General features: G+C 64.0%; 46 protein-coding genes and 1 pseudogene. 24 read left to right on the top strand and 23 right to left on the bottom strand.

Annotation, left to right across the window (positions count from 1 at the left end):
* The 3 genes from proB to Q0R16_RS12040 all read left to right on the top strand — a co-directional run.
* On the top strand, positions 1-933 hold a 933-nt coding region (proB, locus tag Q0R16_RS12050), incomplete at its 5' end, for a glutamate 5-kinase (protein WP_295636180.1).
* The gene (locus Q0R16_RS12045) at positions 930-1,862 is read left to right on the top strand and encodes an NAD(P)-dependent oxidoreductase (protein WP_295636178.1); all 933 of its coding nucleotides are present in this window, start codon (positions 930-932) and stop codon (positions 1,860-1,862) included. The genes proB and Q0R16_RS12045, both read left to right, overlap by 4 nt.
* A 2-nt stretch (positions 1,863-1,864) precedes the next feature.
* Complete coding sequence (locus Q0R16_RS12040; protein WP_295636176.1) at positions 1,865-2,371, top strand: GNAT family N-acetyltransferase; 507 nt, start codon at positions 1,865-1,867, stop codon at positions 2,369-2,371.
* Here the strand turns inward: Q0R16_RS12040 and Q0R16_RS12035 are convergent.
* From Q0R16_RS12035 to Q0R16_RS11995, 9 genes are all read right to left on the bottom strand, one after another.
* Complete coding sequence (locus Q0R16_RS12035) at positions 2,353-3,174, bottom strand: phosphoadenylyl-sulfate reductase (RefSeq protein ID WP_295636174.1); 822 nt, start codon at positions 3,172-3,174, stop codon at positions 2,353-2,355. The genes Q0R16_RS12040 and Q0R16_RS12035 overlap by 19 nt on opposite strands.
* Positions 3,167-3,604 carry a DUF934 domain-containing protein gene (locus Q0R16_RS12030; protein ID WP_295636172.1) on the bottom strand — a complete coding sequence of 146 codons (438 nt, stop codon included), beginning with the start codon at positions 3,602-3,604 and terminating at the stop codon, positions 3,167-3,169. Before Q0R16_RS12030 ends, Q0R16_RS12035 begins: the two co-directional genes overlap by 8 nt.
* Entirely contained in the window at positions 3,597-5,231 is a 1,635-nt protein-coding gene (locus Q0R16_RS12025) for a nitrite/sulfite reductase (RefSeq protein WP_295636170.1), read from the bottom strand. The genes Q0R16_RS12030 and Q0R16_RS12025 overlap by 8 nt, the downstream gene beginning before the upstream one ends.
* A complete protein-coding gene (locus tag Q0R16_RS12020; protein WP_295636169.1) occupies positions 5,231-5,527 on the bottom strand; it encodes a DUF2849 domain-containing protein in 297 nt (98 codons plus the stop codon). Before Q0R16_RS12020 ends, Q0R16_RS12025 begins: the two co-directional genes overlap by 1 nt.
* The gene (cobA, locus tag Q0R16_RS12015; RefSeq protein ID WP_295636167.1) at positions 5,524-6,306 is read right to left on the bottom strand and encodes a uroporphyrinogen-III C-methyltransferase; all 783 of its coding nucleotides are present in this window, start codon (positions 6,304-6,306) and stop codon (positions 5,524-5,526) included. Before cobA ends, Q0R16_RS12020 begins: the two co-directional genes overlap by 4 nt.
* Before the next feature lie 56 nt (positions 6,307-6,362).
* Entirely contained in the window at positions 6,363-7,331 is a 969-nt protein-coding gene (locus tag Q0R16_RS12010) for a mechanosensitive ion channel domain-containing protein (RefSeq protein WP_295636165.1), read from the bottom strand.
* Positions 7,328-8,584, bottom strand: coding sequence for a cystathionine beta-lyase (gene metC / locus Q0R16_RS12005; protein ID WP_295636163.1), 1,257 nt, complete (start codon positions 8,582-8,584; stop codon positions 7,328-7,330). The genes Q0R16_RS12010 and metC overlap by 4 nt, the downstream gene beginning before the upstream one ends.
* 4 nt (positions 8,585-8,588) lie before the next feature.
* Positions 8,589-9,452, bottom strand: a complete 864-nt coding sequence (sseA, locus tag Q0R16_RS12000; RefSeq protein ID WP_295636161.1) for a 3-mercaptopyruvate sulfurtransferase — start codon at positions 9,450-9,452, stop codon at positions 8,589-8,591.
* Positions 9,453-9,571: 119 nt separating this feature from the next.
* Positions 9,572-10,774 carry a hypothetical protein gene (locus Q0R16_RS11995; RefSeq protein WP_295636159.1) on the bottom strand — a complete coding sequence of 401 codons (1,203 nt, stop codon included), beginning with the start codon at positions 10,772-10,774 and terminating at the stop codon, positions 9,572-9,574.
* Positions 10,775-11,038: 264 nt separating this feature from the next.
* Here Q0R16_RS11995 and queF point away from each other — a divergent pair, with 264 nt between their 5' ends.
* Positions 11,039-11,506, top strand: coding sequence for a preQ(1) synthase (gene queF, locus Q0R16_RS11990; protein ID WP_295636157.1), 468 nt, complete (start codon positions 11,039-11,041; stop codon positions 11,504-11,506).
* On the opposite strand, the gene Q0R16_RS11985 is transcribed toward queF, so the two are convergent.
* Entirely contained in the window at positions 11,488-12,036 is a 549-nt protein-coding gene (locus tag Q0R16_RS11985; RefSeq protein ID WP_295636155.1) for a hypothetical protein, read from the bottom strand. The genes queF and Q0R16_RS11985 overlap by 19 nt on opposite strands.
* Before the next feature lie 28 nt (positions 12,037-12,064).
* Positions 12,065-16,093 (bottom strand): non-ribosomal peptide synthetase, encoded by a 4,029-nt coding sequence (locus Q0R16_RS11980; protein ID WP_295636153.1) that lies wholly within the window; start codon positions 16,091-16,093, stop codon positions 12,065-12,067.
* 166 nt (positions 16,094-16,259) lie between these two features.
* On the opposite strand from Q0R16_RS11980, the gene Q0R16_RS11975 reads away from it, so the two are divergent.
* Positions 16,260-17,534 (top strand): hypothetical protein, encoded by a 1,275-nt coding sequence (locus Q0R16_RS11975; protein WP_295636151.1) that lies wholly within the window; start codon positions 16,260-16,262, stop codon positions 17,532-17,534.
* 126 nt (positions 17,535-17,660) lie between these two features.
* Complete coding sequence (locus Q0R16_RS11970; RefSeq protein ID WP_295636149.1) at positions 17,661-18,275, top strand: DsbA family protein; 615 nt, start codon at positions 17,661-17,663, stop codon at positions 18,273-18,275.
* 2 nt (positions 18,276-18,277) lie between these two features.
* On the opposite strand, the gene Q0R16_RS11965 is transcribed toward Q0R16_RS11970, so the two are convergent.
* From Q0R16_RS11965 to Q0R16_RS11955, 3 genes are all read right to left on the bottom strand, one after another.
* Positions 18,278-18,463, bottom strand: a complete 186-nt coding sequence (locus tag Q0R16_RS11965; protein WP_295636147.1) for a Flp family type IVb pilin — start codon at positions 18,461-18,463, stop codon at positions 18,278-18,280.
* A 248-nt stretch (positions 18,464-18,711) separates the two neighbouring features.
* The gene (locus Q0R16_RS11960; protein ID WP_295636145.1) at positions 18,712-20,106 is read right to left on the bottom strand and encodes an ATP-binding protein; all 1,395 of its coding nucleotides are present in this window, start codon (positions 20,104-20,106) and stop codon (positions 18,712-18,714) included.
* On the bottom strand, positions 20,103-20,774 hold the full coding sequence (locus tag Q0R16_RS11955) for a response regulator transcription factor (RefSeq protein ID WP_295636143.1): 672 nt from the start codon (positions 20,772-20,774) through the stop codon (positions 20,103-20,105). Before Q0R16_RS11955 ends, Q0R16_RS11960 begins: the two co-directional genes overlap by 4 nt.
* 123 nt (positions 20,775-20,897) lie before the next feature.
* On the opposite strand from Q0R16_RS11955, the gene Q0R16_RS11950 reads away from it, so the two are divergent.
* On the top strand, positions 20,898-22,982 hold the full coding sequence (locus tag Q0R16_RS11950) for a M13 family metallopeptidase (protein ID WP_295636141.1): 2,085 nt from the start codon (positions 20,898-20,900) through the stop codon (positions 22,980-22,982).
* Between the two features lie 281 nt (positions 22,983-23,263).
* Here the strand turns inward: Q0R16_RS11950 and Q0R16_RS11945 are convergent, their stop codons facing one another.
* Both Q0R16_RS11945 and Q0R16_RS11940 read right to left on the bottom strand, forming a co-directional pair.
* A complete protein-coding gene (locus Q0R16_RS11945; protein ID WP_295636139.1) occupies positions 23,264-24,133 on the bottom strand; it encodes an ImmA/IrrE family metallo-endopeptidase in 870 nt (289 codons plus the stop codon).
* Positions 24,130-24,459, bottom strand: a complete 330-nt coding sequence (locus Q0R16_RS11940) for a helix-turn-helix transcriptional regulator (RefSeq protein ID WP_295636137.1) — start codon at positions 24,457-24,459, stop codon at positions 24,130-24,132. The genes Q0R16_RS11945 and Q0R16_RS11940 overlap by 4 nt, the downstream gene beginning before the upstream one ends.
* Before the next feature lie 28 nt (positions 24,460-24,487).
* Here Q0R16_RS11940 and Q0R16_RS11935 point away from each other — a divergent pair, with 28 nt between their 5' ends.
* Together Q0R16_RS11935 and Q0R16_RS11930 are read left to right on the top strand one after the other, a co-directional pair.
* Positions 24,488-25,897, top strand: a complete 1,410-nt coding sequence (locus Q0R16_RS11935) for a DNA methyltransferase (RefSeq protein WP_366857606.1) — start codon at positions 24,488-24,490, stop codon at positions 25,895-25,897.
* Positions 25,897-26,808: a DUF5681 domain-containing protein gene (locus Q0R16_RS11930; protein ID WP_295636135.1), complete on the top strand. Its 912-nt coding sequence runs from the start codon at positions 25,897-25,899 to the stop codon at positions 26,806-26,808. Before Q0R16_RS11935 ends, Q0R16_RS11930 begins: the two co-directional genes overlap by 1 nt.
* A gap of 271 nt (positions 26,809-27,079) precedes the next feature.
* On the opposite strand, the gene Q0R16_RS11925 is transcribed toward Q0R16_RS11930, so the two are convergent.
* Positions 27,080-28,537 (bottom strand): hypothetical protein, encoded by a 1,458-nt coding sequence (locus Q0R16_RS11925; protein WP_295636133.1) that lies wholly within the window; start codon positions 28,535-28,537, stop codon positions 27,080-27,082.
* Between the two features lie 112 nt (positions 28,538-28,649).
* Positions 28,650-29,174, bottom strand: a complete 525-nt coding sequence (locus tag Q0R16_RS11920; protein ID WP_295636132.1) for a hypothetical protein — start codon at positions 29,172-29,174, stop codon at positions 28,650-28,652.
* A 225-nt stretch (positions 29,175-29,399) separates the two neighbouring features.
* Between Q0R16_RS11920 and Q0R16_RS11915 the strand changes: the two genes are divergently transcribed.
* Positions 29,400-30,239 carry a hypothetical protein gene (locus Q0R16_RS11915; RefSeq protein WP_295636130.1) on the top strand — a complete coding sequence of 280 codons (840 nt, stop codon included), beginning with the start codon at positions 29,400-29,402 and terminating at the stop codon, positions 30,237-30,239.
* Between the two features lie 28 nt (positions 30,240-30,267).
* Complete coding sequence (locus Q0R16_RS11910) at positions 30,268-30,801, top strand: cytochrome b/b6 domain-containing protein (RefSeq protein ID WP_295636128.1); 534 nt, start codon at positions 30,268-30,270, stop codon at positions 30,799-30,801.
* Between the two features lie 165 nt (positions 30,802-30,966).
* Here the strand turns inward: Q0R16_RS11910 and Q0R16_RS11905 are convergent, their stop codons facing one another.
* Both Q0R16_RS11905 and Q0R16_RS11900 read right to left on the bottom strand, forming a co-directional pair.
* Entirely contained in the window at positions 30,967-32,322 is a 1,356-nt protein-coding gene (locus Q0R16_RS11905) for an ATP-binding protein (protein WP_295636126.1), read from the bottom strand.
* A 17-nt stretch (positions 32,323-32,339) separates the two neighbouring features.
* Complete coding sequence (locus Q0R16_RS11900) at positions 32,340-33,002, bottom strand: response regulator transcription factor (RefSeq protein WP_295636124.1); 663 nt, start codon at positions 33,000-33,002, stop codon at positions 32,340-32,342.
* Positions 33,003-33,175: 173 nt separating this feature from the next.
* Here Q0R16_RS11900 and Q0R16_RS11895 point away from each other — a divergent pair, with 173 nt between their 5' ends.
* From Q0R16_RS11895 to Q0R16_RS11870, 6 genes are all read left to right on the top strand, one after another.
* Positions 33,176-35,035 carry a hypothetical protein gene (locus Q0R16_RS11895; RefSeq protein WP_295636123.1) on the top strand — a complete coding sequence of 620 codons (1,860 nt, stop codon included), beginning with the start codon at positions 33,176-33,178 and terminating at the stop codon, positions 35,033-35,035.
* 103 nt (positions 35,036-35,138) lie between these two features.
* A complete protein-coding gene (locus Q0R16_RS11890; protein ID WP_295636121.1) occupies positions 35,139-36,131 on the top strand; it encodes a hypothetical protein in 993 nt (330 codons plus the stop codon).
* A 54-nt stretch (positions 36,132-36,185) separates the two neighbouring features.
* Positions 36,186-39,182, top strand: coding sequence for a TonB-dependent receptor (locus Q0R16_RS11885; RefSeq protein ID WP_295636119.1), 2,997 nt, complete (start codon positions 36,186-36,188; stop codon positions 39,180-39,182).
* 9 nt (positions 39,183-39,191) lie between these two features.
* Positions 39,192-40,523 carry a 2-hydroxycarboxylate transporter family protein gene (locus Q0R16_RS11880; RefSeq protein ID WP_295636117.1) on the top strand — a complete coding sequence of 444 codons (1,332 nt, stop codon included), beginning with the start codon at positions 39,192-39,194 and terminating at the stop codon, positions 40,521-40,523.
* Positions 40,524-40,561: 38 nt separating this feature from the next.
* On the top strand, positions 40,562-41,299 hold the full coding sequence (locus tag Q0R16_RS11875) for a hypothetical protein (RefSeq protein WP_295636115.1): 738 nt from the start codon (positions 40,562-40,564) through the stop codon (positions 41,297-41,299).
* Positions 41,300-41,315: 16 nt separating this feature from the next.
* Positions 41,316-42,152 (top strand): hypothetical protein, encoded by an 837-nt coding sequence (locus tag Q0R16_RS11870; RefSeq protein WP_295636113.1) that lies wholly within the window; start codon positions 41,316-41,318, stop codon positions 42,150-42,152.
* A 21-nt stretch (positions 42,153-42,173) separates the two neighbouring features.
* Here the strand turns inward: Q0R16_RS11870 and Q0R16_RS11865 are convergent, their stop codons facing one another.
* Positions 42,174-43,475 carry an MFS transporter gene (locus tag Q0R16_RS11865; protein WP_295636111.1) on the bottom strand — a complete coding sequence of 434 codons (1,302 nt, stop codon included), beginning with the start codon at positions 43,473-43,475 and terminating at the stop codon, positions 42,174-42,176.
* Between the two features lie 152 nt (positions 43,476-43,627).
* On the opposite strand from Q0R16_RS11865, the gene Q0R16_RS11860 reads away from it, so the two are divergent.
* The 5 genes and pseudogenes from Q0R16_RS11860 to Q0R16_RS11840 form a co-directional block, all read left to right on the top strand.
* Positions 43,628-45,088 (top strand): tripartite tricarboxylate transporter substrate-binding protein, encoded by a 1,461-nt coding sequence (locus Q0R16_RS11860; protein ID WP_295636109.1) that lies wholly within the window; start codon positions 43,628-43,630, stop codon positions 45,086-45,088.
* A gap of 64 nt (positions 45,089-45,152) precedes the next feature.
* Positions 45,153-48,317, top strand: coding sequence for a TonB-dependent receptor (locus Q0R16_RS11855; protein WP_295636107.1), 3,165 nt, complete (start codon positions 45,153-45,155; stop codon positions 48,315-48,317).
* A 12-nt stretch (positions 48,318-48,329) separates the two neighbouring features.
* Positions 48,330-49,136, top strand: a complete 807-nt coding sequence (locus tag Q0R16_RS11850) for a class I SAM-dependent methyltransferase (RefSeq protein WP_295636106.1) — start codon at positions 48,330-48,332, stop codon at positions 49,134-49,136.
* Complete coding sequence (gene rraA, locus Q0R16_RS11845) at positions 49,133-49,609, top strand: ribonuclease E activity regulator RraA (RefSeq protein WP_295636105.1); 477 nt, start codon at positions 49,133-49,135, stop codon at positions 49,607-49,609. The genes Q0R16_RS11850 and rraA overlap by 4 nt, the downstream gene beginning before the upstream one ends.
* Before the next feature lie 325 nt (positions 49,610-49,934).
* Positions 49,935-50,411, top strand: a pseudogene (locus tag Q0R16_RS11840) (amino acid-binding protein); the annotation flags it as partial.
* A 212-nt stretch (positions 50,412-50,623) separates the two neighbouring features.
* Here the strand turns inward: Q0R16_RS11840 and Q0R16_RS11835 are convergent.
* Together Q0R16_RS11835 and Q0R16_RS11830 are read right to left on the bottom strand one after the other, a co-directional pair.
* A complete protein-coding gene (locus Q0R16_RS11835; protein ID WP_295636104.1) occupies positions 50,624-51,181 on the bottom strand; it encodes a DUF4337 domain-containing protein in 558 nt (185 codons plus the stop codon).
* A 366-nt stretch (positions 51,182-51,547) separates the two neighbouring features.
* Positions 51,548-52,090: a hypothetical protein gene (locus Q0R16_RS11830; RefSeq protein ID WP_295636103.1), complete on the bottom strand. Its 543-nt coding sequence runs from the start codon at positions 52,088-52,090 to the stop codon at positions 51,548-51,550.
* 70 nt (positions 52,091-52,160) lie between these two features.
* On the opposite strand from Q0R16_RS11830, the gene Q0R16_RS11825 reads away from it, so the two are divergent.
* A complete protein-coding gene (locus Q0R16_RS11825; RefSeq protein WP_295636102.1) occupies positions 52,161-52,343 on the top strand; it encodes a hypothetical protein in 183 nt (60 codons plus the stop codon).
* A 176-nt stretch (positions 52,344-52,519) separates the two neighbouring features.
* Positions 52,520-52,777: a hypothetical protein gene (locus Q0R16_RS11820; RefSeq protein WP_295636101.1), complete on the top strand. Its 258-nt coding sequence runs from the start codon at positions 52,520-52,522 to the stop codon at positions 52,775-52,777.
* The last annotated feature ends 127 nt before the right edge of the window (positions 52,778-52,904 follow it).

Here is a 52,904-nt window from a genome sequence, read left to right as displayed (position 1 = left end):
GCGCGGCGGTTGGGGCTGGCGAAGGGCGGGCGCGGGAGTCTGGCCGATGCGCAGGCGGCGGCGTCGGTCGGGCAGATCGCGCTGGCGGGTTTGTGGGCCGAACTGCTGGGCGCGCACGGATTGATCGCCGCGCAGATGCTGCTGACACTCGATGATCTGGAGGATCGCCGGCGGTATCTCAACGTCACCGCCACGCTCGGCCGGCTGCTTGATGCGGGAGCGGTGCCGGTGATCAACGAGAACGATTCGGTGGCGACGCAGGAAATCCGCTTCGGCGACAACGACCGGTTGGCGGCGCGGGTGGCGCAGGCGGGCGCGGCCAATGGGGTGCTGCTGCTGTCGGACATCGATGGGCTCTACGATCGCGATCCGCGTAAACCGGGCGCCACGCGCATCCCGCTGGTGCGCGGGTTGACCCCGGCAATCCATGCGATGGCGAGCGCGGGATCGTCCTCGGGCCTGGGATCGGGGGGCATGACCTCGAAGCTGCAGGCGGCCGAGATTGCGGGGCACGCCGGGATCGCACTGGGTATCATCGACGGGCGGCCGATCGCGCCGATCGGGCAGGCATTGGCCTGCGGACAGGGCACGCTGTTTCTTCCCAAGGGGCGCAAGACCGCGCGCAAGGCCTGGCTGGGCGGGCGGCTGCGGCTCAAGGGTTCGCTTACGGTCGATGCCGGCGCGGCGCGCGCGCTGGGCAAGGGGTCCAGCCTGCTGGCGGCGGGGGTCACCGCGGTCGAGGGCGCGTTCGTCCGCGGCGATGCGGTGGCCGTATGCGATGCGGGCGGTGCAGTGCTGGCGCATGGCCTTAGCGAATACGATGCGGCCGAATGCGCAGCACTCAAGGGCCACCATTCGCGCGAACACGCCGATATCCTCGGCTATGCGCCACGCAGTGCGATGATCCACCGCGATCAACTGGTGCTGCTTTGATTCGGCCCACAGGAACGAACGGGGGGCTGATTGCCGTCACGGGGGCGACCGGGTTTGTCGGGCAGGCCCTGGTCGAAGCGGCGGTTCAGCAAGGGTTGGAAGTGCGGGCATTGGCGCGCAAGCGGCAGGTGCCGAGGCTGGGCGTCGAATGGATTCCGGGCGATTTGTCGAGCCGTGCCGCGCTCGACCGGCTGGTGCGTGGTACCAGCGCGGTGATCCACATCGCCGGCGTGGTCAGCGCGCCCGATGCCGCCAGTTTTGAGGCAGGCAATGTCGCGGGCACACTCAACGTGGTCGAAGCCGCGCGCGACGAGGGCGTACCGCGCTTCATCCACGTGTCGTCGCTATCGGCGCGCGAACCGCAATTGTCAGAATACGGCGCATCGAAATTGCGCGGCGAACGGATGGTGATGGCCAGCGGGCTCGATTGGACGGTGGTGCGCCCGCCGTGGGTCTATGGCCCGCGCGATACCGATACGCTCGAGATGTTCAGGATGGCACGGTGGGGAGTTGTGCCGGTGCCGGCTGGTCGCGCCTCGATCATCCATGTCAACGACCTGGCGCGGCTGCTACTGGCGCTGCTGCCGGGCGGAGAGGCGGTCACGCACCAGGTGTTCGAGCCCGACGATGGGCGGACGCATGGCTGGACTCACCGCGAACTGGCGCGCGGGATCGGCTGGGCCTTGGGGAAGCGGCCATGGGTGCCGCAATTGTCGAAAACGGCGCTGATGCGGGTATCGCGGATCGAACGCATGTTTCGCGGCGACAAGGCCAAGCTGACGCTCGATCGCGTCGGCTACATGACTCATCCCGATTGGGTGGTCGGCGCTGGAGCTGCGGTTCCGCCCGGGGTGTGGTCTCCGCAAGTGCGGACGGGTGAAGGGCTGAAATCCACGGCAGCGTGGTATCGCCAGCAGGGGTGGCTATGACGATGGCATCGACCAATCGCATCATGATCCGCGAATTCAGCGATGATCTGGCGCAGGCATTCCACGACATCAATGCCGAGTGGATCAGCGCGATGTTCACGCTGGAGTCGACCGATCGCGAGGTGCTCGAAAGCCCGCGCGCGCGGATCATCGATGGGGGCGGAGCGATCCTGTTCGTCGAGGCTGAGGGCCGGGGCGTGGTCGGCACTTGCGCGTTGCAGAAAACCGGCGAAACCAGCTTCGAATTGACCAAGATGGGCGTGACCGAGGCCGCGCGCGGGTTGAAGGCGGGGGAATTCCTGCTGGCCGCAATGATTGCGCGGGCTCGCGAGATGGGCGCCGATCCGCTATACTTGTTGACCAACGCCAAGTGCGAAGCGGCGATCCACCTTTACGAAAAGCTGGGTTTCCAGCACGATGCCGGGATCATGGCGCAATACGGTGCGCGCTATGCGCGGTGCGATGTGGCGATGCGCTACGTCGCACCGGATCAGAAAACGGGATCGTAACCTGGCGGCAACTCGCCCTCGCCATCGCCCGAACCCGGCACGTGGATGCCGCATTCGGTCTTGTCCCAGCCTTTCCAGCGGCCCGAGCGTGGATCTTCGCCCTCCGCCACCTTGCTGGTGCACGGCGCGCAACCGATCGACGGGTAGCCTTGCGCCACCAGCGGGTGCGCGGGCAGATCGTGGGTGGTTACGTAGTCGTCGAGGTCCTGCTTCGACCAGCTTGCCAGCGGGTTGATCTTGAGCCGGCCGGCCGCGTCGGTGCGGTCGATCTCGAAGCGGGGAAGGCCCGCGCGAGTCTTCGACTGGAATCCCTTGCGCCCGGTCAGCGTCGCGTCGAACTGCGCAAGTCCGCGCGCCAGTGGCTCGACCTTGCGGATTTCGCAGCAGCCGTCGGGGTCCCACGACCAGCGCAGGCCCGTTTCATCCTTGGCGGCGAGCGCGGCGGCGTCGGGTTCGAGGACCACAAGGTTGGTGAGGCCGAGCTGCGCCACCAGTTGGTCGCGATATGCCAGCGTTTCGGGAAAATGCTTGCCGGTTTCGAGGAACAGCACCGGCAGCGTCGGGTCGATCGCCGCGATCAGGTGCAGCAGCACCGCGCTTTCGGCGCCGAAGCTGGAAACGATCGCTATGTCGCCCGCCAGCCCATCCTTGATCACCGTGCGCAGCATGTCGCTGGTTTCGGTGCCGCGGAACAGGTTGTTGAGCCGGATTGCGTCGGTTTCGGTGAAGCGCGGACGCGTGTCGATGCGGTCGATGGTTCGGTCTCGCCCGCCGTTCAACGCGCGCGTACGCGCCTCAGCCATGACGCAGCGCCCAGATCGGCTGGCGGCCATCGACAGTGCGCTGGTAAACCTCGGGCCAGGTGGCGATCGCCTTGTCGGCGGCCTCCCTGGTGATCGCGTGTTCGGGCGCGAAGGCGTCGAAGCCGCAGCGGTGCATGTGGCTGAGCTGGTCGATCAGCACATCCCCCACAGCGCGCAATTCGCCCGTATAGCCGGCTTCGCGCAGGATGCGGGCCGACGAATAGCCGCGCCCGTCGCCGTATGCGGGGAAGTTCACCTCGACCAGGGCGAGCCGATCCAGATACGGCAGCAGCGCGCGCGCGTCGTCGCCCGGCTCCAGTCGAACGGCCGAGGCATTGGTTTGGCCAAAAACCGGATCAACGAACGAATCGACGGTTACACCGGGATCGCCGACCATTTCGTCGGTGCGGTAACGCAGCACATCAACCATAGATCGCCTCCTTGAACGGGGCCATGCCGACGCGGCGGTAGGTATCGACGAAGCGTTCGCCATTTTCGCGCTTGACCAGATAGACCTCGGTCGCCTTCTCGATCGCGTCGACGATGCCGTCCTCGCTGAACCCCGGCCCGGTTATCTGGCCGAGCGACGTGTCCGCGCCCTCCGATCCGCCAAGCGACAACTGGTAATTCTCGACACCCTTGCGATCGACCCCGAGCACGCCGATGTGGCCGGCGTGGTGGTGGCCGCAGGCGTTGATGCAGCCCGAGATTTTCAGCTTCAGTTCGCCCAGGTCCTGCTGGCGGCCCTGATCGGCAAAGCGCTGGCTGATCTTCTGGGCCAGCGGGATCGAACGCGCATTGGCCAGGCTGCAATAGTCGAGCCCGGGGCAAGCAATGATGTCGGTGATCAGATCCAGGTTGGGCGTGCCCAGGCCATTGGCTTCGAGCATCTGCCACAGCGCGTAGAGATCGGCCTTCTTCACATGTGGCAGCACGATGTTCTGCGCGTGGGTGACGCGCAATTCGTCGAAACTGTGCTTCTGCGCCAGATCAGCCATCAGGCGGATCTGATCGGCCGAGGCGTCGCCCGGAATGCCACCGATCGGCTTGAGGCTGATCGTGACCAGCGCGTAACCGGGCTGCTTGTGCGCATGGACGTTGTTGTCCAGCCACACCGCGAAGTCGGGATCGCTGCGATCGACGCTGTCGGGCGCGGTGGTATCGAACGCTGGTGGGACGAACATCGCCTGGATGCGTGCAAGTTCAGCCGCAGGCGGTTCAAGCTCCAGCGTCTGCAAATGCGCGAACTCGGCCTCGACCTGCGAACGGTATGAATCCGCCCCGATCTCGTGGACCAGGATCTTGATCCGCGCCTTGTACTTGTTGTCGCGGCGGCCATGGCGGTTGTACACGCGCAAGGCGGCCTCGGTGTACGTGACCATGTGATCGATCGCGATTCCGTCGCCGATCAGCGGCGCGATCATCGGGGTGCGGCCCATGCCGCCGCCCACGTAGAAATCCGCGACAATCGCGCCAGCATCATCGTGGCGCAGTCGGATACCGATATCGTGGAGCTTCATCGCAGCGCGGTCGGTTTCGCTGGCGATCACCGCGATCTTGAACTTGCGCGGCAGGTAATCGAATTCGGGGTGGAAGCTGGACCACTGGCGCAGCAGTTCCGCATAAGGGCGCGGATCGACGATCTCGTCAGCCGCAGCACCGGCGAACTGGTCCGAACTGATGTTGCGGATGCAGTTCCCGCTGGTCTGGATGGCGTGCATTTCCACCTTGGCCAGATCGGCCAGAATGTCGGGCGTGTCGGCCAGCTTGATCCAGTTGTACTGGATGTTCTGCCGCGTGGTGAAGTGGCCGTAACCGCGATCGTATTTGTCGGCGATATCGCCCAGCAGCCGCATCTGCGCGCCCGACAGCGTGCCATAAGGGATCGCCACGCGCAGCATATAGGCATGAAGCTGGAGGTAGAGCCCGTTTTTCAGCCGCAGCGGCTTGAACTGGTCCTCGGTCAGCGTGCCGGCGATCCTCCGTGCCACCTGGTCGCGGAATTCGCTGACGCGCGCATCGACCATTTGCTGGTCGTAATTGTCATATTTGTACATCAGATCACCCAGTTGCCGATTTCGGGATCGGTTGGCTTGAGGGTCAGGTCGGGGCGCACGGTGGGGCCCAAAGCGCGGATGCGGTCCTTGATGTGCGCGGGGCGTACGCCGTCCGCGGTTTTCTGCGCCTCGATCGCGTAGCTCGCGTTGACCCGGCGGGTGGCTTCCTCGCGCGCCAGGATGGTGTCGGCATCGCTGCCGACATCGACTGCGTCTTCGACATGGCGCGACCAGTCGTAGCCGGTCCACCAGATCACATCCCCGGTTTTCAGGTCGTTACCGGTCAGGATTTTCATGCAGCCATCTCCGCAATTTGTGTCAGCGCGACATCGTCTCGAGCGGTTACTTCGCCGACCACGATCAGCGCCGGGCTTTTCACCGCGTTGTCCGCCACCAGCGTGCCCAGGCCGGCTAGCGGCCCGCGCAGCACGCGCATCTCGGGCCGGCCCGCGTTCTCGATCACCGCCAGCGGCATATCGGGGGCGAGGCCATCGGCCATCAGCTTTTCCGCGATCATGTCCGACGTAGCCACGCCCATGTAGATCACCAGCGTGCGGCCCACGCCGGCAAGGCCGGCCCAGTTCTGTTCGGTCAGGCCCTTGCACTGGCCCGCGACAAAGCTGACCACGCTGGCGCTGTCACGGTGAGTCAGAGGAATCTGCGCCGCCGCGCCCGCCGCCATTGCGGCACTGATACCCGGCACGACTTCGACCGGCACACCCGCCGCGCGGCAAGCTTCGACTTCCTCGCCGCCGCGCCCGAACACGAAAGGATCGCCGCCTTTCAGCCGCACCACATCGTGCCCAGCGAGCGCTTCGCGCACGAGCAAGGCATTGATTTCATGCTGCCGCAACGTGTGCCGCGCGCGCGATTTGGCAACCGAGATGAACCGCGCCCCCGCCGGCGCCATCGCCAGCACCGCCGGATCTACCAGCCCGTCATGCACGATCAGCAGCGCATTCATGAGCAGCCGCGCCGCGCGCAGCGTCAGCAGATCGGGATCGCCCGGCCCGGCACCAACGAGGTAAACGGTGCCGGTGCCCGCTCCGCCTCGCGTAAGGTTGGAACTTGTCATGCACGCCATCTGGCGTGGCGAGCGCGCAATCGCCACCCAGAATGCCTTTGCCGCCCCTAAGCGCGGCTATCGGCGGGGCGGTCCGGCGCGGGCGGCCATTGCTTCACATAAATGTTCTGGCTGGGGTACGGTATCTCCACCCCATGATCGCGGAACAGGTGCCACACGCGCTTGAGCACGTCCGACCGCAAGTTGCCGATGCCTTCTTCGGGATCGTTCATCCACAACTGCATCTCGAATTGAATCGCGTTGTCGCCGAACGCGACCAGCCAGACCGAGCTTTTGGGGCTGACGAGCACGCGCGGGCACAACGCGGCGGCTTCGAGCATCAGCCGTTCTGCCAAATCGAGGTCGGTGCCATATGCCACCGAGATTGCCACCTTCACGCGCACGTCGCGGCTGGAGTACGACCAGTTCTCCACCTGCGACGTCATCAGGATCTCGTTGGGGATCAGGTATTCCTTCTCGTCGCGCGTGGTCACCGACACCGCGCGGATGCCGATCTTCTTGACCTGGCCGATGGTCCTGTTCCCCCCTGAACTATTTGGGCCATCGTTGATGCCGATCACGTCGCCCGGCTTGATCGATCCGTCCATCAGCAGGATGATCCCGGCGATCAGGTTGCCCAGCGTCTTCTGCAAGCCGAAGCCGATCGCGAGGCCGAACGCGCCCGAAAACACCGTCAGCGCGGTCAGGCTGATGCCCAGCACGTCGATCCCGACGAAAAACGCCACCACCCACACCACGATCGTGACGAGCTTCTCGCCGAGCAGCCGCTGCGCGGGTTCGAGCCGGGTGGCGCGCGTGAACAGATGCCGGCTGATCCGCCCGCCCAGCCGCGCCGCGAACAGCAGCGCCGCGATCACCACCAGTGCAGTCAGCGCGCTCCACACCGAAATGTGATACTTGCCCACATCGAACCCGATCCGGTCGAGCAGCGCCACCGTGCGCGTGATCGGGCTGTCGGGCCCGAACATTTCGGCGGCCACGGGCGCGTGCGCTGCGGCCGACGCCGTCTTGCTCATTGCGCCGATGACCAGGCAGCCAGCCCGCGCTTCAAGTCGGCGATGAGGTCGCCCGCGTCCTCCAGCCCGATCGACAGCCGCACGCCGAACCGGTCGGCTGCGTCCATGCCGGGCAGCGGCCAGGCACCAGTGGAGCGCATCGGTGCGGGATCGACCGGGGTGGCGAGGCTCTCGAACCCACCCCACGAATAGCCGATGCCGAACAGCGACAGCGCATCGATCAGCGCATCGCGCGCCTCGGCGGTGCCGCGCTTCAGCACGAAGCTGAACAAACCACAGCCGCCGGTAAAGTCGCGGCGCCAAAGCGCGTGGCCGGGCGATCCGGGCAGCATCGGGCACAGCACTTGCGCCACTTCGGGCCGCGCATCGAGCCATTGCGCGATCATCAGCGCGCTCGCGGTCTCGCGCTCCAGCCGCAGGCCCATCGTGCGCAGCCCGCGCAGCGCCAGCGAGGCATCGTCGGGCGAAACCACTTGCCCCAGGCTTTGGGCGCGGCGGCGCAGCTTGGCGTACCAGCGCTCGCCCGCGCTGGCGCTGCCCATCATCAGGTCCGAATGCCCACCGACGTGCTTGGTCAGGCTCATCACGCTGATATCGACGCCGTGCGCCAGCGCCGCAAAGCCGAGTGGGCTGGCCCAGGTGTTGTCGAGCACCGAAATCGCGCCACGGTCTCGCGCGATCGCTGCCATGCGCGGCACGTCCTGCACCTCGATCGTCAGGCTGCCGGGCGATTCGAGCAGCACGCACCTGGTCTTGTCGCAGAACGCCGCTTCGTAAGCCGCCAGATCGCAAGGCGCGAACCAGCGTGTTGTGATCCCGAATTCCTTGAGCAGCCCGCGCGCCATCGTCCGCGTCGGCTCATAGGCGTTGTCGGTCATCAGCAGCACATCGCCCGGCCGCAGCACCGCCAGCAGCGCACCCGCCAGCGCCGCCACGCCCGACGGATAGAGCATCGTGCCGCCCCCGCTTTCGGCAGCCCCCGGCTCCAGTCCGGTCAGCGCTTCGGCCAAGGCCCATTGCGTCGGTGCACCGCGCCGGCCGTAGAAGAACCGGCCATCGGCATTCCCGCTCGGCCCGGCATGGAGTGCGGCCATGTCGGGGTAAAGATGCGTACTCGCGCGCCACACCGGCGGGTTGACGACTGCGCCCGGGTGCGTGGCCGTGCCGGTCCATTCGGGCGCGCGTCCCGCGCTCACCAGCCGCGTAGCGGGGGCGAGAGCTTCGTCCTCTGGGTGATCCGGCGCCGTGGTCATTCGCTCAGACGGCCGCCCCGAGCGGCGTGGCCTTGCCGAGCTCCTTGGGAAGGACGGGGTCCGAACCCCATTCGGCCCAACTGCCATCATACAGCGCGGTATCCTCCTTGCCGAGCAAGTGCAGCGCAAACAGCACCACGTTCGCGGTCATCCCCGAACCGCAACTGGCGATCACCGGCTGCGCCAGATCCACCCCCGCCGTATCGAATGCGACGCGCAATCCGGCTGCATCCTTCCACGTGCCATCGGCCTTGAACAGCGACGGATAGGGCACGTTGCGCGCGCCAGGCACGTGCCCGCTGGCTACGCCCGGCGTGGTTTCGGCCTGCTCTCCGGTGAACCGCGGGCCGCCGCGCGCATCGACCAGTTGCTCGGCATGGCTGGCCACATTGGCAAGCACTTGCGCCTTGCTGCGCAACCGCGCTCCGTCTTGCCATACGGTGTAGTGGCGGCGCCGTGGTGTTTCCGCACCACTTGCAAGCGGACGCCCTTCGGCCTTCCACTTGGCGATCCCGCCGTCGAGAACGGCCACATTCTGCGCACCGAACAATGTCAGCATGAACCAGGCGCGGGTTGCGCTCTTGATCGGCGAATCGTCGTAGACCACGATTCTGCTCCCATCGCCGAGCCCGAGCGCCTGCATCCGGCTGGCGAACTTTTCGGGGCTTGGCAGCGTGTTGGCGGTGGGTGCGCCGGTTTCGACCAGCGTGCCCAGATCCATGAACACCGCGCCCGGTATATGCGCGGCTTCGTACTCCGCCTGCGCATCGCGCGCGTGTTCGGGCAAAAATGCGGTGGCATCGACCACGCGCAAGTCGCTTGCTGCCATTTCACCGGCGAGCCAATCGGTTGAAACCAGGGAATCCATGCGACGCTCCTGCTGGCTATTTTGGCCTGCCTGCGGTGCCCGTCTTTGCGCGGGCCTTTTGGCCGGTCCATAAGGGCCGGGCCAACGATGATAGTCACCGCATTCCGCGAGTGCCAGTCTTAAAGCCCGCGTTGGCCCAGTTCTGAATAGAGCCGCGGCCCCAGATCGAGTCTGAATGGCTGAAGCTTGTCGGCTTGGGCGCTGCGCGATTGCCCCACCAGGAACGCGCGGCGCATCACGATCGGCTTCCCGTCGGGTTCCTGAGCCTGCACGGCAAACCGCGCGAGCGGCACGAACAACTGCGCATCGCCGCGCCGGATCGGCAGAATCGCCGAAAGCGGCAACCGCAATTCGCCGCCGAGCGTGACCGATTCGCCCGGCGCCAGGCCCGCCACGCCATGCAGTGGCGCCAGTGTGGCGCCATCGAGACCCAACTGTTCCTCTGTCGGCCGCGAAGCGTGCGCCGAGGTCATGTCTCCGCCGATCTCAATCCCCGACAGCGCCGCCGCGCCGGTATTGGTCACCACCAGCCGATAAGCCAGCGTGGCGTTGAACAGTGTTGCGCTCATCCGCGTGGCTTCGAGCGCCAGCGACAGGACCGGCTTGGGTGCCGCCGGGGTTACGATCGGGTCGCTCGATCCAAGCGGGCTGCCGAAATCGGGAGCGGGCACCACGATCGGGTCACGCGCCACGTCTTCGCTCGGTTTGGCGGGAACCATGGGCGGAATGAAGTCCGGCGCGGGCAAGGCGCGTGGCGACTGCCGCCGGCGCCACCACACCAAGCCGCCGGCGACCAGCGCCAGCACGGCAGCAAACGCGGCGTAAAGCCATGCCGGATAGCTATTGTCTGCCGTCGCAGGAGTCGGAGCAGGTGCTGGGACTGACGAAGCCGTCGGTTCGGGCGTCGCGAGCGAGGGCGTCGCCGTCGGCACCGGTTCAGCGCTGGGCACGGCAACCGGGGCGGAAGTGGGGCCGGCCACCGTAACGGGTGCTGTAACGCGCGGCACAACAACCGGCGCACGCTGGACCGGCGCCGCCGTTTGCCGCGCCACCGGCGGGCTTGTCGGCCGGGCAGTCGGTTTCGCTGTCGGCGAGGGCGCGGGCAGCGCGATTACCGGCGGCGCGGCCGATTTTGTGGCGATCGGTGCCGGCGCGGCGCCGCTGTCGTCAGCCGGCCCGGCCGCGCGCGGGGGTGCTTGCGTGGGCACGGGCAAGCGGAAGGTCGACGGGTTGTCGCTTTGCTCGGCCGCTTGTGCCCACGCGTTGCCGGCCCCGATCGACGCAAGCGCCAACACCGCACCGCTTGCGCCGCTGCGTATCATTCCAGACCAAACCCTGTTCACGTTGCTGCTCACTGAAATCCTGCCATTCGGGCGCATCGACGATCCTTGCGAGCCGCCCATGGCCCAATCCGCTCCGATTTGCGACCGACTTCGTACGCCACTTGCGCTGCGAGGCGCGCGGTACCCGAACCGAGGCCTCACGCGCTGAATAGCCGCTGAACCCCCGCGCAACCCGCCGCCAACCGTGGCACATGCCCCTCGCAACGCTTGCCGATCAGCCGCGCTCGCGGCATGGAACCACCCATGAAACCGCCCCAGACACCACCCGCGCCGCTTTTTCTCGGCCAGCCCAGCACGCTGCCAGCCTCACCCGAAGCGGCCACGCTCGATTACGTGCCCAACCCGCGCGCCGGCACGCTGTTCCTCGTCCGCTTTGCCGCGCCCGAGTTCACCTCGCTCTGCCCCGTAACCGGCCAGCCCGATTTCGCGCACCTCGTCATCGACTACGCGCCGGGCGAAACCATCGTCGAATCCAAGTCGCTCAAGCTGTTCCTGGGCGCATTCCGCAACCACGCCGGCTTCCACGAAGACGTCACCGTCGGCATCGGCCAACGCCTGTTCACCGAAATGCACCCCCGCTGGCTGCGTATCGGCGGCTACTGGTACCCCCGCGGCGGCATCCCGATCGACGTGTTCTGGCAATCGGGCGCCGCGCCCGAGGGCCTGTGGGTGCCGGACCAGGGCGTGCCGGGCTATCGCGGGCGGGGTTGAGCCGCTCGCTCACGCCAGATCAGCAGCGCCCCGAACAGCACTTCGATCACGCCCACCATCAAAATCGTATTGCCCGGCAGCCGCCCGTGGCTGAAGATATCCAGCACCCCGACCAACGTGATCGCTGCGCCCAACACCCAGTACGTCCGGTCGCCATAAGCTGTCCTGAACACCAGGTAGTGCGTGCCGACCGCCACGGCTGACAACGGAAACACGAGTTGCGGGGCGTAGGGCAGGAACAGCCAGGCGGCGAACAGGCCGCCGATCATCGCGATCGTGCTTTCGAGCGCGGTGAGGCCGAACGGGTTGCCGGGGGCTTCCTTGGCGCGGCGGAACAGCAGGCGCGCGATCAGGGTTGAGAGCGGGAAGATCAGCATGCCGCCGAAGAACAGCACGGTGAAGGCGGTCGAGATGCCGTGGCGGTTGGCAACTGTGGCCGCGACGAACCACACGCAGCCGGAGACGATCGCGCCGGGTCCGCCGCCGACGTAGGAGCGGCGAAGTTCGGCTTGGGCTGCTGCAACGTCCATCAAATTCCCTCTTTGGCGAAGTTTGCGATCAGGCTTCGATCCCAACCACCCGCGTCGGCGCGCCCTGATATCGCGTGTCGGCATTCAAAGCCTCGGCCTTCATGATCACGCTGCCTGCGCCGACGTGGGCGCCTTTACCGACCACTGCTCCGTAAAGCGGCACCGTCCCTGCGCCGACGGTCGAGCCCGCTTCGAAACGTACCGGGCCGACCTTCAGCACGCGGTCTTCGAAGGTGTGGGCCTGGTAGCTGGCGCAGGCGGTGGCGTGGTCGCCCACTTCGATCATGTCAGGATCGACCACCTGGCTGAATTGCGGGCCGAGGACCGCGCGTTTGCCGATTTTCAGACCCATCGCGCGCAGGTAGATCGTCAGCAGGAAGGTGCCTTCGAGCCAGTCGAGCGGGACGCGGCCGAGCTTTTGCCAGCACACGTAGAAATAGTCCCAGCGGCTGCACCAGCACGACCACAGCGCGTGCTGCGCGGGCTTGACCCGGCCGATGAGGCTCCATTTGATCACGACGACCGAGAGCGCGGAGAGCACGATCGGGACGAGCGTGGCGAGGGGCAGAACAAGCATTGCGAATGTCAGGCCGCTGGTTGCAGCCTCGCCGCGCGCGATCAACCCGTACCAGAGCGCGCCCAATAGCAGTGGCGGGATCGGCAGCAGGAAGCGCGCGCTCTCCCAGAACAGCCGGTTCACGTAGCGGATCTTGGTGGGTTTGTGAGTCAGCGAAATGTCGCTCGCCATCTCGACCACTTCGCGGCGGGGCAAGTCGAAGCTGGGGTGGCCGAAACGGGCGTGGCCGCTGGTGATCTTGCTGTCATCCGCCACGGTGCAGACGCCGATCAGGATATCGTCGGGTAGGTGCGATCCGGCTGGGATCACCGCGTGGTTGCCGAGGAAGGTGTGGCGGCCCAGCGAGGTTTCCGCCAGCGTCACGGTGCCCTGGCGCACTTTCGCGCCACCGAGGTAGATGCCATCGGCGAAGAAGGTTTCCTCGCCGATCGTGACCAGTTCGGGCACCACGTCGATGATCGTGCTGATCTCGCAATCGCGGCCGATCTGCATCCCCGCCAGCCGCAGCCAGTGCGGCCAGAACAGCGTGCCCGACAGCCATTGCCCGCTGGCAGTCAGCAGCGCGCTTTTCAGCCAGACGCGCAGGTAGGCCGGGCTCCAGCGCGCGAATGTGCCGGGACGAACTCGACCGAGCGCGCGCATCATCAGCGCCGACCACACCAGCGTCAGCGGTGTGGCCAGCACGGTCACGCCCAGGATCACCGCCGCGACGCGCGAGGTGAAATCGGGTGCGTAGAACCAGCGCCACAGTGCGTTCGGGGCGATATCGGCGGTGCGCGCGGCGCCGATCAACAGCAGTTCGGCAGGCAGTGCGACGATCAGCCCGAGCACGGCTTCGGCCCCGAGCAGTCGCGCGCCATAACCTGCGGGCGTAAGCAGTTGCGCCAGAGCAGTCAGCATGGGGGCAGGACCAATCGAGCGGGCGGGAACGCCGTCCCACACTTCGCCCGCCGGAACCCGCGCGCCAGGGTTGAGCACCGACAGCGGGGTCAGCACGCTGCCCGCGCCCACGATTACATCGCCGCACAAAATCGCGCGAGACTCTAGCGCCACGCCTGCTTGGAGCGTAATCGCCCCAACCACGATATCTCCGCGATCGAGTTCGACCAGGCCCAGCACCACGTCCTGTGCCAGCGCCACATCGTCACCCAGCGTCAGCAGGTCCCACCCTCCGCGCCGCAAGTCCACGCCGCGGTGGATGTGCACGCGGTCGCCGATCGTGGCGCCCAGCGCGCGCAAGGCCACGACCTGCAACGCGCTGCCCTGGATCAACGGCCACGGCACCACCCGCGCAGCCAGCATGACCAGCCAGTGGCGCAGATAATATGCGCTCCACACCGGCGCGCGCATCGGGCGATATTTGCCGATCACCAGCCGCTTGACCGCCACCGCGAACACGATCGAGGCCGGGATGTAGGCCGCCACTGCGAGCGCCGCGATCAGCGGGAACAGCACGATCATCTGCGTGAGCGTGAAGCGCGCGAACAGCGCCGGGATCACGTGGAATGCGGCAAGGTAACCCGCCCACGAGGCCACGCTGACCACGGCCCACAGAGCGGGCAGTTGCACGCAGTTGGCGAGCAGGACATTGGCCTTGCCATGGCGGACCGGTGGGGCTTCGACGGCGTCCTCATCGGTCTCGCACCCGGCCGCGATCAGCTCGGCGAGCGCGCGTATCGTGCGGGCTTCGTAGATGTCGCTGACGGTGACGCGCGCGGTTTCGGGATGATCGCGCAGCAGCGTGACCAGCATGGCAGCGCGCAGCGAATCACCGCCGAGCCCTTCGAAGAAATCTTCCACAACCGATGGCGGCGCGGCGCGCGCCAGCACATCGGCAGCAGCGGTTGCGATCAGGTTTTCGAGCGCGCCTTCGGGGGCGACTGCTTCGCCCGCCTCGGGTTCGGCGCCCAGATCGAGCACGGGCAATAGCCGCCGATCGAGCTTGCCCGAAACGCTGACGGGCAGCGCCTCGATCAGCCCGATCCGTTGCGGCACCATGTAGTGCGGCAGCGTTTCGGCAAGCGCGGTGCGAAGCGCTTCGGTGTCGAGCGGCTGGGCCAGATCGATGGGCACAATATGCGCTACCAACGCTGCACCACCAACCCGATCCTGAAGCGTGCAGGCCGCCGCGCGCACGCCGGGCAGCATCGCCAGCCGTGCCTCGATCTCGCCCAGTTCGACGCGGTAACCGCGGATCTTGACCTGTGCATCAATGCGGCCGTGGTAATGGAAATCGCCGGTGTCCGCGTCGATGTGGACCAGGTCACCGGTGCGGTAAATGCGGCCGTGGCGCGGGTGGTCGACGAACTTTTCGGCGGTCAGCTCGGGGCGGTTGCGATAGCCGCGCGCCAGGCCCACGCCGGCCATGCACAGTTCGCCGTGGCTGCCATCGGGCACATCGTTCAAGTCATCATCGAGCACCAGCGCGGTCATTCCCGGCACCGCCTTGCCGATCGTGACCGGCGCGCCGGGTGAAACTTCGCTGCGGACGCACGTGACCGCGCATTCGGTCGGGCCATAGCCGTTGACCATGCGGATGCCCTTCGCCCACAGATCGGCGATGTCGGCGGGCAGCGCCTCGCCGCCGACGTAGAGCAGCCGCAGATCGGGCAATTCGCGCGTGGGTTCGGCGCAGCCCATCGCGCGCAGCAGCGTGGGCGGCGGGGTGAGCACGGTGGCGCGTTCGGCGCGCAGCCAGCCGGTCAGGTCGGGCCCCAGCCGCGCGGTGGCATCGTCCATCGCCAGCAAGGTTGCGCCGCTGGCCAGCGCCATCCAGATTTCCTCGACCGAGCTGTCATAGGCGGGCGACGACCCTTGCACCACGCGGTCACCCGGGCCGAGGCCGAAGAACGGGGTGTCGCACGCGACCAGGTTGGCGATCGCCCGGTGCTCGATCATCACGCCCTTGGGCTTGCCCGTCGTGCCCGAGGTGTAAATCACATAGGCGAGGCTGTCGGGCGCTATTTCAGCCGGGCAGGGCGCGCGTTCGGGGCTTTCGGCGAAGATCGCAACATCGTGGACCAGATCCCCAGGAACATTGGCGCCCAGGCCGATGGCACGCAATTGCGCGGTGCCCGCCGCATCGCTCAGCACCAGCGGGCTGGCGGCATCTTCGATCACTTCGCGCTTGCGCGCATCGGGGAACGCGGGATCGAGGCAGGTATAAGCCGCGCCCGCGCGCTGCACCGCCAGTTGCGCGATCCATAGCCACACGGTGCCCCGCGACAGCAGCAGCGTGACGATGGGTTCTTCGAGGCCGGCGATCCGCGCCGCGATCCGCTCGGCCAGCGCCTGAACGCGCGCATCGAGCTCGGCGTAAGTCAGCATCTGCCGAACGGGCCGCCCGCGCGCGCCATCGCAACTTGGCGGAACGTCGATCGCGATTTCGGACGCATGGCGCGCTACGCTGTCAGCGAAGATTTGCGGCAGCAGTGGATGTGCGGCTTCGCGCGCCGCTGGTTCGAGTGCAGTGGTGGCCATGCGGCGATTGTCCAAATTCACCGGCAATCGCGCCCCCGCGCACTGCCGATCCGATCCCGCCCGTCGTCATAGTGCGGTCATGCGCCGGGTCAATCGCGGGCATGGCGTCGCAGCGCATTCGGGGTTACCAGATGCGGCAGCGAACATGCCGAAATCGGAGGATGCGATGAAGCGATTGCTGACTTGTGCGCTGGCTGGCGTGCTTACACTGGCTTCGGTCGCTCCGGTGCATGCCGCGCCCGGGCATTACGCCTTCGCATGGACCGGCGATCCCGATGGCAAAGGCGAGGATTTCATCGCGGTGATCGATGCAGATCCCGCTTCTCCCACGTACGGTTCGCTGATCACTTCAGCCGCATCGGGCATTCGCAGCAAGCAGAACCACCACACCGAATACTGGATGCCCGAAGGCGGCATGCTGTTCGCCAACGATCACAAGGCCGGCGCGACCGCAGTGATGGACTTGCGCGATCCGTTGCATCCCAAAGTCCACGCCACATTCGCGGATCTGGCCGGCTTCAGCCACCCGCATTCGTTCCTGCGGCTGCCTAACGGCCACGTGCTGGCAAGCTTCCAGGTCGAGGGTACGATGCACCACGGCGGCGATCATGGCATGGCCGGGATGGCAGGAGCCGGTATGCCGGGGATGGCCGACGAACTCGACATCGGCGCCAAACCCAACCTCCACGGCGGACTGGTCGAGATCGACAACGAGGGAAAGCTGATCCGCTCGGCCTCCACCGCCGATCCTGCGCGACCGGGCGATCTGTTGATGGCGTACAGCCTGCTGCCACTGCCCGAGATCGACCGGGTGGTGGTTACCAATTCGGCCATGCGAGGCGAGGACCGCAACGGGCATACCTATCAGGTGTTCCGCCTGTCCGATCTCAAGCGGCTGTCGACCAATGATTTCGATGCCCCGGCCGGCACGTATGGCGAAATCAATCCAGAGGAAGCGCGGGCCGGGCCGGACGGTTCGGTCTATGTCCAGACGCTGGGCTGCGGGATCGAGCGGTTGACCGACCTCGCGACGGACAAGCCGCAATCGAAGCTGGTGTGGCAATTCCCGGGATCGGGCTGCGGCGTGCCGACGATCGTTTCGCATTATCTGATCCAGTCGGTGCCGATCGTGCACGGCATCGTGGTGCTCGATATCCGCGATGGTGCGCATCCGGTCGAAGTCGCGCGCGCGGTGATCGATCCTGCTTACCAGCCACACTGGACGGTCTACGATCCCGCAACGCGGCGCGTGGCGGTGACCGGTGAAAGCACCGACGACCGGCTGATGATGCTGAAATTCGATCCCGACAGTGGCGCGCTTGCGCTCGACACCGCGTTCCACGGTCCCGACGGCCGGCCCGGCTTCGCTTTCACCAGCCGTGCCTGGCCGCACGGCTGGACGGGATCAGCTTACGCGCATGGGGTGGTGTTCTCTCGCTGAGGGGGCGACATTCTCGCACTATCGCTGCGGGCCATTGGCCTTGCGGCCCGGCTGTGGAATAGCGGCGGCCACGAAAGGGTCCCGATGATAGTCCTGCAGTTGCGACGTTTCAGATGGCTTTGGCCGATGCTGGTCTTTGCAGCCACCGCGGCTTGGCCAGTCAATGCCGCCACCCCCGCTTTTCCCGACTGGGTTGTCCGATTGTTCGAAAACCCGCTCGCGCCGCGCGTGGCGCCGCGTGGGGCGCCAAAGGTCGGGGATGTGACGGTCGTCGAATTCTTCGATTACAACTGTCCGTACTGCAAGGCGATGCACCCGGTGATCGCTAAAGTGCTGGCCAGTGACCGCAAGGTGCGGGTGGTCTATCGCGATTGGCCGGTGCTCGGGCCGGTGTCGGTTGCGGCGGCCAAGGCGGCGATCGCGGCGCAGTATCAGGGGCGACACGATGCCTTCCATGCTGCGCTGTTTGCCTCGCCAGGCCGGCTGACCGATGATGCGATCCGCGCCGCCGCGGTCCGCGCCAAAGTCGATTGGGCGCGGCTGGAGCGAGACCGGTCAGCGCACGGGCCCGAAATCGATGCGCTGCTTCGCGAGACATGGGATGGCGCGCAGCGGCTTGGGCTGCAGGGCACTCCGGTGGTCCTGGTCGGCCGGCACCTGCTGGCCGGCGCGCTGACCGAACAGCAATTGCGCGACGCGATCGCCCAGGCGCGCGCAGAGGAGCGCGGGCCTGGGGTGTAGCGTTAAGCCGACGCGGTGTTGTTGGCGTTGTTCTCGGCGTTGGCGACCAGCGCAAAGTTGTTCGACAGCGAGTTGCCGAGTGATCCCATGGCGGCGATCGCGGCAACGGCGATAAGGGCGGCGATCAGGCCGTATTCGATTGCCGTGGCGCCGGTTTCATCTGCAAGGATGCGCTTGATGATGTGCATGGCTGTATTTCCTGAAATCAGCGTGGATGACGAGCGCGACCCCCGGCTCGTGACCACGTCTTTATGCTAAACCCGGGCTAACATGCTGTTAATTACTTACGGTCAGTTAACGCTGTATTGGCTCGCTATTAACCATTGCAGCTTGCAGAAAACGGGCACTTTGGATGATGAACGCGCCGCTAACGGGTAACGATCGCAAGGTTCAGCCCAGCACGATTTTTTCGTTCCTGCGGTTGAGCAAGCGTGGATCAGCCGGTTTTACCGTTCTCGAAGGCGATGCGGAAGTGGGCGCCCTGGCCCGTCGGCACCAGTTCGAGTGTGCCGTGGTGGATGCGCATGATCTTGTCGACGATCGCAAGTCCGAGGCCGGCACCGTCGGTGCGGTTGACGTCTGCGCGGCGATAGCGCGGGCGCATCGCATCGATGCCGCCGGCGCGCAGGCCCGGGCCGTCATCGATTACCGAGATGGTGGCGCCTGGCCCGGTCTCGACGCGGATCGCGGTGCCCTTGGGAGTGTGGCGCATGGCGTTGGCGATCAGGTTCGACAGGACGATGCCGATCAGCCCGGCGTTGCCCTCAACGCTTTCTCCCGAGGACCCGCTTTCGTCCGACGCTTCGTCGTGATGGATCAGTTCGATGGTGCGGCCGCTGCGGTAGACCAGCGGCGCCTGGGTGATCACCGCTTCCTCGCCCAGCGCTGCAAGATCGAGCGGTTCGAATTGCGGGCGGCTGTTTTCCACGCTGGCCAGTTCCATCAACTGGTCGATTACGTGCGTCGCGCGGTTCAGCGCGGCCAGCACGCCATCGCGCAAGGAACGGTCCTCGATCGCCTCGGCACGCAGCGAGACCACCGCCAGCGGGGTGCGCAATTCATGCGCCACGTCCGATACGAATTCGCTTTGTTCGCGAAAACCCTGCTCCAGTCGATCGAGCGCGCGGTTGGCGGCGCGCAGCAGCGGCGCGACTTCGCTCGGCACTTTGGTTTCGGGAATGCGCACATGCAGCCGGTTGAGATCGATGCGGTCAGCCTCGATCGCGGCGTCGCTGATCCGGCGTGACACCCGCCGTGCCACCATCGCCCCCGCCACCAGCGCCGCCACCAGCACCGCGGGCACCAGCCACCAGAACCGCGCGGTGTACGTCACCACCAGCTTGTCGATCAGCACGTCGGGGTGGCTGCGATCCTGTTCGACCAGCACGTAAGCGCGCAAAGGACCGCGCTGGACGGGCAGCAGGAACACATCGAATTGGCCGAAGTGACGAAAGCCCTGCGTGGCAAGGCCCGATGGCATCGCCGGCATAAGCGGGTGGGTGCGGCTTTGCGCGGTCACCGTCCCGTCCGCGGCAAGAATGGCAAATGTCTTGTCGCCGCCGGGCCGCGCGATTTCTGGATCGAAGTCGTCGGTCGCCCGCAGGACCTTGCCCGATCCGTCGGGCCGCAGCGAGGCAGCAATCACGCTGGCGCTGCTGCGCAAGCTGGCGGACACGAATGTGTCGGCGGTTCCGTGAAGCAACCGGGCAACCACCACCGGCATGGTTGCCGCGATCGCCAGCAGGATGATCGCCTGGGTAAGCGCGATCTGCCCGAACAGCGAATGTGGAAATTTGAAGAGCTTTGAAATCGAGGTTTGGCGGCGTGTCATCCGCCCGTGAGCATATAGCCAACCCCGCGCACCGTCACGATCGAAAGTCCGCTGTCGGTTGTCTCGATCTTGCGGCGCAAGCGGTGGACGTAAACCTCGATCGCGTTCGAGCCGAAAGTCTCGCTCGATCCGAACAATTGGTCTTCGAGGAAGCGCTTGGGCACGACATGGCCCGATCGGCGCAGCAGCGGTTCGAGCATGTCGGCCTCGCGCGCCGAAAGCGACAGCCGCGCGCCATCGATCGTCGCCTCGCGCGATCCCACATCGAACACCAGCGGCCCGAAGGCCATCTGGTTTTCGACATAGCGGCCCTGCCGGCGCAGGACGGCCTCCACCCGCGCGTGGAGTTCATCGAACAGGAACGGCTTGACCAGGAAATCATCGGCGCCGCCGCGCAAGCCCCCGATGCGGGTCTGGCTGTCACCGCGCGCGGTGAGGATGATCACGGGCACGGTTTCGCCCGCCGCGCGCAGCCGCCGCAGCAGCGCCAGGCCATCGTCATCGGGCAGGCCAAGGTCGAGCACCACGAGCGTGTAAGCCATCGTGCCGATCAGCGCTTCGGCATCGGCAACCGTGCCGGCGTGATCGCAATGCACCGAAATGCGTGCAAACGCGGCGACCAGTGCTTGCGACAATTCGCGGTCGTCCTCGACAATAAGCAGGCGCATGGTGAAAGACTCTCCTGACAAACGGCTGACAGTGGCCTTGGTCCGGATTGCTTACATGCGCCTTACGTGTCTGCGGGGGAAGTGCGGCTTGACACTGACAGCCCGGCTTTGCCATGCAAGGACATGACCAGACAAACGCACCTTCTCAACCTCTTGGCCGCCAGCGCCATGACCCTTGGCTTCTCGTCGGCCGGCCTTGCCGCCAAGCCGGCCTCTCCTCCGAATGCGCCACCAACCGCTGGCGCCCCGGCGATGGGCGGGTTCGGTTTCGACGTAACGGGGATGGACCGCTCGGTCGATCCGGGCGACGATTTCTACAGCTTCACGAACGGCGGCTGGAACGCGAAGACCGAGATCCCGGCCGACCAGGCGCGCTGGGGCGCGTTCAATCAGTTGCTCAACGAATCTGAAGTGCAAGTGCGCGACGTTCTGGAAACCACCGCGGCCAATCCCGCTGCCAGTGGTTCGGCGAAGCAAGCTGGCGACATGTATGCCAGCTTCATGGACGAGGCGGCGATCGAGGCCAAGGGCACCGCGCCGCTGAAGCCCGATCTGGCGCGGATCGCGGGCTTGCGCAATCCAGCCGACGTTTCCGCGCTGCTGGGCTGGATCAGCCGTTCGGCCGGGCGCGGGGGCATTGCGCCGGTCGGCCTGGGCGTGGGGGTCGATGCGCGCAATCCCGATATCTATACGGTCACGGTGGGGCAGGGCGGCCTTGGGCTGCCCGATCGCGATTACTACCTCGATACCGGGAACCCGCGCTTTGCCGCGGCGCGCGCGGCGTACCAGGATCATGTCGGCAAGATGCTGACGCTGGCCGGGCTGCCGGGTGGCGCGGAGCAGGGCGCGGCGGTGCTTGCGCTCGAAACGCAACTGGCGCGCGTGATGTGGAGCCGCGAGGAACGCCGCGATCCCGACAAGACTTACAACCCCACGCCCACCGCCGACCTTTCCGCACGCTATCCGGGGATCGACTGGGCAGCGATGCTCGGCGCGGTCGGCCTGCAGAACCGTCCGACCGTGATCGTGCGCGAAACCGGGGCAATCAAGGCGCTGTCGGCGATGGTGCAGTCCGTACCGGTCGAGACCTGGCGCGCCTATTTCGCCTACAGCCTGCTCAACGCCCGCGCGGGCGTGCTGCCCAAGGCCTTCGTCGACGAGGATTTCGCTTTCCAGAAGGTGCTGAGCGGCGTGGCCGTGCAGCGTGAACGCTGGAAGCGCGGCGTCGGCTTCGTGGGCGGCGGCCTGGGCGAGGCGGCGGGCCAGCTTTACGTGGCCAAGTATTTTCCGCCAGAAACCAAGGCCAAGGCCGATCTGCTCGTGCGCAACCTGCTCTCCGCGATGCGGCTGCGGTTGCAGAACCTGACGTGGATGGCGCCCGAAACCAAGGTCAAGGCCATCGCCAAGATCGACGCGTTCCGGCCCAAGATCGGTTACCCCGACAAGTGGACCGACTATTCCGCGATTCCGATCGCGCGTGACGATGCCTACGGCAACCTGTCGCGCACCACCGAAGCCGGTTTCGATCGCGACGCCAAGCGCATCGACCTGCCGACCGATCGCGACGAATGGCACATGAACCCGCAGACCGTAAACGCCTACGCCAACCCGCGCTGGGTCGAGATCGTGTTCCCGGCCGCGATCCTGCGCCCGCCGTTCTTCGATCCCAAGGCCGATGATGCGGTCAATTACGGCGGGATCGGCGCGGTGATCGGCCACGAAATCAGCCACCACTTCGATGATCAGGGCCGCAAGTACGATTTCAAGGGCCGCCTGCTGCCGTGGTGGACCGATCAGGACGTCACGCGTTTCAAGACTTACACCGACCGCGTGGTGGCGCAGTATTCGGCGTACGAACCGCTGCCCGGCGTGCACGTCAAGGGCGCGAACACGCTGGGCGAGAACATGGCCGACCTGGCGGGCCTGAACGTTGCGCACGATGCGTGGATCATCTCGCTCAAGGGCAGGAAACCACCGGTGATCGGCGGATTCACCGGCGAACAGCGCTTCTTCCTGGGCTTCGCGCAAGTCTGGCGCACCAAGTTCCGCGACGCCGCACTGCAACGCGCGCTGGCGTCGGACGAACACACTCCGGGTATGTATCGGCCCTATGTGGTGCGCAATCTCGATGCCTGGTACGCGGCGTTCGGGGTCAAGCCGGCCACGAAGTTCTACCTGGCGCCGGCCGATCGCATCAAGGTCTGGTGATTTAGAAGGCCTTGTGATTCAGACGACGCGGTGGTGGTGTGCGCAGTTCGGAGCTAACGCGTCTGAGCTGATTTTCCCTGCTAAACAGGGAATTTACAGGGAAATGGCATGCTTTTGGACTCAACAATCGCCCTCAAAGTCCCAAATACGCGCAGTTTTGAGCCACTTCCGACCCAAATTCCCTGCGCACGGAACAGGGAATTCCATTCCGCCGAGCAGGGAATTCAGTTGCAGCGAGCTGGGAAAAACGCAGACCGGATCAGCGATCCGGCGTTAGTCGATCAGCGAAAGCGCGACGTGTCACTCCAGCTGCCATCGTCGTCGTTCCGCATCTCGGCAACGAGCATGAACATCGAAAAGCCGTTATCCTGACCAAGCAACTGTTCGGTCATCGACACGGTCTTGCGCGCGCTACTTGCGTCGAGCCAAGTGTCCGGCTCCCACTCGACAATCTCACCGATCTCGCCGGGCGCTAGTCGCCGGTCATGCCATACAGAGTCAGCGGGCACGATCATCCCTGGCGCGATGGCGATCCACGGAAAGTGCCTGGCATTGCGATAGTACCGCAGTACGCGACCCTTGCTCACCACCACGATCGCAATGGCTTCGCGACTGTAATCGACGTAACTGCGTGACATCGCTTCCTTGCTGACGTCAAACAGTTTGGCGAGCCGCACAATGTCGCTGATGTCCGGCTGGCGAATCCGTTGAAGATGCTTGCGTAAGATTGTCAGTGGCATCAGCAACAGCGCAGCGAAGCTGTTGGCCTCGGCCTCCATGCGGCGTCGCTTGTCCTGATCCTTCGTGTCGAGCATTCGCAGTTGATCGGCTGAACACTGCAGCAGGCCGCCCGGCGGAGGCAAGTGGGTCGGGATGAGAAAATGCCCGAGCTCGTGGCCGATGGAGAACCGGCGCCGCTGCGGGGACCTGCCCTTGGCAACGAGGATGGTGCCCGACGACCGCAATTCGTCGGTGAGCAGCGCTGCTTCAAAACCTTCGGTGTGAAGCTCTTCAATGCCCACGATGTCGAGCCGTTCGCATAAGGTCACGATCGGCACGGGGATCGGAAGGTCGGGAACTAGCTGCAGAATGCGCGCGACCAGCGCAGTCGGTGAACCCACCCCATCCAGATCGATCCGGCTAATGTTCAAGCTTGCGGGGTCTTTGTTCGCTTGAGCTGGTCCATCAGCACCTTGATCGTGTCGCGGTCGCGTGAATCCAATTGCTTGAGGTCGCGGAACAAGGCGACCATCTCGGGCTCCTCATCTGCTGCCTCGGGGTTCTCACCGACCAGATCCGCGACCCGGACCCGGAACAGCTCGGCCAACTTGACCACCAGTTCCATTGACGGGTTGTCGGATAGCCCCTTCTCAAGGTTCCAGACATGCGCCTTCGAGATGCCCACGGCATCGGCGACATCCTGGAGCGACAGGCGCTGCGCGATGCGCAGTTTGTGCAGTCTGGCTGCGAAACTCATGGGGGCACTCGTTCAACTGGTTTTGCCGGTGGCATACGCCTGGGGATTGACATTGTCGAGCGTTCAACATAGTTGTACGATTCTGTCCATGGAGAGCCGGGGTCGTGATATGAACTTTTCTCAAATTGCCGAACGTCCTATCGCGTCGCTGCGTCCCTATCCGGGCAATGCGCGCACCCACTCCAAGAAACAGATCAAGCAGATCGCGGACTCGATCAGCCGCTTCGGGTTCAACAATCCGGTGCTGGTCGCCGAGGATGGCGTGATCATCGCCGGTCACGGCCGGGTCCAGGCAGCCAAGTCGCTTGGCTGGAAAGTGGTGCCTACGATCGCACTGGCGCACTTGTCGGAGACGGAACGCCGCGCCTACGTGCTGGCGGACAACAAGCTGGCGCTTAACGCCGGCTGGGACCGCGAGATTCTCGCGATCGAACTCCAGGCGCTCGTCGAACTCGAGTTTGACGTCGAACTCACCGGGTTCAGCCTGGCCGAGATCGACCTGCTGATTGACGAGGCGGCCGAGGCCGATCCGGATGCACCCGACAGCGCCGATGATGCAGTGCCAACTATTGGCGGACAGCCCGTCACGCGCATGGGAGACTTGTGGCACCTCGGCCGCCATCGCTTGCTGTGCGGCGATACCCGCGCGTCGTCCGACATGGACAGGCTGATGGGCAAGGAGCAAGCCGACCTCGTGTTTACAGACCCACCCTACAATGTTGCGATCGATGGCAATGTCTGCGGGTTGGGTTTGGTCAAGCACCGCGAATTTGCATTTGCTTCGGGCGAGATGAGCCAGGGCCAGTTCACTGGCTTTCTGACCGAGACGCTGTCGAACCTGTCTCGCGTCATGCGCGATGGCGCCATTGCGTTTGTGTGCATGGACTGGCGCCACATGGGCGAACTTCTCGCAGCTGGCGGCGAGGCGTTCACCGAGTTGAAGAACCTTGTGGTGTGGAACAAGACCAACGGCGGCATGGGCGCCTTCTACCGCTCGACGCACGAACTGGTGTTCGTGTTCAAACAGGGCACCGCACAACACACCAACAGCTTCGGTCTTGGCGAAACTGGCCGGTATCGCACCAACGTCTGGGACTATGCCGGCATCAGTTCGATTGGCGCCGGGCGCTCGGAGGAGCTGGCAATGCACCCCACCGTCAAACCCGTTGCTCTCATTGCCGACGCCCTGCGCGATTGCTCGCGCCGCGGTGAGATCGTGCTCGACGGATTTGGCGGCTCGGGCAGCACAATGATCGCGGCGGAGAAGACCGGCCGGGCCGCAAGGCTCATCGAATACGATCCGATCTATTGCGATACCATCATCCGGCGCTGGGAGCAGTTCACCGGTAAGAGCGCCACGCTTGACGGGTGCAAGCGCAGCTTCGAGCAGGTGACCGAAGAGCGCCTCGGGTTCGATCTCGGCGAGGAGGCGGCTTGATGAACGACATGTCGGGCAAGTACCTTGTTGGCTATGGCAAGCCGCCAGCCGAGCACCGCTTTGCCAAAGGCTGTTCGGGCAATCCTGGCGGACGGCCAAAGGGAGCCAAGGCCAAGCTGAAGCCGGTCGACACCGGGCACGGCATGCGTGCGGCCGAGGAGCTCCTGCGCATCGAAGCCTATCGGCCGATCGCCATCCGTGAGGGGGAACAGGTCATTGAAATGCCGGCAATCCAGGCGGTGTTCCGCGCAATGGGTGTGTCAGCGTTGAAGGGTAACCGCTTCGTGCAAAAGACATTGGCGGACCTCGTCACGCGAATGGAAGAAGCCGATCATCAGTCGCGTATGGAATTGTTCAGTAAGGCCATCGACTTCAAGCAAGCTTGGGAGGCCGAGTTCGAGCGGTGTCGCAGGGCGGGGTCACAACAGCCCACCCCAGTCCCGCATCCCGACGATATGATCCTCGACCCAAAGACCGGCGGCGTCACGATCGCTGGGCCAATGACCAGGGAACAGAAGGACCGGCTCGACGAAGCCATCAGGCGGCGCGCTGAGGCGCAGGACTGCGTCAACGACTCCGCTGCGAAATACCGTCGCGCGCGCGCCGGGACCACGAAAGACGCCTGGTTGGAGGAATGGCACTGGGAGCAGCGCATGTTCGACATCATCAATGACATTCTGCCGGACCGCTACAAGGCCAAGCTAGAGAACCGATCTTATCGTGAAGGGGCGTCGCGACCAGGCAAAGCGCTGGACGAGCTGCGCAAAACCGAAAGCTGCGCGGGGAGTATGTTGGCTAACTGGGCAAGCCTGAACAGTTACTCGCAGCTTCGCGTTTCATGCGATCGATCTCCACCCGGCTCTGGCATAAGGTGTCATTTACCGTCGATAACACGGTCCTTGAGCATCTGACTGGCACGATAGGTCTAGACCCTGCGGGGTGTGATCGGCGCTTCAATCCCGGTCATTAGCCTTCGCTCGATTCTCGGCCAGGAAAGGAAAAGGGAATTGTGTTAACTCGTGCTCGAATGCCATCGAGCCGGCAGAAGAATAGGCCTACTAACACCACGCGTAAGCTTCCCGTGGCTTGCCAGCTATGAGATCGTCCGATTAGGGTTCAGACGATTGTACATTTTCTTTGGATTTCGAATAAACGCATCTCTACCTTTGTTGTACGTCATCCTCAGAAGCGGAATTGGCCGTATAGCCCAAGTTCGTTATAGGTGCCCCCCCCTGCGCAGACGATCGTCGCGGTGGTCGAACAGCCGACCACGCCCGACTGGATGCTGCCGGTGGTGAGCGCGCCGCCGGTTGCCTGATCGCGCTTATAGACCAGCGCCAGATCGACGATTTTTGCGGGGCTCCATTGCAGGCCCACGTTGAAGTAGTCCTCCTTGAAGGCGGGGTGCAGGTTCTTGCTGGGCTTGAAGCTTTCGTATTTGCCGAACACGCTCCACTGCTTGATCGGGTTGATCGAGGCGAACATCGAATAGCCCTCGGCCGCATCCTCCAGCGCCGATTGCGCGATGGGCGCGGTCGAATTGAACACCTTGTTCTTGGCGTAGAGGTATTCGAACCCCAGCGTGAAAGGGACGTCGCCGGCCTTGCCCTGGTAGGCGGCCAGCGCGTCGAAGCGGTTGTAAGTGCGCAGCAGTGCCGGTGCACCGGCCGCCGCGACGAGGTTCTTGCCCAGCTTGCCGGTGTAGCCGCCGACCGCGAGGTTGAAGCCCTTGTACTTTGCCGAAAGCCGGCCCTCGAAATCGATCGTGCGGCTGAAATGCGGATCGCGATAGCCGGCGCCGTCGACGGCCGAGAGCTGGTAGCTGACCACGCCGCCGGCCAGATCGCCCGAAATGTGCGCGCCCCAGTCGGACGAGGTACTGAACTTGGCGCGATCGACCAGCACGCTTTCGATGTGGCGATAGCCGTAGATGCCTTCGACATAGGGAATCCACGGCAAGTCCGCCGCGCCCAGCCGAACCACCAGTTCGGGCCGAACCCGGGCTTGCAGGTAGGCTTTCTTTATGAAGAAGCCGCGCCCGGCGGTGCCGCCGCTGGTGGTGGCGACCGGGCTGTCGGCATCCATCGTCAGGTTGGCCGAGAACACATCGTCGAACTTGTGATCGATGCCCAGGTACAGGCGCTTGATCGCAAAGCCGCCGCCATTGTCGGTGTTGCCGGTCTTGACGCCATTGGCCTCGTGCGTGACGTGGCTGGCGTTGAAATACATGCGGCCGCTGATGCCAGTCTGCGCCAGGCCCTTGAGCGCGGTGGGCGAGGGCGGGTTCGCGGCCCTGGCCCCGGCGGCGTCGTTTGCGGCCATGGTCTGGACCAGCGCGCTATCGGCCTTGGCCGACGCGGCCGCAGCGTCGGCTTGCGCTTGTGCGAGCTGCGCCTGGACCGGCGCCGTCGCCGTGGCAGCCTGCGCATCGACTTTGGTCGAGAGCGCGTTTAATTGCGCCTGGAGTTGCGCGATCTGCTGCTGCGCCGCGCGCAATTGCTCGGCAAGACTCGGTCCCTGTGCGACACCCTGCCGGATACGATCCCGTAGCGAGACCGGTGCTAGACCGGCCATCACGACGCCCGGCGTCAGCAGCATGGAGGTTATCGTTGCCAGATTCATGGCGGTACGAATCGTCAAGAGAATGATCCCCTCGCCAGATTTTCTGGACGTTGAATGGTCGTGAGTCACTCGATGACTCTTCGAAGATCTCAGACGCAGAGCGACCAGATCAGCCGTTGCGCCCGTCGGGTCAGCGAGCAGGCGCGAACAACGAGGCGTAGTCCGGAATGCGGTTCTCCAACTGATCGCGCAGCATCGTCCCCGCTGCGAAATAGTCGCGTTCGCCCATGTGCATCTCGGGTCCGATCCGGTAAGCCAGCACCAGCAACCCGATGTTCTCGCCGTTGCGGTCGCGCAGCGGCATCTGGAGCACGAACTTGCCGCGCGCATCATGGCGATGCCAGCGCGGATCGACCGAGGTGATGCCTTTGACGATGACGTCGACATCGTCGGGATCGTCGGGATTGCCGATGCGGTCGGGGTAGGACCCGGCGAACATGGTATAGACCTTGTCCGTGCCCGGCGGCACGCCGTGGAAGGTCACGCTCCACAATTCGGGATGGTGCGCCATGATATCGTCGGACAGCGATTGCGCATAGATGCGGTACGCAGGCGCAGTCCAGTTGCGGGCGACGGGTTCAGCATTGGCAGACGCCGTCAATGGCAATGCCGTAACACCGATCGCCGCCGATAGGATCGCACGCCTGAGTGCCATGGTTCTCTCCCAATACATCTGTTGTCGTTGGCCATCGGTTAGCCGGCAAAGCTGAACGCAGCCTCGCCGCAGCCTGAATTTTGCCTTCAGGCGGGCTTGCGTCAATTCGGCCGTGCGCTCCGCCCGTTGGTTATGACACCGATGCAGGTTCGTTGCAGGTCGCTTTCAGTTTGGTTTCAGGCGCACCCGCTAAAGGCCTGCCAAACAGTGGGAGAGCTTGCTGCCATGTCGAAAACCTTCGGCCGCGCTTTGCGGATCGTCATCTGCCGCGCAAATTCAGGCGTCCACAAGCTGGTCTTCGCCTTGGGACTGGTGCTTCTGGCAGCTCTTTCGCTCACACCCAACGCGGTTGAAGCCCAGGCGCTGCGCCCCGAGGTGGCGCGCGGCAAGACCGTCCTTTTCGTCCATAACATGACCAAACTGGAAGGCGCCCGCAAGGCCGAACCGGTTGATCCCAAACGGATCTCGGCGCTGGAGACCTGGCGGCGCAACGATGAAAAGGCGATGGACTATCTGCGCTCGCTCGGGTTCAAGGTCGTCGGCACCGACGAAGCCGCGCCACCCGAGGCGACCAATGGCAAGGACCTGATCGTGCTCTCGGAGTCGGTCGACGCGGTCAATATCGGCATCAAATATCGCTCCACACCCGTTCCTCTGATCACCTTTGAAAACGATTTGCTGGGCGAACTGGAGATGACCGGTCTCAAGAACGGAACCGATTACGGCACCGATGACAATCAGCGCTTCCTGTGGCTGGTCAACGCCCCGCATCCGCTGGCCGCGGGCCTTGCCGCAGGCATCCACAACGTGCTGCTGGACGAGCATTACAAGATGAACTGGGGCAAGCCCGCGCTGGGTGCCGTCACGATCGCCACGCTGCGCGGCGAACCCGAAAAGGCCGCCATTTTCAGCTACGAACGCGGCGCCACGATGAATGGCGAGTTTCTGGCACCCGCGCGCCGAGTAAGCTTTTTCCTGTGGCAGGACACGTTCGAGCAGATGCGGCCCGAGGGGTTGAGCCTGTTCCGCGCGGCGGTGCTGTGGGCCGTGACGCCGCCCGTCTGAATATATCGGCAAACAGGGACACACAGACATGAGAACGCCCGGCGCACGGTACGATGCCCGAACCATCGCCTTGCACTGGATCAGTGCCGCCCTGATCGTGCTGATGTGGTGCGGCGCGCATGTGATCGACTGGTTCCCCCGCGGGCCACTGCGCGTTGATGCGCGATCGGTCCATATCGTCACTGGTTGCCTCCTCCTTGCGATCATTGGCTATCGCCTGATCTGGCGGATCACCGGCGGTGTCACGATTTCGACCTCGCGGGGGACGCTGGACCTCGTGGCGAAAGCCGGCCACCGGCTGCTCTACGCAATGGTCATGGCGGTGCTGGTGCTGGGTCTGTTCAACGCCTGGGTGCGCGGCGACGACCTTTTCGGGCTCGGACATATTCCTCAATATGGCAATCTCGATTCACCATCCCGCCACCTTCTGGCGAACCGGATCGTGGGCTGGCACAGGCTCGCATCGAATGCCTTGCTCATTGTCGCGGGCGGGCACGCATTGGTTGCGCTATATCATCGCCTTGTATTGCGAGACGCGGTCCTTTCGCGAATGCTTCCTTGATTGATCAGCACATCGATCGGCGATACCACCAAGGCCGGTGCGGTGCGGTCGAAGCGCGCGATAACGATCGCCGCGTGGGCGTTGAGCAGGCACAATTGCTTGCCTGCGAGAGATTGGCTGCAGCGGTGATAGAATAGTAAATCGCATGCTTCGAGCCAAGGTAAGTCAAATGGTCGGCAGCGTCACGATCACCCGCAAGCCCGAACGGTTGTGCCGGTTTTCAGCGCGGATGGTGCCTTGGTGCAGCAGCACAATGCTGCGCGATATGGCCAGGCCCAGCCCGCTTCCCAGCGCGCGCCGTTCGGGTGAGCCGAACTGCGTAAATCGGTCGAAAATGCGATCGAGTTCGGCCTCGGCCAGGCCCGGTCCTTCGTCGTCGATGGTGACGCGCAACCGGCCTTCGATGTAGCCGGTCGTCATCGACACCGTGCCGCCTTCGGGGGTCGCAACAAGCGCGTTGGTCAGCAGGTTGAGCCAGACCTGGCGCAACCAGCGCTCCTCGCAATGCACTTCGCCTGTCCCGTTGGTCGTGAGCGTGAAATTGCGCTGCCGATGCTCGGCCAGCACGATCGCGTCCTGCTCGAAATTGCGCAGCATCGTCTCGGGCGCCATGGGTTCGAGCGCGAGCGGAATGGCGTTGGCTTCGGCGCGCGACAGGAACAGCATTTCATCGATGATCTGGTTGAGCCGCGCCACTTCGTCCAGCTGAACGATGACCGCATCGACGCTGGCGGGTGACAGCGTTTCGTCTTCCAGCAGCTTTTCGCCATGGAGCCGGATGAGCGACAGCGGGGTTTTCAGTTCGTGCGATGCTTCGGCGGCGAAGCGCTTGATCTGATTGAACGAATTTTCGAGCCTGGCGAACATCTGGTTCAGCAGCCGGGTCAGGTCGGCGAGTTCGTCTTCGTGCCGGGGCGGCGGAATACGCTCGCTCAGGTTGTCCGAACCGATCCTCACGGCTGTTTCGCGGATGAACGTCAGCGGGCGCAGGATCACGCGCGCCAGCGCGATGCCGATCACCGCGCTGGCAAACAGCATAGTCAGCAGCAGCCCCGCGCAGACCGCGACATAGCCGCGCATGCTCGTGCGCACCGGCGCCATCGGGGTCGCGATGGTCACGTCGTAAGGCGGCATGACAAATTCGCTGACGCGGACTTCACCGGTGCCGGCAAGGTCGACATTGTAGTCGTGCTGTCCCTTCACGTCGGGGATCGAGCGCCGCTTCAGGTTTCTTGAAAAGAACACCATTCCGGTTTTGGGCTCATCGACATTGATGAAGAACAAGGCCGACGCAGCGTCGGCACTGTCGCGGATACGATTGTCGATCGCATGGGGGGTCAAGGACTGGTAGTCGGGGCCGAGCCGCGCCTTGAGCTGGCCGAACTCGGCGGCATTGAGCGCGTCGAGGCCGCGGACGAGGCGCGTTTCCAACATCAGGTAGCCGCTCACGAACAGCAGCGCAGCGCTCGCCGTCGCGGCGGCGGCATAATAGAACGTCAGTCTGGCGGTGATCGAGGCCATAGCGTCAGGTCAACTGCCTAAATCAACTGATAACCGATGCCACGCACCGTCTTGAACCGTTGCGGGCCGCCGCGCTCGAGCTTGGCGCGCAGCCGGCTCATGTACACGTCGAGCAGGTTGGTATCGATCTCGTAGTTCGACGACCAGATTTTCTCGGTGATCAGCGTGCGCGTCAGCACTCGCCCTACATTCTGCATGAAGATTTCGAGCAGCGCGAATTCGCGGCTGGTCATGTCGACCTGCTGCCCGTCGAGCAGGACCACGTGGCCGAGCAAGTCCATCTTGAGGCCATTGTGTTCGAGCGCCGATTGCTTGACGCTGGCTTGCCGGCGCAGCAGCGCGCGGATGTGCGCAAGCAGTTCCTGCACACTGAACGGCTTGGGCAGATAATCGTCGGCGCCCAGGTCCAGGCCCCTGATCCGGTCATCGACCGTGTCGCGCGCGCTCAGGATGAGCACAGGTTCGATGAATCCAGACTTGCGCCATTCGGTCAACAGATCCAGCCCATCGCCATCGGGAAGATTGAGATCGAGCACGACCGCGTCGTAACTCGATTCGCAAATGGCATCGTTGGCGGCGGCGCAATCGCCCACCACCGTTACGGTGTAGCTGCGTTCGGACAAGGCTTGCCGCAGGAATTCCGCCAGCCTCAGCTGATCTTCGACGACCAATATCTTCATGGCATCCTCTCGGCCCACGATCTTGCTTGAACGCCGGCGCTCGTAAACCGGAATCTGCCGTCAAAGCCCGGCAAGCTGAATGATTATTCAGAAAGGCTTCAGGATGGCATCAGACTGGGTGCCTACCAAGGCGGGGACGCAGGGAAGTAATCCGTGCGAATCCTGGAGGGGATATGCGTTCATTGTTGCTTGCCGGGGCGGCGCTTGCTGCCCTGCCACTGGTCGTACACGCCGAAGAAGCCGCGCCGCCGTCGGGGCCGAACTACGCCCAGCACCTTGTCGATGTGACGCTTGCCGCGCATCCCGATGTTGCGGTTCTTGCCATCCATGCGCTGCCCGCCGGGGGCAAGGACGCCGGCATCGTCGCCAGTAACATCGGCCGGATCGGCAAGCCCGCCGACAAGCAGGACCTTGGCGTCATGACGACGCTGAAACCCAATCTGGCGGTCAACAAGGCGGGCGACCATTACGAGGTCGAACTGCCGCTCTACGATGCGTCGCACCGACTGCTGGGCGCACTGGGCACGGTATTTGCGTATCGCAAGGGTGCCGACAAGCTGGCGATGCAGGCCGAGGCGGTCGCCATCCGCGACCACCTTTCGCGGCGCCTGTCGCACGTCAAGAACCTGACCGAGCCTTATCGGTTCGATACGATCACGCCGACGGGCAATTACAGCCAGGCGCTAGTGGATGACCTGTTCGACGCGCACCCAGACCTTGTGATTCTGTGTGCGCACACCATTCCGCAGGGCAAGCCCGATACGGCCATGACCATTTCGGGCTGCACGATCGGCCGGATCGGCAAGGCGCCCGACGAGGATGATCTCGGCGTGATCCGCACCGGTCAGGAGCGCCTGGAAATCAACGAAACCGGCGATCGCTTTGAAGACGAGATGGCGATCCACGATGCGAAGGGCCGCACCATCGGCGCGTTGGGCACGGTCTATCCCTACAAGGCCGGCGACGACAAGATGGCGCTGCGCGCCAGGGCGCACGCGGTCCTCGCCGAATTCGAGGCAAAGGGCACCAGCGCGGCCAGATTGCTCGGTCCGGCCGATGGTTCGGGGGTTCCCGCGCCCGAATCACCGCTGACGATCACCGGCCATGCCGACCTGCCCGGCTACGAAGGCGATTTCGATCACCTCGCCGCCGATGTCGCGGGCAATCGCCTGTTCGTCGCGGCCGAGGATCACGGCACGCTGGAGGTGTTCAACCTTTCCACGCTCGAACACCTCAAGACCGTCAAGGGCCCGATCGAAACCCCGCACAGCATTCTCTACATGCCCGACGTGCACAAGCTGTTGGTGACGGACGGCGGCAAGGGCATGTCGCATTATTTCGATGCCGACACTTATGCGCCGGGCAAGTCGCTCGCGCTGGTGCAAGGCGCGGACTCGGCCGGATACGATGCCGCGCGCAACCGCTATTACATCGTCACCGGCGGCAAGGACGTGCCGATGAAGGATAGCTGGCTCGAACAAGTCGATCCGCGCACGGGAAAGCTGATCAACAAGCTCCACTTCGATGCCGACCACGTCGAGGCAATGGAAGTCGAGCAGGCGGGCAAACGGCTGTTCATCAACGTGACCGACAAGAACACGATCGCGGTGCTCGACAAGCTCTCGCTCAAGGAATTGGCGCGCTGGCCGGTCACCGCAGCCGAGCAGAACTGCTGTTTCGCACTCGACGAGGCGCACCACCGGCTGTTCGTGGTGACGCGCAAGCCGGGCAAGATGCTGGTGCTCGACAGCGATTCCGGAGCAACGCTGGCCATGTTCGATGCACCCGCGCATGTTGATCAACTGCTGTGGGACGACAAGCACCAGCGCGCCTATGCGCTGGGTGGCGAAGGCTGGGCGCTGATCGTGTCCGAACAGGGCCCCGGCCACTTCGTCGAACTGCCTCGGCTGGTGACCGCGCCCGGCGCCAAGACGGGCGTGCTGGTCCCCGAAAACAACGCCATGTTCGTTGCCGTCTCGCCCGGCGAGAGCAAGGCGATGGCGCAAGTCTTGCGCGTATCGCTGGGGAACTGAGATGCACCGACGTTTTGCCCGAATTGCGATCGCAAGCGGCACGGCTGCGGCGTTGGCTTGCCTCGCCGTTGCTGGCCCGCTCAGTGCGGAGGAAAAGGCGCCCGTGCCCGCGGGGTTCTTCCGCTTGCAGGCCGCCGTCAAGCTCGCCGGGAAGGCGCCCGACTGGGACTACCTCTCATACGACGCGGTGCGCAGCCACTTGTTCATCGCGCGGCGCGATGCCGGGCTATGGGTGTTCGATACGCGCAAGCAGCGGTTGCTGCGCCGCATGCCGAAAACCGAGGGCGCGGGCGCAAGCTTGCTGATCCCGGCGCTGGGCCGGGGCTATGCCACCAACGAAGACGGTTCGGTCACCGTGTTCAACCTCGCTACGCTGGTGCCGATCCGGCGGGTCAAATTTGCCGAGGACGCCGACGCCGCCAGCTACGATCCGGCCAGTGGGCGCATTGCCTTCGTCTCGGCCGACAGCCGCCGCGTGACATTCATGGACGCGCGCAGCCTGGCGGTGGTCGGCCATGTCGCTCTCGAAGCGAAGAAGGCCGATGCCTCGGTAGCCGACGGCGCGGGTGCGATCCTGCTCAACGAGCGTGATCGCAACATGGTCGCCAGGATCGATGCCGCCAGCGCCAGGATCACGGCCGAGTGGCCGACCACCGGGTGCACCCAGCCAACCGGTCTGGCCTATGACAGCGCCAATCATCGCGCTTTCATCGGGTGCCGCGGAGCGAAGCCCGTGCTCGCCGTGATGAACACCGACAACGGGGACATCGTCGCCACGCTGGACCTGGGGCGCGGCAACGATGGCGTGGCTTTCGACCGCAAACATCACCGCATCATCACGACCAATGGCGTCGAGGGCAATATCGCCATCTTCCACCAGGACGACGCCAACCATTATCGCCTTGAACAGGCGATCACCACCCGTCCGAACGCGCGGACGCTGGCCTACGATGAAGTCGGAATGCGCATCTTTACAGTAACGGCAGAAGGCGTCGTCAATCCGGCGCAGCCGATCAACGCGGGCCCGTCGGCATTTTATCCAAATGCCTATTACGACAACAGTTTCGTCGTGCTCACTTACGCAATGACTAAGTAACAAAATTCAGAACCAAAAAATAATATCGATAATCCAAAAAATGGGAGTGGGATCATGAACAATAATGCCAAGATCCGTATGAGCGTTCTGCTGGCCACATCGGCACTCGGACTATGGGCGACGCCTGCGCTCGCGCTGAAAGTCGCGGATGACCAGCCGGCCGAACAAATCGTGGTCACCGGCTCGGCGCTGCCGACTTCGCCCGACCAGGTCGCGGTGCCGGTCAGCGTGGTCAGCGCGGATGCGATCCAGAAGTCCGGCGTCAATTCCAACGTGCTCGAAATCCTGCGCAAGGCGATCCCGGCCTTTGCCGGCCGCAGCAACACCGGCAACAGCAACGCTAACAACAACAACCAGCGCACCGCCGGCGGGTCATCGATCCAGTTGCGCAACCTCGATACGCTGATCCTGGTGAACGGCCGGCGCATCGCGCCCAGCGCCATTTCGGGCGTCAACGGCAAAGTCTTCGTCAACGTCTCCGAGATTCCGCCCGACGCGATCGAGCGGATCGAAGTGCTGACCGACGGCGCTTCGGCGATCTATGGTTCTGACGCGATCGGCGGGGTGGTCAACATCATCCTCAAGTCGAACTACCAGGGCGGCCAGGTCAACGCGCGCTACGGCGGCGCGAACGGCTACAACGAACGCAGCGCCGGGCTGACTTACGGCTTCAACCCGCTCAAGAACACCAACATCACGATTTCGGCAAGCTATTCCAAATCGGACCCGCTGTACCAGAGCCAGCGCAGCTTCTCGTCGCCGTTCTACTCGACGGGCACGGCCGTACCCGGTTCGATCGGCAGTTTCGCGCTGCTGCCGGGCGTCAGCAGCCCCACCTTGGGTGGCGGCTACGCCGCGCCCGCGAACGATCCGCAGTATTTCAACGCTGGCGCCACAACGACGACGGCGCCCGGCACGGGCATCGGCGGCACTTACGACCTGTCGCGCTTCAACACGCTGCTGTTGCAGCAAGAGCAGAAGGCCGTCTCGGTCAGCCTCAACAGCGATCTTTCGGGCGATCGCTCGCTCGAATTGTTCGGGGATTTCGAATTCGCCCGCAACGACAACTTCACCCGGTTCATTCCGACCACGCTGGGCGTCAAGGTGCCTGTCGGTTCCCCCGTCAATCCCTTTACGGCGGCGACCAGCGTGACCTTCGGCAGCACTGCCAACCCGACCACTTACACCACGCGCGAAGACAGCTTCCGGGGCACGCTGGGCCTGAGGGGCCAGCTTCCCATCCTGGGTCGTGGCGGCAACTGGGAGGTGGCTTATACGCACAGCGAGAACACGATCGACCAGACGATCGCCAATCTCATCTACAAAAGCAACCTGCTGCCGGCAGTCAGCGGCGGGTTCAATGCGGCGTGCGTTGCCACGGCCGGTGGCACGTTCAGCCAGGTCACCGCACTGGGTGGAGGCACGGTCTGCCAGCCAGCGCTCGATCCGTTCTCGCTCAGCAGCGCGGTGTCGCCCGCATCGCTCGCCAATGTCCTGACCAATGAACTGATCCACGGCCGCAGCAAGATCGACACATTCGACGGCAAGATCGTCGGGTCGGCGCTGCAATTGCCCGGCGGCAAGATCCAGTTCGCGGTCGGTGCATCCTGGCGGCGCGAAGCCGTTTCGGGAACGGTCGATCCGACCAACTATACCCATGTCGACGGCACGACCGCCACGGCGGCGCAGAGCCTGATCCAAGGCGCCTTGAACGTCGATCCGTTCAAGGCCTCGCGCACCATCACCGCGCAATTCGCCGAAGTGCGGCTGCCGTTGCTGGGCGACGACAAGCATATTACCGGGTTTTACGGTTTCGACCTGATCGGCGCGGTGCGGCACGAGCATTACAGCGGCGTCGGCGATTCGACTGTGCCCAAAGTCGGCTTCCGCTGGGCCCCGGTTGCCCGGCAGATCACGATCCGCGGGAACTACGCCCGTTCGTTTACCGCGCCGTCGCTTTATGCGCTGGTCGGGCCGATCAACTTCCGCACTTCGACCGGCCCGATCGGCACCTCGGGGGTCAGCGCGTTCAATTACACCTTCAATGCCGAGGACGGCAACAACCCGGCGCTGACCCCTGCGCATTCTGATTCGTTTTCGCTCGGCATCGTGTTGAAGCCTGATTTTGCTCCGCATCTGCGGGTCGATGCCGAATTCAACAGCGTCAAAGTCAAGGGGCTGCCGGGCGGCATCGGCTTCAACAACATTCTTGCGGATGTGAACGCCAGCGGTTCGGCCTCGCCGTTCTTCGGCAATATCTCGACGGGCAACTTCGCCGGGCTGGCGGGCGCGAGCAATGCCCTGTTCGCGAGCCCGGGCGGGCTGGCGACCTACCTCAATACGGTCAACGCCCAGGGGCTTCCGGTCAACGCGACGTCGGCCAACACCTTCGGCAACCTCTATATCGTCGACCGCTTCACCAACCTTGGCGAGACCCGCATCAAGAGCCTGAATTTCACGACCAATTATGACATCCCGCTCGGCGAGATGGGGACGATCAGCCTGATGAACCAGTCTGCGGTGCTGCTGAGCTACAAGAACCGCGCCTTGCCGGTCACTTCGGGCGGAACCAACCCGGCGCAACTGGTCTATGAATTCGCCGGGACGACCACCCAGGGCGGTGGCTCGCAAGGCACGCTGCCACGGCTGCGGATGTACACCAGCCTCGATTGGAACTGGAAGCACTGGGACTTGGGCGTCGCCAACACCTATATCGCACCAGTGTCCGACATCGGCGCGGGCGGGGCCAGTTTCTACACCCAGTTCAACGCGGGAAATCCGGCTTATATCGTCGGGCGGGTCAAGGCCTACTCCTCATGGGATCTGCGCGCGAGCTGGACCAGCGCTGAAGAGCCAGGGAGCAAGGGCTTGACCATTACCGCCGGGGTCAACAACCTGTTCAATCGCATGCCGCCGGTCTCGACCAACATCAATCCGGCGGCGGGCGCCAACGCGGGTGCCACCGCCTGGCGCGCCGAGAACAATACCGATGTCGGCACTTACGGCGCGATCGGTCGGTTGATCTACGTTTCCGCTGCGGTCAAGTTCTGAGAAATCTAGATGACAACGTCCATGGCAATCGAGGAAACCACCCCGACCGCGTCGCCGTCGGTCGGGGGCAGGTTCGCGCCAGCATCGATCGGGGTGATACCCTGGCCGATCTTTGCGGTGCTGCTGGCGGTGCTGATCGGCTTTGCGAGGATCGGCAAGCTGCCCAGCGATATCTCGCTGATGATCGCGCTGCTGGCGCTGGGCGGATTCACTTGCGCCGAGATCGGCCGTCGCATCCCGATCTTTGCCTCGCTCGGTGCGGCTGCGATCCTGGCAACGTTCGTTCCGTCCTACCTGGCTTATGCCAAAGTGCTGCCGGCCGGCCTGGTGGATTCGATCAAGACATTCACCAAGGACAGCCAGTTTCTCTATCTCTACATCGCCGCGATCATCGTCGGATCGGTGCTGAGCATGGACCGCGAGGTGCTGCTGCGCGGCTTTCTCAAGATCTTCGTGCCGATGCTGGCGGGAACCGTGGCCGCGATGGCGGTGGGGCTTGGCGTAGGCATGGCTTTCGGCATGAGCATGCACGATGTGTTCTACTTCGTGCTGGCGCCTGCGATGGGTGGTGGCGTGGGCGAAGGCGCGATCCCGCTGTCGATCGGCTATGGCGTGCTGCTCCATCAGGACCAGGGCGTGCTGTTGGCGCGGATATTGCCCACCGTGATGTTCGCCAGCCTGACCGCGATCGTGTTCAGCGGGTTGCTCAGCCATTATGCCAAATCGCGCCCCGCGCTCACCGGCAATGGCACGTTGCAAGTCGGCGAGCACGACGACATCGGCTTGCTCAACCAGAGCGCGGGGGTTGCGATCGAACCCGCCGATGTGGCCACCGCTGGGATCACGGCGGTGTGCCTGTACCTGGTCGGATTACTCGGCCAGACGCTGTTCAAGTTTCCGGGGCCGATCATCATGCTGGCGCTGGCGGTCGCGCTGAACCTCGCGCGACTGGTCTCGCCCTCGCTCAAGGCCGGGTCTTACGTCTATTACCACTTCTTCGCGACCGCCGTGACGTATCCGCTGCTGTTCGCGATCGGCGTCGCGCTGACGCCCTGGGACAAGCTGGTCGCCGCCTTCACGCCGGGAATGGTGGTGACCATTGTCGCCACGGTCGGCGCGTTGATGGGGACCGGCTTCTTCGTCGGGCGGTGGCTGGGGATGTATCCGGTCGAAGCCGCGATCGTCACCGGCTGCCGCGCCAGCCAGGGCGGCACCGGCGATGTCGCGATCCTGACCGCCTGCGACCGATTGCAATTGATGCCTTTTGCGCAGATCGCGACGCGGATCGGCGGCGCGGCCACGGTGACGTTCGCCTTGGCGTTGATGAAGGCCTTTGGCTAACACCACATCTGCGTCATTTGCCCAAGGACACGAATTTCATGCGCGACACACGCCGACGATCCATGCGCCTTGGATGGGTGCTGGCCAGCCTGGCCGCCGCCGCGGCGCTTTGGTCGACGCCCGCCTATGCCGGCCCACCCTTCGTGACCGACGATCCCGAGCCAACCGACTACCATAAGTGGGAGATCTACAATTTCGTCGGCGGCAGCCGCGAGGGCGGAGTGACCAGCGCCGACATGGGCCTCGATCTCAACTATGGCGCAGTGAAGGATGTACAACTGACGATGGTGCTGCCGCTGCATGTCGAGACGGGCGCCCCGCTCGATACCGGCGACATCCAGCTCGCGGCCAAGTTCAAACTGCTCCACCAGAAGGCCGATACCGCGTCGGTCGACCTGACGTTTTTCCCGCGCGTGTTCGTGCCGACGGGTCGCGGGTCGCGGCACGCACAATTGCTGCTGCCGATCTGGGTCCAGCGCGATTTCGGCAAGACCACGGTGTTCGGCGGCGGCGGCTACACGATCAATCCCGGCGCGGGGAACCGCGATTTCTGGGTCCAGGGCGTGGTTGTCACCCGCGAGGTGCGCAAGGGCTTCCAGGTTGGCGTCGAATATTACGGGCAAGGCCCCGGCGCGATCGGCGACCGTAGGATCGATGGCGTGAATTTTGGCGCACTCATCCACCTTTCCGGGCCCTACTCGCTGATTGGATCGTTCGGGCAAGGGCTCAACCGCCGCCAAACGACCTTTTACACCGCGCTTAAACTCGATTTTTGACGGAGGATTTGCGACAATGACTAGCAACGAACGGTCGGCCATTACCGACGCCCTCAGCAAAGTGCCCGCGGTCACGCTGGGCTTCTGGATCATCAAGATTTTCGCGACGACGCTGGGCGAAACCGCCGGCGACAGCGTGACGATGACCTGGCTGGGCGAAACCACCGCCAACCCGATGGGGGCGGCGCACATCGGCTACCTGATCGGCACCGGCATCCTGATCGTTCCGCTGATCCTGCTGGTCGCCGCGCAGATTCGTGCACGCGCGTTCCATCCATTGCTATATTGGGCGACGATCATCGCTTCGACCACTGCGGGCACGACGCTTGCCGATTTCTGCACGCGCTTCCTGGGGGAAGGAACCAACGCAAGCTATGCGCTGGGTTCGGCGATCCTCCTCGCCTGCGTGCTGGCGACGCTGGCGACGTGGCGCGCGGTGATGGGCACAGTTGCGGTGGAAAGCGTGCGCGAACCCAAGGCGGAGATGTTCTACTGGACGACGATCACCTTCTCGCAAACGCTGGGAACGGCGCTGGGTGACTGGACGGCGGATTCGTCGATCATGGGCCACCAGATCGGTTTTACGGGCGGCGCGCTGATCTTCGGCGCGGCGCTTGCCGTGGTAGCGCTCGTGCATTTCCGCACCGCGCTGTCGCGCGCCGCGCTGTTCTGGGCGGCGTTCATCCTGACCAGGCCGCTCGGCGCGACCGTGGGCGATTTCCTCGACAAGCCACATGCCAAGGGCGGGCTCGATTTCAGCCGACCGATCGCCTCGCTGGCCTTGCTCGTGGCTATAGGATTGTGCCTGTGGTGGTTCCCCCAGCGTCCGGCTGAGGCGGACGCTGGGCACTGAAGCCTGGCGGGTTCATACCGGTCAGTCGGCCGTTATCTCGATCCGCTTCGTCCGTTGGGCCAGCAGCGCGCCAATGATGCTGACGACCGCCGCGAGTGAAAGCCAGACGGCGGGAATGGCCTTGTCGCCGGTCTGCTTGATCAAGGCGGTCGAGACCAGCGGGGTGAAGCCGCCGAATATGGCGGTGGCGAGGCTATAGGCCAGCGAGAACGCTGCAGTCCGGATCGATGGTGGCATGAATTCGGTCAGGAAGGCGACCATCGATCCATTGTAAATCCCGTAAAAGGTGGAGAGCACGAGCACCGCGATCAGAAGCCTGGTGAAACTCGGCGCAACGACCAGCCATGCCAAAAGCGGGTATGCCGTCAGGATCGCGGCTACGGGCATGGCAAACAGCATGGGATAGCGGCCGATCCGATCCGAGATCGCGCCGCCGACCGGCAACCAGAACAGGTTTGCCAGTCCGACCACCGCCGTCACGGCCAGGACAGCGTTCGGCGCCAGCTTCAGTTCGGTCTTGCCGAATGTGGGGGTGTAGGCGGTGATCATGTAAAACGATGTGGTGGTAAAGGCGACCAGCATCATGCCGATGAGGATCGGCCTCGAATTCGCGACCAGCAGCGCCGATACTTCGCGAAAGCTGTGCGGCTTTTGTTGCATGTGCTCGAACGCCTCGGTCTCCTCCAGTGATCCGCGCAGCCAGAAGATCAGCGGGATGATCGCGCAGCCCACCGCCAGCGGAATGCGCCAGCCCCAGGCGGCCATTTCGCCCTCGCTCATGTACGATGTCAGCCCGAACCCGAGCGCGGCCGCGAACAGGACGGCGACCTGCTGGCTGGCCGATTGCCACGCGACGTAGAAGCCGCGGCGCCCCGGCTTGGCGATCTCGGCCAGATAGACCGAAACCCCGCCCAGTTCGGCGCCCGCCGAAAAGCCCTGCAACAGCCGCCCGACCAGAACGATCAGTGGCGCGAACAATCCGATCCGCGAATAGTCCGGGGTAAATGTAATCGTCAGCGTGCCGATCGCCATGATGCCAAGCGTCACCAGCAATCCCTGCCGCCGGCCGACCCGGTCGATGTAGGCGCCCAATACCACCGCGCCGATCGGACGCATCAGGAAGCCGATGCCGAATGTCGCCAGCGACAGCATGATCGACGCCACTTCGCTGCCGGTCGGGAAATAGGCCTTGGCGATATACGTCGCGTAGAACCCGAACACGAAGAAGTCATACTGTTCGAGGAAGTTTCCCGAAGCGACCCGGAGCACTTTTCCGATCACGGCAAAGGGCGACTCGGCTCCGCTTTCGTGGCTCCTGGTCATGGCTTCCTCCCCGCAGGTGTTGGTTCCGGCCCGTTCGCTGGAATACGATGCCGACTATGGGATCAACGATGGGAGACCAATCCGCCAGATGACCTATGAACGGCAATCCGATAGTGTCGGCAAGCCTTGCGTGGAGTCGAAAACAGTCGCTAATGCGGCGCCGAACGGGGGAGGACATCAAACTGCGGCTGTTGCGGATCATCTGCGTCCTCCTGCTGTTGGCGTTGCCGGTCCATGGCGGCGCAGCGCCAGCGCTTGATCGTCCCGCGCCCGATCGTCCCGATCTGGACAATCTGGTGATCATCGTCCCCGCATCGGCTGGTGGCGGTTTCGACAAGACGGCGCAGTCGGTAGCGACTGCAATGCGCGCCGAAGGGATCGTGCGGAACGTGGAAATCCGCCGATCGCCCGGCGCGGGTGGGTTGATCGCGCTTGCGCAGTTCGAAGGCCAGGCGGATGTGTCCGAACCCACCATACTCATCGGCGGCGTGACGATCCTGGGGGCCGAGGCGGAAAATCACTCGCTCGTCTCGCTCACCGATCTTGAGCCGGTGTGCCAGCTCAGCGAAGTCGCGCTGACCATCGGCGTGCGGGCCGACAGCCCCATACGCTCGGTTGGCGATCTCGTCGAAGTGATGCGAACCGATCCGGATCGTCTGACCTGGGTCGGCGGCTCACCCGGTAGTGCCGACGAAGTGCTGCTGTGGTCGATAGCGGCAAAGCTGGGTGTCGCGCATGACCACTTCAAATTCGTGGCCGTGCCGGGCGGCGGCGAACGAGTGCTCGATCGCCTGGCCGACGGGCCGCAATTCGTGGCCATTCGCAGTTACGAAGAGTTCGCGTCCTATCCGGGCAGGAGCAAGTTGCGCTTGTTGGCGATTTCCACGGCGGACAGATTTCCCCGCATCGCCTTGCCCACCTTGCGCGAATCGGGCTTCGACCTGGTCGTGACCGATTGGAAAGGCGCGTTCATTTCACCAAGGACGCCGCAAGACCAACGGCAGGCGATCGGTCAGGCATTCGAACGCCTGCTCGCCAGCCCGGCCTGGGCGCGCGAACTCGCGGCGCAGGGATGGCGGTCGCCCAGCGATCCGCAACTGGGCTTCAAGGCCAGGATCGCGGCCGACCGTCTGCGCATCAAGACCCTGCTGCCCGGCCCCGGCCCAAGTTCGCGATGGGACAGTGGACTGCACGATCTGCTGGTCCGCCCGTGGCGCTATGCGCTGCTCGGCTTCTTCATCGCGGCGTTGTTGGGGCTGGCCGTGGCTTGGCAGCGGCGCTCGGCCAAGATCAAGGACCGCGAGCTCGAACGGGCACTCGATGCGCTCGGTGAAATTCGCGCGCAGGTTCAGGCGGCCGGGGATACGGGCAACAAGGTCCACGCCGGCGAGCGGGGCGAAATAGCCCGGCAGATGGTGGCCTGGGGTCTTTCCGCCGCCGAAGTGGAAATCGGCTGGATGATCCTGAAGGGACTTCAGTTCAAGGAAATCGCCGCGGCGCGTGGCACCAGCGAGCGCACCGTGAGGCAACAGGCACAGTCGATCTACGCCAAGTCGGAACTTCCCAACCGATCCGAATTCTCGGCGCATTTTCTGGAAGACCTGCGATTTTAGCGTCCTATCCGCCATTCGCCGGAGATGGAATCGCCCGAATTTCCAGCGTGCGACATATGACGGATTGCTGACCCATCGCCACCCTCGCAAGTTCACGAGGTCAATCTTGACCATCGTCAAGGACCGCAAAGGTCCATCGGGAGGAACCATGAGGCGAGCTATCAGTCGTGCCGTTTTCGCATGCGGCGCAAGCGCGATCGCGCTGTCGGGATTCGTCAATCCAGCTTTGGCGCAAAGTGCTCCGGCCGATCCGGCAAAGCCGGCCGATCAGCAGCAGGCGGGCGCGGAAAGTGCACCGGCAGCCGCTGCCGAGATCGTGGTGACCGGCTCGCTCATCGCGCGGCGCGAATTCAAGTCCGAAAGTCCGATTTCCACTGTGGATGCGACGGCGATCGCCGCTGCGGGTTCACCCTCGCTCGATGGTGTGCTGGGGCAGATGCCGCAATTCGCGGCGGGTCAGGGTGCCAGCAACAGCAACCCGACCGTGCAAGGCGGGGGCCTCTCGTTCGCGGGCGGCCAGTCCTACAGCGATTTGCGCGGCCTTGGGCCTAACCGTTCGCTGGTGCTGCTCGACGGCCGGCGGCTGATGTCGTCGGCCCCCAGCGGGGCGATCGACCTCAATACCATCCCGACGGCGCTGATCGAAAATGTCGAGGTGATCACCGGCGGTGCATCGGCGACATATGGCTCGGACGCGGTCGCGGGCGTGGTGAACTTCAAGCTCAGGCACAAGTTCAGCGGCGTTGAAATCGACGTGCAGCACGGCGCGACAACCATGGGTGACGGTGCCACCAACCAGGTCAGCGGCATTATCGGCGGCAGCTTTGCCGAAGATCGCGGCCATGCCATGCTCGCGTTCGGTTATTCCGATCGCGCAACCGTCCTGGGTTCGACGCGTCCCTTCTTCACCGACACCCGCGAACTGGCGCGGCCGCCCGAAGGCATGATCAACCCCGGCAACTATGCTGGCGGTGCGCCGACCATCGCTGCCGTCAACGCGGTGCTGGCGGGCTATGCAGGGACAACGCCGATCGCCGGTTCGGGAACGTACAATGGCTCGATCGGCGTCAATACCGACGGGACGATTTTCACGACCAAGGCCGCGCCGAATTGCGTGCAGAACTACCGCGGCCTGGGCACCGCTCCGGGTGTCAATATCGGCAACGGCGATCTCGATCCGCGTTGCTACAAGGTTCAGGTCGCGCTCGGGCAGTTGTTTGACGTGCAGGTGCCGCTGACCAAGTACAACGTCTTTGCGAATGCCGACTACGCGCTGGGTGATCACATCACGGCTTACGGCCAGTTCAATTTCATGGAATCGTCGGCGAAGGACGTCACGGGGCCAGGTTCGAGCAAGGAATCGGGTTCGCTCACGCTGCAACTGCCGGTGAGCAACCCGTTCGTGCAGGGTAACGCCGCACTGCTGTCCATTCTCAATTCGGGCAAGCCGGCATCGCCGACCGGCACCTTGAGAGTGACTGCCCTGCTCACGCCTTTCGGCAACCGCGTGGAAACGTTCAAATATGACGTGTGGCAGGGGGTCATCGGCTTCAAGGGCGACATTCCCGGCACGCGCCTGAAATGGGACGCTTACGGTTCGCTCGGCCATACCCAATTCGACAATACGACCGCGGGCGATGCCAGCATTTCGGCCATAACCTCGCTGCTCAACGGCACGGCCAATTACACCGGCAGTGCCGGCACATGTACAGGCTATGCGTGGAACCCGCTGGGGAACCACCCGCTCACCGCTGCTTGTCTCCAATATGCTGGCCGTACCGACCACAATATCAACACGCTGATGCAAAAAGTCGTCCAGGCGACCGTCAGTGGTCCGTTGCTCAAGCTTCCCGGCGGCGAACTGAGTTTCGCCCTCGGCGCTGATTATCGCGAGAACAGCTTCAATTACCAGCCGGACAACGCGTTCATCACGGGTGACTCATTGCCGTTCGGGTCGATCTCTGCGGCATCGGGAAGGCAGAAGGTCAAAGAGGTCTTTGGTGAATTGCTGGTGCCGCTGCTCAGTGATCAGCCCTTCGCCAAGGAGCTCTCGCTCGATCTCGGCTACCGCTATTCCAAATATGACACGTTCTCGGGCCAGAGCACGTTCAAGGCCGATCTGAGCTGGGCGCCGGTGGATCAGATCCGCTTCCGTGGCGGCTATTCGCGAGCCATCCGCGCGCCGAGCCTGGAAGACCTGTTTGGCCCCGTCACAAATGCCCAGGTTCCTATCAACAATGCTTCACTTACGGGGCTTGGGGGCGATCCCTGCGACATCAACGGCAGCTACCGCAACGGTGCAAACGCCGCGCAAGTGAAAACGCTTTGTCTCGCACAAGGAGTGCCCTCAGCGCTGATAGGCTCTTACACGTATGGCTCCAGCTCTGTTCAAGGCACGACCGGCAGCAACGCCACCCTGACGCCTGAAAAGGCAAATACATACTCCATTGGCGTTGTTATTGCGCCGAGCTTCAACAGTTCAATGTTCCGTAATTTTCAGGTCTCGGTTGATTATTATCACATAAAAATTGCGGATGCGGTTGGTACACTTAACCTCACCGATATTCTGCCTCGCTGCTTTAATTCGGATGGCGTGAGCAATCCAACTTACTCGTCGACCAATGCCTATTGCCTTCGGATACAGCGTGATCCGTCAGGTGGCGCGATCACGTCGAGCCAGCAGGGCCTGTTCAACTTTGCCACTTATACCGTCAGCGGTATCGACACGCAGGTCAACTGGCGCTTCGGGCTCGATGCGCTGGGAGCTTCCCCGCGCGCGGGCAAGATCGCGATCAACTCGATCGTTTCGTACCTGAAGGACTACAAGGTTGCCGGCCTGCTCGGCTCGCCGACGCTCAACTACGCCGGCAGCATCGGCTACGATCCGGGCACCGGCGATATTTCGCACCCCAAGTGGAAGGCGAATACCGGCGTCACGTACTCGGTCGGCGGCTTTTCTGGCACCGTGCGCTGGCGCTACATCGGCGGCATGAAGCATGTCGATCAGGTCGTAAATCCAGCGGCGACCACGCCAGGCGTATCCGCTTACAGCTACTTCGACCTCGACGCCCACTATGCCTTCAACGATCACTTCTCGATCGGCGCCGGCGTCACCAACCTTGGCGACAAAGCTCCGCCCTATGTCAATTCGGCCGCTCTGCGCACCGATTCGGCCTTGTACGACATTATCGGGCGTACATGGTTCGTCTCGGGGAAGGTCAAGTTCTGAAGGAAGGTATCGATGGCTGAACGTCCAGCGGATGTTTTGCTCCCGCGATCGGCGGGGCGTTCAGCTTTCGGAAGCGATGCGGCTGGCTACCAGGCCGGCCGCATCGGCTATCCCGAACCGCTGTTCGATCTGGTGTTTGCCGATGTGCCGGCAAACCCGCGGGTACTCGAAATCGGCGCCGGCACCGGCATTGCCACGCGATCGCTGCTGGAACGCGCACCCGCCGAGCTGGTCGTCGTTGAGCCCGATGCGGCACTGATCGATTATATCGCCGACCAAATCACCGACCCGCGGCTGACGCTCGTCAATGCGCCGTTTCCCGAAGAATCCCTCGAGGGGCCATTCGACCTGATCGTGTGCGCTGCGGCCTTCCATTGGATGGAGCCAGCCGCGGCGCTCGCCCGCGTCAGCCAGTTGCTGAAGCCGGGCGGCGTCTGGGCAATGTGGTGGAATGCCTATCGCAATCCGGGGCATGGCGACACGCTGGCCCAGGCCATTTCACCGCTGATCGAGGGGATCGCGCTGCCTCCGTCCGAAGGGCCGGACGGGCATTACTCGCTCAATCGCGCGCTGCACGAGGAGGCGCTGCGCAACGCCGGCTTCGTCGACATCCGCCACACCCTATTTCGCCGCGAACGCCGGTTGGACGCCACCGAAGCGCGCGCGCTCTATGCCAGCTATTCCTATGTCCGGGCCTTGCCCCAAGACCAGCGGAACACGTTGCTCGATGCGATCGCGCATCTGGTCGAGCACGATTTCGCCGGCAGCGCTCCCAATGTCGTGCTCAGCGCCTTGTACACGGCGCGGCGGGTTCCATGAGCTTCACGACGTGCGATCTCTACGACGAGCATGGCGACGCCGCGCGGGTTCTCGGCTGGTCGTTTCGCGATTTTGGCGGACGTACCCGCTTTGCCGGCGAAGTCGAAACCGTGAAGTGCTTCGAGGACAATAGCCGGATCAAGGAACTGGCGTCGACGCCGGGCCGTGGCCGGGTGCTGGTGGTCGACGGCGGCGGCAGTCGGCACGCGGCGTTGCTGGGTGACATGATCGCGACGCAAGCCATCGCATCGGGCTGGGCTGGCTTCGTCATCTACGGAAGTGTCCGCGATTCTGCAGTGCTTAAGACGCTCGACATCGGCATCAAGGCGCTTAGAACCACGCCGCGCAAGTCGATCCGGCTGGGCGAAGGCCAGGTGGGCGTTCCATTGGCGATCGCGGGTGTCGAGGTGCGGCCCGGCGACCGGCTCTATGCTGACGAGGACGGCATTTTGCTCCTCGCCGCACCGAAATAGGCGCGGCCACAGCGCTGCCGGGAAGAGGCCTGCGCTACGTCCCGGCATAGGCTTGGTTCGATCGGGGTTGCGACCTTTGGCCTGCCTTTCGGGTGCGGCATCGACGCCGACTGCGAATGTCTTGCCGCCGGTCTGGTGCCGAACAAATAGCACAACCCGTTGCTGCCGCGTTCGTTCTCAAGCTCGACATCGGTCAACCTACCCGTGAGCGTGGTCAGCAGACCCCGGGTTTGAACCGTGGTTGACGAAGGCATAGAGGGCCCGCGCAAGCGCGAGCCAACCGGTACGGGGAAATCGAGGTCGGTCGACATGTGACCGACCGGGGCTCACGCGGGCCATTGCCGAAGCTGTTCACGCAGGCGGTGGGAATTGGCTGGAAAGCCACTTGTCGAGGCTCGGTGGCCGGTATGTCGGCTCGGTCCTCGTCGAATTGCCCGAGAGCCGCCTTGATGAATTAGGGGACGCCGCCCAAAGGATTGACGCGATTGGCCTGAAGTTGGAGCGTGTAGAAGTCACCGACGTCGACGAGCGGGAAGGGGAGCCAGTGGGGCTCGACATCGTTGGGCCAGATCGCCCGGGCATCGTCCACGAAGCCACAGCCGTGCTCGCCGCGCTGGACGTCAATATCGAAGAACTGACGACTACGATCGAGGCGAGTGCGTTGTCGGGCGCACCGCTCTTCCGCGCAAAGGTGAAGATGCTGGTCCCTACGACAGTTTCAGATCAATCCGTGCGAGAAGCGCTCGAAGGCATCTCCGACGAGATCATGGTCGACTTTTCCATCGAGCCGGCAGATTCTTGAGGCCGACGAGACAGAGGGCCAGAAATGCCGAACATTACCGCACGCCAGTGACGCATAACCGTTGGATTAGGGCCAGCAAAGGTTTAAATTTCAGTTCTTTCCGACAATGTCAGGGCATCATCGAGATCCAGGCCAAGGTACCATCTCTAGCTTCCGCTCCATCGATAACGCAACATGAAGCCACCCAATGACAAGCTTTTCGCCGAAAATCTTCACCCTAGAAGTCGCGCTAAAATGTCGGGGTGTAGGCCCAATCCAAGGAATCCGGCCGTGCCCATGACGAGGCCAAACGCCCCGAACAACCACGCCAGACCGAGTAGCGGCAGGCTTTCAACCAGAGCGGCCACCGCGGCGATCGAGATCGCAGTTGTTAGCGCAGCATCGGCGGCATCGAACTGGTCGTCGTGGCGGTTGAATTCGTCATAGGCAGATGACTGCTCTTTGGCTTCCTTGGCCAGCCTCGGCGCCTCGGTGGTGTACTTGGCGATCTCGGCGTCGAGCTTGACGAGGGTTGGCGCGGCCTTGGCTAGATCCGGCGCCAGCAGCGCGATCTGCTCGCGGCTCGATTGCGCAAGGTGAAGTTTAGTTCGGGTGGCCTGATATTCGTTCCAACGATCTATGGAGGTGACCTGCGCTTGCTGCATGTTCTGGACAATGTTGCCGTCCTTGATCCCGCATAAGCCGGTGAACACCGAAAGCGCCACCACCGTGATCGCCACCAGTCGGTTTAGCCGCTTGTCCTTTGCCTCAGCACTTACTTCGATTTCCATGATGCTGCTTACCCCGGCAGTTTGCGCCTGCCTCAACCCGGAACGATATGGGGATGCGCGATCCCAACCGCCAGTGGATCGACCGGATCGGTGCCGATTAGAAGTTCGACCCGGAAAAGCCACTTGCGGGTATGGGGAACGTCGAATAAGAGGTCCTGCCGACTTTGGTACCCTGCCGAGTAATGTTGAGATTTTGACGAATCCCCTTGCTCCGCGAACGATTCTCCTATCGTCACGATAGGCATGGTTTGCCACCAGATCGCCGCGAGAGCAGACGTTCGGGAGCCACAGCGAAGTCGGCAATAGCTGCCAGTCATTCATCCAATTCCAGAATTGCACTCGAGGCTGCCAAAGTCTGGCAAGCGCTCAGCTTCGGATGGATCGAACCGCCATTTCCATCGCCGCGTCCCGACCGGCAGCGAAATCCTGCGCGGTCGGTTTCACCATAACGTCGGGCAGGACGCCTCGGTCGGGCTGTGGCCACCTCCGGAAATTGCCGACGATCGGCATGTCGAACTCGAGCCCGCTCGCCGGCAAACGGACAAAGAAAAACCCATTGCCGTTGATGCCGCGAAGGTTGCCACCGCTCGTCTCGCCGAACAGTCGGACCAGCCCCGATTCCTTTGCGCGCTGCGCGAAAGAAAAGATCGCCGAACTACAGACCGGCCCGATCAGTGCCGCCACGGGCAGGTCGAGTTTTGGTCCGACAGCTGCGATTGTGTCGTTATCGCCGCTCGGCAGTTCGTAGAAGCCATTGCCAACATCGGTTGCATTCTCACCAATCGTCCGAAAGCTCTCGTCCCATGTGTCGAGATTGCGATCGAGATCCTTCGGCGTGCGGCGGTAGCGCACCATCCGGCGGTATCGTTCGAACGCCAGGTCGCGTCCGGCCAAGCGTGCAAGGATCACCGGGCGGGCTGCGCGACGATGTCGAGGTTGCCCGGATCGCCCCAACGAGCGCCGTGATTTGCCGTGCGGCATGCTCGAGATCATCGATCGCCTCGTCGCGCGCAGAGTCGTGGCGGGGAGCAATGGTTGGCGCGACCACGCTGGGATCCTCCATGATCATGCCTATGCGCGTTGCGAGCAGGTCGACAATGTCCTGGCCGTCGGCGGCGTCATCCATACCGCAACCAGTGCTCTGGTTTGCCACCAAGTCTAGGTCCAGCTTTGTCGCACTAACCGTCAGATACCATTCGACTTTGACGCTGCATCGAGCATCTGTGTTTGCGTGAGTCGCACGGGTCTTTGAGATCGGTGACCGCCCCGACCGGTCAACCGGCGGGGCCGTGGGTGGTGGGAGCAGCATCGCGCTGCTCCGCAACCGGAGACCACCTCATGACCGATACCACCACGATCCAGCCTGCGCGCCGCGCCCGCCGCATGGCCCGTGAGGTTTATGCATCGACTTTGCCCGGAACGATCGCCCCCGCAGCGGCTGGCGATGGCGTTGCAGGTTCCAACAAGGCCTCCGCTAGTGATTCTAGCGGCGAGGCCCGCACGACCAAGGCGGCCCAAGTGCTTGCGCTGCTCCAGCGCACCGAAGGGGCAAGCCTCGATGACCTCGTCACACTGACACGCTGGCTGGACTTGTAACGGTTTTGCGCCGGTCACTTGAGAGTTTAACACTCGATCAAGGAGACCGATGAGATGAAGAAGCATACAGAAGATTTCAAGCGTGAGGCGGTGCGGATTGCGCTGAGCAGCGGGCTGTCGCGGCGGC

This window comes from Novosphingobium sp., from assembly GCF_025351285.1.
In the GTDB taxonomy this organism is placed as follows: domain Bacteria; phylum Pseudomonadota; class Alphaproteobacteria; order Sphingomonadales; family Sphingomonadaceae; genus Novosphingobium.
The sequence above is the reverse complement of the archived record's forward strand: the minus strand, read 5'-3'. Positions and strand labels throughout refer to the sequence as shown.

Coding starts and splice junctions, on each gene's coding strand:
- Q0R16_RS12040 (WP_295636176.1), top strand. CDS start 1,865: ATGGCATCGACCAATCGCATCATGATCCGCGAATTCAGCGATGATCTG.
- Q0R16_RS12035 (WP_295636174.1), bottom strand. CDS start 3,174: ATGGCTGAGGCGCGTACGCGCGCGTTGAACGGCGGGCGAGACCGAACC.
- Q0R16_RS12030 (WP_295636172.1), bottom strand. CDS start 3,604: ATGGTTGATGTGCTGCGTTACCGCACCGACGAAATGGTCGGCGATCCC.
- Q0R16_RS12025 (WP_295636170.1), bottom strand. CDS start 5,231: ATGTACAAATATGACAATTACGACCAGCAAATGGTCGATGCGCGCGTC.
- Q0R16_RS12020 (WP_295636169.1), bottom strand. CDS start 5,527: ATGAAAATCCTGACCGGTAACGACCTGAAAACCGGGGATGTGATCTGG.
- cobA (WP_295636167.1), bottom strand. CDS start 6,306: ATGACAAGTTCCAACCTTACGCGAGGCGGAGCGGGCACCGGCACCGTT.
- Q0R16_RS12010 (WP_295636165.1), bottom strand. CDS start 7,331: ATGAGCAAGACGGCGTCGGCCGCAGCGCACGCGCCCGTGGCCGCCGAA.
- metC (WP_295636163.1), bottom strand. CDS start 8,584: ATGACCACGGCGCCGGATCACCCAGAGGACGAAGCTCTCGCCCCCGCT.
- sseA (WP_295636161.1), bottom strand. CDS start 9,452: ATGGATTCCCTGGTTTCAACCGATTGGCTCGCCGGTGAAATGGCAGCA.
- Q0R16_RS11995 (WP_295636159.1), bottom strand. CDS start 10,774: ATGATACGCAGCGGCGCAAGCGGTGCGGTGTTGGCGCTTGCGTCGATC.
- queF (WP_295636157.1), top strand. CDS start 11,039: ATGAAACCGCCCCAGACACCACCCGCGCCGCTTTTTCTCGGCCAGCCC.
- Q0R16_RS11985 (WP_295636155.1), bottom strand. CDS start 12,036: ATGGACGTTGCAGCAGCCCAAGCCGAACTTCGCCGCTCCTACGTCGGC.
- Q0R16_RS11980 (WP_295636153.1), bottom strand. CDS start 16,093: ATGGCCACCACTGCACTCGAACCAGCGGCGCGCGAAGCCGCACATCCA.
- Q0R16_RS11975 (WP_295636151.1), top strand. CDS start 16,260: ATGAAGCGATTGCTGACTTGTGCGCTGGCTGGCGTGCTTACACTGGCT.
- Q0R16_RS11970 (WP_295636149.1), top strand. CDS start 17,661: ATGCTGGTCTTTGCAGCCACCGCGGCTTGGCCAGTCAATGCCGCCACC.
- Q0R16_RS11965 (WP_295636147.1), bottom strand. CDS start 18,463: ATGCACATCATCAAGCGCATCCTTGCAGATGAAACCGGCGCCACGGCA.
- Q0R16_RS11960 (WP_295636145.1), bottom strand. CDS start 20,106: ATGACACGCCGCCAAACCTCGATTTCAAAGCTCTTCAAATTTCCACAT.
- Q0R16_RS11955 (WP_295636143.1), bottom strand. CDS start 20,774: ATGCGCCTGCTTATTGTCGAGGACGACCGCGAATTGTCGCAAGCACTG.
- Q0R16_RS11950 (WP_295636141.1), top strand. CDS start 20,898: ATGACCAGACAAACGCACCTTCTCAACCTCTTGGCCGCCAGCGCCATG.
- Q0R16_RS11940 (WP_295636137.1), bottom strand. CDS start 24,459: ATGAGTTTCGCAGCCAGACTGCACAAACTGCGCATCGCGCAGCGCCTG.
- Q0R16_RS11930 (WP_295636135.1), top strand. CDS start 25,897: ATGAACGACATGTCGGGCAAGTACCTTGTTGGCTATGGCAAGCCGCCA.
- Q0R16_RS11920 (WP_295636132.1), bottom strand. CDS start 29,174: ATGGCACTCAGGCGTGCGATCCTATCGGCGGCGATCGGTGTTACGGCA.
- Q0R16_RS11915 (WP_295636130.1), top strand. CDS start 29,400: ATGTCGAAAACCTTCGGCCGCGCTTTGCGGATCGTCATCTGCCGCGCA.
- Q0R16_RS11910 (WP_295636128.1), top strand. CDS start 30,268: ATGAGAACGCCCGGCGCACGGTACGATGCCCGAACCATCGCCTTGCAC.
- Q0R16_RS11905 (WP_295636126.1), bottom strand. CDS start 32,322: ATGGCCTCGATCACCGCCAGACTGACGTTCTATTATGCCGCCGCCGCG.
- Q0R16_RS11900 (WP_295636124.1), bottom strand. CDS start 33,002: ATGAAGATATTGGTCGTCGAAGATCAGCTGAGGCTGGCGGAATTCCTG.
- Q0R16_RS11895 (WP_295636123.1), top strand. CDS start 33,176: ATGCGTTCATTGTTGCTTGCCGGGGCGGCGCTTGCTGCCCTGCCACTG.
- Q0R16_RS11885 (WP_295636119.1), top strand. CDS start 36,186: ATGAACAATAATGCCAAGATCCGTATGAGCGTTCTGCTGGCCACATCG.
- Q0R16_RS11880 (WP_295636117.1), top strand. CDS start 39,192: ATGACAACGTCCATGGCAATCGAGGAAACCACCCCGACCGCGTCGCCG.
- Q0R16_RS11875 (WP_295636115.1), top strand. CDS start 40,562: ATGCGCGACACACGCCGACGATCCATGCGCCTTGGATGGGTGCTGGCC.
- Q0R16_RS11870 (WP_295636113.1), top strand. CDS start 41,316: ATGACTAGCAACGAACGGTCGGCCATTACCGACGCCCTCAGCAAAGTG.
- Q0R16_RS11865 (WP_295636111.1), bottom strand. CDS start 43,475: ATGACCAGGAGCCACGAAAGCGGAGCCGAGTCGCCCTTTGCCGTGATC.
- Q0R16_RS11860 (WP_295636109.1), top strand. CDS start 43,628: ATGCGGCGCCGAACGGGGGAGGACATCAAACTGCGGCTGTTGCGGATC.
- Q0R16_RS11850 (WP_295636106.1), top strand. CDS start 48,330: ATGGCTGAACGTCCAGCGGATGTTTTGCTCCCGCGATCGGCGGGGCGT.
- rraA (WP_295636105.1), top strand. CDS start 49,133: ATGAGCTTCACGACGTGCGATCTCTACGACGAGCATGGCGACGCCGCG.
- Q0R16_RS11835 (WP_295636104.1), bottom strand. CDS start 51,181: ATGGAAATCGAAGTAAGTGCTGAGGCAAAGGACAAGCGGCTAAACCGA.
- Q0R16_RS11825 (WP_295636102.1), top strand. CDS start 52,161: ATGCTCGAGATCATCGATCGCCTCGTCGCGCGCAGAGTCGTGGCGGGG.
- Q0R16_RS11820 (WP_295636101.1), top strand. CDS start 52,520: ATGACCGATACCACCACGATCCAGCCTGCGCGCCGCGCCCGCCGCATG.